Genomic DNA, 57,671 nt, shown 5'->3' on the forward strand with positions numbered 1-57,671 from the left:
CTTCGTCATCAGCTCCGCGGCGCGCACCATCCGCCCTTGCACGACCCGGTCCGACATGTGCAGCACCGCCGCCAACTCCGCTGCAACACTGCGGGCGGCGAGATCCACTGACTCGCCCCGCACCCCGGACGCACCGTCCGCGGCGGCGAAGTCCTCCGCGAGCCGCTGGGCGACCGCGAGGTGTGCTTCCTTCAACGCTTGCAGGCGGGTGATCGTCGCCTCGGTCGTCGCCAACCCGTCCACGAGCGCGGCCAGCACGAGCACCGGATCCACCGGGTCCACCCCGGGATCCAGAACCGTGCCGGTCGAGCTCGTCATACCCCCATTCAACCCGGGGCCACCGACATTCCAGGCTCGGAAAGAGCCAGATCAGATCCCGAAAAGATCACAAACGGGTCACCGAATCCGATGGTCACATCCTGGGGTCCGAGCGCCCTGAGCGTCTCGCGAACGATGCTCACGGCGTGGCCTTCGACGATCGCGACGCGGCTATCGATCCGGCGCCGCCTGTGCTGCAGGGACTCACCCTAGGCTTGGTCCGTGGCGGAACCGATGATCCAGGGCAGCACGGCGCATGAGATCGCCGACTCGATCCGCGCCCAGATCGGATCCGGCGTGCTCGCCGTGGGGGAGGGGCTGCCCACCGTGCGCGCCCTCGCCGACCGCCTCGGAGTGAACCGCAACACGGTCGCCGCCGCCTACCGTGCGCTCGCCCGGGCCGGTGCCGTGGAAAGCCGCGGTCGCGGTGGCACCGTGGTCGCGGGACCCGTGCGCACGGAGGAGGAGGGCTTCGCAGCGGAGACCGTGCTGCGCGACCTCGGCAGCGGCAACCCGGATCCGGATCTGCTGCCCCTTCCGGTGCTCGCCGAGGTCGACCTGCGCACGCCGGCGCTCTACGGCGACGCGCTCATCGACGAGGGGCTGCGCACCTGGGCGACGCGGTGGCTGGCGGAGGCGCAGCCGCGCGGCGCGGAACTGTCCGTGACCTCGGGCGCGGTCGACGCGCTGGAGCGTCTCCTCGTGGCCTCGCTCGCCCATGGCGACGTGGTCGGACTCGAGGACCCGTGCTTCCTCTCCAGCATCAACGTGGTCCGACTCGGCGGGTACCGCCCTGTCGGCATCCCCCTCGACGAGGAAGGCATCACGGTCGCCGGGCTGCAAGCGGCGATCGACGCGGGCGCCCGCACCGTGGTGTGCACGCCTCGGGCGCACAACCCCACCGGCATCAGCCTGAGCGCGGAGAGGGCGGCCGAGCTCCGCGCGGTGTTCGCGGAAGCGCCGCACGTGCTCATCATCGAAGACGACCACTACTCCCTGCTCTCGCGACGGCCGTACCACTCCGTGATCCCCGACGGGCATCCGCGCTGGGCGCTGGTGCGGTCGATGTCGAAGTTCCTCGGTCCGGATCTGCGCCTCGCGCTGCTCGCGTCGGATCCGGACACTGCGGCTCAACTGCGCACTCGGCTCTCGCCCGGCAAGACCTGGGTGAGCCGGATCCTGCAGCGGGTCGCCGTCGGCATGCTCGATCATCCGGACACACCGGCGGCGCTCGAGCGCGCCGGAGCGCACTACGCCGAGCGCGGCGATGCCCTGCGCGCGCTGCTGCGCGAGCGCGGCATCACGGTGCGCGGCGACGACGGTCTGAACGTCTGGGTGGAGTGCGGCGTCGACGGCCGCGCCGTGTCCGAGGCGATGATGCGCCGCGGCTGGCTGGTGCGCACGGGCGGCGGATTCCTGCTCGAGCCGGACGAGGCCTCGCCGCAGATCCGGCTCACCGCGCACACCCTCGGCGACGCCGAGCTGCGCACCCTCGCCGACGACCTGCAGGCCGCGATCGCCGACGCGCGCCGGCGCTGAGGGGATCCGGGCGCCATAACCGCCGCCGCTAGGATTCCTGCGTGGCTAACCGCAAGACCAAGAAGACCGCACCCGCGTCCGCTCGCCCCGTGACGCGCGCCCGCTCCGGCAACCCCGCGAAGCGCCCGGTCGAGCAGCTGCCGCCGGTCACCCTGGGCGACTGGATCGGCGCCGCCCGTCCGCGCACCCTGCCCCTGGCGATCGCTCCGGTGCTGGTCGGCACGGGGGCCGCGCGGCTGGGGGATCCGCAGTTCCACTGGGTGATCGCGCTCGCGTGCCTCGCGGTCGCCGTGTGCCTGCAGATCGGCGTGAACTTCACGAACGACTACAGCGACGGCGTGCGCGGGACCGACGCGCACCGGGTCGGCCCCGCACGCCTCACCGCCTCGGGCCGGGTGAGCGCCAAGAGCGTGCTGTACACCGGGCTCGCGTTCTTCGCGCTCGCGGCGATCGCGGGCCTCGGCATCACGATCCGCACCCAGCAGTGGTGGCTGATCGCGGTCGGCGCGGTGTGCATCGTCGCCGCCTGGTTCTACACCGGCGGCAAGCGCCCCTACGGCTACAACGCGCTCGGCGAGGTCTTCGTCTTCGTGTTCTTCGGGCTGGTGGCGACGCTGGGCACGACCTGGGTGCAGTCGCTGAAGCTGCCGCAGGAGGCCTGGATCGGGGCCGTCGCGGTGGGGCTCTTCGCGTGCGCGGTGCTGCTGGCCAACAACCTGCGCGACATCGACCAGGACCGCGTGGTAGGCAAGCGCACGCTGACCGTCCTGATCGGCAAGCGGGCCACGCAGGTCGTGTACACGCTGTTCGTGATCCTGCCGTTCCTCGCCCTCGTGCTGCTCGCCCTGTTCTACCCGGTCGCCTGGGTCGGGCTGCTGGCGCTGCTGGCGTTCCTGCCGGCGCTCGTGATCGTCTGGGCGTACCGGGAGCCCAGGGAGCTCGTGGTAGCCCTGGCGCTCACCTCGCTCGGCACGCTCGCCTATGCCGGAGCGCTGTTCTGGGCGTTCATCTCGCCCACCGTATGAGCGGATCCGGATCCGCTCGGGTGAGCGCCGTCCCGCGCCCGCCCACCGTGTGCATAGGGTCTTTTCGTAGGATTCGGAGCATGCCTCTGAGTTCGTCGCGCCCGTCCGCGCCCACCGGCTCACTCGGTGATGCCGCTCTCGGAGACCGATCGGTGGCACGCTCATCCCGACGTTCGCGCCTTGTCCGGACCACGGCTGCCGTCCTCGGCGTCGCGCTCGCGGCCGGTCTCGCGGCCTGCTCGAGCGATCCCGTGGCCGATCAGTACCGCAACGGCGACAACAAGGGCTACATCGGCTCCGACGGCATGCGCGTCGAGGAGATCAAGCCGGCCGACCGCAGCAAGCCGGTCGCGTTCGCGGGCACTCTCGAGAGCGGTAAGAAGTTCAGCAGCACCGAGATCGCGGGCGATGTCACGGTCGTGAACTTCTGGTACGCCGCGTGCGGCCCCTGCCGCGTCGAGGCGAACGACCTCCAGTCGGTCTGGCAGAAGTTCGACGGCAAGGGCGTCTCGTTCGTCGGCGTGAACACCTACGACCAGGCCGGCACTGCCACGGCGTTCAACGACAAGTACGGTGTCACCTACCCGAGCATCATCGATGTGAACACGGGCGACGCGAAGCTCGCCTTCGCCGAGGTCACCTCGATCCAGGCGACGCCCACCACGCTCGTGCTCGACAAGCAGGGCCGCGTCGCGGCGCGCGTGATCGGCCCGATCGGATCCGCCTCGATCCTGGAGACGCTCGTCCAGGACGCACTGGACGAGAAGGCATGAGCGTGCGCGCACCTCGCACGTCTGTCGTCCCGGTGAGGCCGATGCCGGCGGCTTCCGTCCCGGCGACTCCCGCCCCGCGGAGGTCGCGGGCGTGAACATCGACGCGATCGTCGGATCCGGCGCCCTCTGGGCGGCCCTTCCGGTCGCCATGCTCGCAGGGCTCCTGTCCTTCCTCTCGCCCTGCGTGCTGCCGCTCGTGCCCGGCTACCTCGGGTTCGTCGGCGGTGCGGTCGGCGGATCCGCGCCCCAGCAGGACGGAACCACGAAGGCGCCCACGCGTCGCCAGATGGTGCTCGGAGTGCTGCTGTTCATCCTCGGCTTCACGGTGGTCTTCATCCTCATGGCGGTCGTCGGCGGCACTGCGGGCGTGTTCCTGCTGCGCTGGGGCGACCTGATCACCCGCATCCTCGGCGCGGTCATCATCGTCATGGGCCTCGTCTTCATCGGCGTGTTCGGCTTCGCCCAGCGCACCGTGCGGATGAACGTATCCGGCCGTGCGGGTCTCATCGGCGCCCCGCTGCTCGGCATCGCGCTGGGCATCGGCTGGAGCCCGTGCCTGAGCCCGACGCTCTCGGCGATCGTCGCGCTGTCGGTCAACGTCGGCGATGTGAGCCGCGCGGTGTGGCTGGGCGTCGCGTACTCGCTGGGCCTCGGGATCCCGTTCCTGCTCGTCGCGCTGGGCTTCGGCTGGGCCACGCGCTCGCTGACGTTCCTGCGCCGCCACGTGCGCGTCGTCAACATCGTCGGAGGCGCACTGCTCATCGTGCTGGGACTGCTGATGGTGACCGGCGTCTGGAAGGCGATCATGTCGAGCATCGGGGCGGTGGTCGGCAGTGTCGAACTCCCGCTCTGACTCCTCGTCGACCGTGCTTCGACAGGCTCAGCAACCGCGCGACCGTGCCGAGGCGTCCGCCACCACGACCGTTCGAGCCCTTCGACAGGCTCAGGAACCAAACCGCAGGGACCGGGAATGAACAAGGACAGCTCGAAGAAGGACGCGGGCGCCGATCGTTCGACCGACCCGCTGCGCCCGAGCGACCACATCGACGGCGACGGCGATTCCCGTGGCGACGGCGTCGACTCCCCGAAGCTGAACGTCGTCGGCTGGCTGCGCTGGGGCTGGCGGCAGCTGACAAGCATGCGCACCGCGCTCGTGCTGCTGCTGATCCTCGCGATCGCCGCGATCCCGGGCTCGATCTTCCCCCAGCGGATGGCGGATCCGAACGGCGTCACGCAGTGGAAGGCCGATCATCCGGATCTGTTCCCGATCCTGGACGGCATGCAGCTGTTCGACGTCTACCTGTCGGCATGGTTCTCGGCCATCTACCTGCTGCTGTTCCTGTCGCTGGTCGGCTGCGTGATCCCGCGCATCAAGCACCACCTCAAGGCGCTGCGCGCGCGCCCGCCGCGAACCCCCGTTCGGCTGGCCCGCCTCGACGATCACCGCGTCCTCGAGCGCGCGGTCGCCGGCGATGCTTCGACAGGCTCAGCACAGGCGCGGGCCGCGGCCGAGCAGAGCATCGCGATCGCGGAGAAGCAGCTGCGCGCCCTGCGCTACCGCGTGGAGCGCTACGACGACAAGCGCGGCTTCTCGGTGTCGGCCGAGCGCGGGTACGCCCGCGAGACCGGCAACCTGCTGTTCCACCTCGCCCTGCTCGGGGTGCTGGTCTCGGTCGGCATCGGCGGCAGCTTCGCCTACACCGGTCAGCGCGTGGTCGTGCAGGGCACGAGCTTCGTGAACACGCTGCTGGACTACTCGTCGATGAACCGCGGCCGCTTCGTCTCCGACGATGCGCTCGCGCCCTACCGGATGACGCTGGACTCCTTCGACGTCACCTACCAGCCCTTCGAACAGGGCAAGTCGTCGTCGGGCCAGGCCGGGAACTTCGCCGCGAACGTCACCGTCTCCGAGCCCGGACAGGATCCGCACAAGGCCGACGTGAAGGTGAACCACCCGCTCGGCATCGCGGGAGACCGGGTCTACCTGCTCGGCAACGGCTACGCCCCGACCATCACGGTGCACAACGCCAAGGGCGACGTCGTCTTCCACGACTCCGTGCCGTTCCTGCCGCAGAACAACAGCACGATGATGTCGATCGGCATCGTCAAGGTCGCCGATGGTCTGCCCCAGCAGCTCGGCCTGCAGGGCTTCTTCTACCCGACCTCGGCGAAGCTGACCTCCGGCGCGCTCACCTCGGTCTACCCGGCCCTGGTGAACCCCACGCTGACGCTGAACGTGTTCGCCGGCGACCTCGGCATCGACGACGGGACTCCGCGCTCGGTATACGTGCTGGACACGGGCTCGATGACGCAGCTCACCGGCGGCAAGACCGGGGTGAAGTCGATCGAGCTCGCCCCGGGCGAGACCACCGCGCTGCCGAACGGTATGGGCACCATCACGTTCGACAACGAGGCCCCCAAGGACGCGAAGGACTACACGCAGTCCGTCAAGCGCTACGTCTCGCTGCAGATCCACCACGACCCCTCCGAGCAGTGGGTGCTGGTGTTCGCCGCGCTCGCACTGATCGGACTCGTGCTGGCGCTGTTCGTGCCGCGCCGCCGCATGTGGGTCAAGGCGACCGTGGTCGACGGCCCGGGCGGAGCGAAGACAGTCCGCCTCGAGTACGCCGGTCTCGCACGCGGTGAGGATCCGACCCTCGCCGCCGCCGTCGAGGACCTGCGCGACGGACATGCCCGCCTTCTCGACGCCGACGGCATGACCGCAGCGGTTCCCGAGGAGGGGCCGATTCCTGATGCGGATCCGGTTCCCGGTACGGATCCGGCTGCAGCGGACGTTCCCGACGCCGCCACCCTCGACGAACCAGAGCCCGATGACAGCGGAAATCCGCGGAAGTAGGCTGACAGCATGAACTTCGACTCCCTGTCGATCCTGACGATCTGGACGGCGGTGGCGATCTACGCCGCCGCGTTCATCGCCTACGCGTTCGACCTCGCCAAGCGCTCGCAGCTCGCCGCCGACGCCAAGGCCGTCGTACCGGAGCGCGAACTGGTCGGGGCGACGGTGGGCGCATCGGCGTCCTCACCGGCGCGCACCGCGGGCTCCGCCGGGGCGGGAGCAGGGCCGACCGCCCCGCAGCGCTTCGTCATGGCGCGGATCGGCACGGCGCTGACCTCGCTCGGATTCCTGTTCCACCTCGCCGGCGTTGTACTGCGCGGCATCGCCGCAGGCCGGGTGCCGTGGTCGAACATGTACGAGTTCTCCATGACGGGGACGCTGCTGATCATCGCGGTGTACGTCGGGGTGAACATCTGGTTCGACCTGAAGTACCTCGGCACCTTCATCGTGGGCCTGGTCGTCGTGCTGCTCGGCGGCGCCGCCACCGGCTTCTACGTCGAGGTCGTACCGCTCGCGGATCCGCTGAAGAGCGTGTGGCTGGTGATCCACGTGTTCGTGGCGTCGCTGGGCACCGCGTTCTTCGCGCTCGCCTTCGCGCTCAGCGTGTTCCAGCTCATGCAGGCGCGCCGCGAAGCGAAGATCCTCGCGGACGCGCCGAAGGCGGGCCCGCGCTTCCTCGCGACCCTGCCCTCCTCGGAACGGCTGGAGGGCCTCGCGTACCGGTTCGCGACCGTGGGCTTCATCTTCTGGACGTTCACCCTCATCGCGGGATCCATCTGGGCCAACGACGCCTGGGGCCGCTACTGGGGCTTCGACACCAAGGAGACCTGGACGTTCATCATCTGGGTGCTCTACGCGGGCTACATCCACGCCCGCGCGACGCGGGGCTGGCGCGGATCCCGTTCGGCGTGGCTGTCGATCGTCGGCTTCGCCGCGGTGCTGTTCAACTTCACCATCGTGAACCTGTTCTTCAAGGGCCTGCACGTCTACTCGGGCCTGAGCTGAGCGCGTTGTCCCAGGGGGCCCGGCGGTGACCGCGCGGCGGGCCAGGCTGCGGCCCGGCGCGCTGGCCGTCATCGCCCTGGCCCTGATCGCCACGGGAGTCGTCGTCAGCGGACTCCTGCCTCTCGCGGACGCGGGCGCGCTGGCCGGGCGCACGGCTCCGGTGCTCGGCTTCGTGATCGCGATCACGATCGTCGCCGAGCTCGCGCGTGATGCCGCCGTGTTCGACGTGATCGCACAGCACCTGGCCCGATGGGGGCGCGGCCGGGTGATCGCGCTCTGGGGTGCTGTGATCCTGCTCGCGGTGATCAGCACCATCTTCCTCTCTCTCGACACGACCGCGGTGATCGTCACACCCGTCGTCGTGCTCCTCGCGCAGGGCGTGGGCGGCTCGCCAATGCCGTTCGCGCTCGCGACGGTCTGGCTCGCCAACACGGCCTCGCTGCTGCTGCCGGTGTCGAACCTGACGAACCTGCTCGCCGCGCCGACCATGGGCTCGGATCCGCTCGCCTTCCTCGCGCTGAGCTGGGCACCCGCGCTCGCCGGCGTGCTCGTGCCGGTCGTGATCCTCACCCTCGCGCACCGGCGCACGCTCTTCGGCCGGTACTCGGCGCCTGTGCGGGCTGAGCCCGCCGACCGGGTGCTGTTCGTCGTCTCAGCCGTGGTGCTCGTCGCCCTGCTGCCGCTGCTCGCGCTCGTGCGGGATGTGTGGATCCCGGCCTCGGCCGCCGCCGTGATCCTGATCGTGCTGTTCGCGGTCCGCCGGCGCCGCGCCCTGCGTCTCTCTCTGGTGCCGTGGCAGGCGCTGGGGCTCGCCGCCGCGCTGTTCGTGATCGTCGAGGCTGCTCACGTGCGCGGGCTCGCGGCGCTGCTCTCACCGCTCGCCGCGAGCGGGCACGGTCTGCTCGAGCTGCTGCGCGTGGCGGGCATCGGCGCACTCGCGGCGAACGGCATCGACAACCTTCCCGCCTACCTCGTGCTCGAGCCGATCGCCGGGCATGACCCGGTCGCGCTGATGGCGCTGCTCATCGGCGTCAACCTCGGCCCTCTGGTGACGCCCTGGGCCTCGCTGGCGATCCTGCTGTGGCACCACCGCGTCTCCGCGCTCGGGGTGTCGATCTCGTGGGGGCGCTTCGCCCTGTGGGGTCTCGTCGCCGCAGTTGCCACGGTGGGCGCGGCCGTGCTCGCGCTCGCCGCCGTTTCCTGAATCGCGAATCAGGGTTATCGTCGCGGCATGTGCCGCAACATTCGATGCCTCCACAACTTCGAGCCGCCGACGAACGATGACGAGGTGCGCGAGGCCGCGCTCCAGTTCGTCCGCAAGGTGAGCGGATCCACTCATCCGTCGCGCGCGAACACCCCTGCCTTCGAGCAGGCGATCGACGAGATCGCGCTCGCGACCCGGCGCATGCTCGACCAGCTCGTCACGAACGCCCCGCCCAAGACACGCGAGGCCGAGGCGATCAAGGGGCGCCAGCGGCACGAGAAGCGGATGGAGCGCGAGGTCAGGATCCGCACCGCGAGCGCTTAAAGGATCGGCGTCGCCACGGGCGGGGCCTTTCGCGGGCGGGCTTCCGGCACCGTACGCTCGACGAGAAGCACGACAGTGCAAAAGGGGGCATCATGCGCAGACGTCAGGTGACGATCATCACGGGGGAGCCCGGCCCGGCGGCCGGCGGAGTGCGGATCGAGCCGTTCACGTTCGGCCTCGTCGGCGCGCTCGGCGTTCTGGTCGCGCTGCTGATCGGCGCGATCGTGGGGCAGCTGTCGACGGTGCTCGTGTACATCGGGATCGCACTGTTCCTCGCCCTGGGGCTCGACCCGATCGTGCGAGTGATCGAACGGAAGCTGCCGCGCGGAGCGGCAGTGGCGATCGTGGTCATCGTCGTGGTGCTGGCCTTCGCCGGCATCCTGCTGGCGATCGTTCCGATCGTGGTGCAGCAGATCGCCCATCTCGTCGAGACCGGACCGAAGATGATCGATGACATGCTGCGCAGCGACTGGTACCGGCAGCTCGCCGCGCAGTACGGCGACTCGTTCAGTCAGGCCGTGGACGGGATCGCGAAGTTCTTCAAGGATCCTGGCAACATCACCAAGATCGGCGGCGGAGTGCTCGCGGTCGGCGCCGGCATCGCGGGCGGCTTCACCGGCTTCACGATCGTGCTGATCCTGACGCTGTACTTCATGGCCTCGCTGCGCACCATGAAGCGCACGGCCGCCCGGTTCGTGCCCGCCTACCGGCGCCCGCGGTTCACGGAGATCGTCGAGGATGTCTCGGGCGCGGTCGGTCGTTACGTGATCGGTCAGGCGAGCCTGGCGCTCATCAACGGCGTGCTGAGCCTGTTCTTCCTCACGATCATCGGGGCGCCGCTGCCGGCTCTGCTCGCCCTGATCGCGTTCATCGGATCGCTGATCCCGCTGGTGGGGACCCTGTCCGGATCCATCATCATCTCGCTCATCTGCCTGTTCGTCTCGCCGGTGACGGCGCTGATCGCGTTCGCGTACTACCTCGTCTACATGCAGATCGAGGCCTACGTCATCAGCCCGCGCATCATGAGTAAGGCGGTGGCCGTTCCCGGTGCGCTCGTCGTGATCGCCGCCGTCGGCGGCGGCGCACTCGGCGGGATCCTCGGTGCGCTGGTCGCGATCCCGGTCGCCGCGAGCGCGATCATCATCATCCAGAAGGTGCTCTTCCCCGCGCAGGATGCCAAGGTCGTCGCTCCGGAGGACGCGCGCACGGCGTGAGCGCCTGACGATGCGAAGACAGGCGCGGCCCCGGGGGAGGTGGGGTCGCGCCTGCCGCTTCCAAGCTCAGATCGCCGGAGCCAGTATCGCGCGGACCGAGGTCGTGCGCCGCGCCGCCACGGCCAACGTCGTCGCGATCAGTGCGAGCGCGGCCCAGACTAGCAGCGCCGCGATCGCGGATCCGATGCCGTCCTCGCCCAGCAGCGCGGTCGCCGCGGACGAGGTGGGCAGGAACCCGGCGATCGTCGCGAGCCACCCGGGCAGCGTCGAGATGATGCCCGCGCCGAGCGCGGCCACGCCCATGACCGCGGAGATCCAGCGGCCGATGCCGCCGAGTACGGCGACCAGCGCCTGGTTCACGGCGGCGAAGGCGATCCCGGCGAGCACGGCGACGCCCGCGAAGCCCCACCACCGCGACGGGTCGTACTTCGCGACGATCTCGACCACGAGGGCGACCAGCAGGCCCTGTCCGGCGCCGATCGCGGCAGCCGGAGCGAACGCGCGCAGCGCGAGCGAGCCCGAGGCGCGGCGGGAGGTGAGGGCTCCCGCGGTGAACGCCCGCATCACGAGGAACGTCACGAGGCCGCCGAACCACAGCACGACCGCCGCGAGCAGCGGGATCGCGGTGGGACCGAACAACCCGCCCGAGGTATCGGCCGTCACCGGGTTCGCCACGACCTCGGCGAGCGACGATGCCTCGGAGTCGGTGCGCTTCGGCAATGAGTCGGCCGCCTGGTGCAGGCCCGACGCGAGGCCGGATGTGCCGGTCGCGAGCGAGCCGATGCCGGTGCTGAGCTGGGATGCGCCGTCGGCGAGCTGCGTCGCCCCGGACTGCAGCCCGGTGGCACCGGTCGCGAGGTTGCCCGCGCCGGTCGCGCTCTGCGACGTGCCGTCGGCGAGCTGGCCGAGACCCGCGGAGAGCTGGTTGACGCCGTCGGCGGCGGCGCGGAACTGGCCGGCGAGAGTGGAGGTGGCCTTCGCATTGAACGCTGTGAGGCCGGAATCGGCGCCGTCCGCGTAGCCGCTCGCCTTGCCCGCTGATGTCGCTGCTGTCTCAGCATCTTGGGCGGCTGCGCCGACATCGAGGCAGAACGCCGATGAGGCGAGAGTCGGATCCTTCGCGCAGTCCTGTGCGAGTTCTCCGAGCTTCTGCGCGAGCGCCGCCGTCTGAGCGGCCGAGGTCTTCGCATTGCTCGCCGCCGTCGCGGCAGCGCCACTGAGTTCCGCCGGCACGAGCCCCTGCGCCTGCAGTGCATCTGCACCCTGCGCGAGCCCTGCCCCCGCCTGGTTCGCTCCGGTCTGCGCCGACGTGATCCCCGAGGCGATCGTGCTGAGGCCGTTCGAGAGCTGCGAGGCGCCGTCGGCGAGCTGGCCCGCACCGTCGGCGAGCTTGGTCGCGCCGTCAGGGAGCGCCGCCGCCCCGGTCGCGGCGGACGAGGCGCCCGCGGCGAGCTTGTCGGCGCCGTCCGCCGCCTCGCCGATCTTGTCTCCGAGCGTGCCGAACCCGACCAGCACGTTCTGCAGCGTGTTCTTGGAGATCTCGGTGCCCATGGTCGACGCGGCGGTCGCGGCGATCTGGTTGGCGATGAGTCCGTCCGCGGCGCGAGCCTGCGGAGCAGTCGTCACCGAGATCGTCGCCTTCTCGGCGGGCTTCGCCGGATCCTGCACGGCGCTGCCACCCGAGACCGCGGCCGCGGAGAAGTCCTTCGGAATACGCACGACGGCCTGGTACGTGCCGTCCTTGAGGCCGGCCGCGGCATCCTTCTCGTTCGAGATGACCCAGGAGAGGTTCTCGTCCTTCTTTCCGGTGCCGTCGACGAGGCCGGCGGAGAGCTGACGGCCGAGCGGAGCGAGCTGGCCGTTCACCGTGACCGGCTTGTCGTCGTTCACGATCGCGGCGGTCATCGTGTCGAGGCGCTGGGTGGGGTCCTGCAGGGCGGCCACGAGCACGCCGCCGAGGACGGCCGGCAGCAGCAGCACGCCGATGAGGGTGAGGGCGGTGATCGGCTTGTGCGAACGGGCGTGTTCGATCAGCGCGGACAGGCGATTGGTCATGCGGTCACCTCGTCGAGGTCAGTGGTGGGCGCGTCGGGGGCGAGGGGTTCTGGTCGGACCTGTGGATGGTCGAGATCATGCCTCTGCGGGTCGGCCCAGCCGGCGTCGGCCAGCAGTCGGACGGCGGCGGAGGCGTCGGCGGCCGTGGTGACCACCGCGAGAGTGCCGCGGCGCGCGGCGTCGCGCAGCATGGCGACGGCCTGCTCGCTCTGCGCGAGCGTGAGGCGGTCGGCGCCGTCGATCACGACGAGCGTGGTGCGCCCGCGCAGGGCGTCGCGCAGCTCCCGCAGCGGATCCGCCCCCGTCCGGCCGTCCACGATCACGCAGCCGACGTGCGCACGCACCCAGGCGGCGCGCCCCGGCAGGAGGTGTCCCGCCACACGCAGGCGTCCCCCGGAGGGTACGCGCGCCGTGAGGGCGAGCGCCACCGCCCGACGCACGGCCTGGTCGGCGCCGGTCAGCACGAGCGCGGATCCGGCCGGCACGCGCAGATCCCGTCCTTCCACGGCGCCCGCCACGGTCAGGCCGTCCGCGGCGATCACCGAGTCGTCGCCCGGCCAGGCCGCCAGGTGCCGCTCGCGCTCCACGGCCTCGCCCTCGATGTCGACGCTCGGCAGGACCTTCTCGAGCCACGCGGGGATCTCCCACGCGCGCTCGCCGAGGATCGCCATGAGCGCGGGGATCAGCGTCATCCGCACCAGGAAGGCGTCGATCGCGATGCCGGCGGCGAGGCCGAGCGCGATGGGCTTGAGCGAGGAGTCGCCCTCGGGCACGAAGGCCACGAACACGGCGAACATGATGAGTCCCGCCGCGGTGACGACCTTCGCGGATCCGGCGAAGCCGCCGCGCACCGCGCGCAGTGCAGCGGCCCGGCGCTCGGCGCGGTCGGCGCTGCGGGAGCCGGCATCGTGCACGTAGTCCTCGCGCATCCGGGAGACGAGGAAGACCTGGTAATCCATGGCCAGGCCGAACAGCACGCCCATCAGGATGATCGGCATGAAGCTGATGATCGGTCCGACCCGGGCGACGTGCAGGGCGTCGGCGAACCAGCCCCATTCGAAGACGGCGGAGACCACGCCGAACGCGGCCACGATCGAGAGCAGATAGCCGAGCGCCGCCGTGACGGGCACCCAGATCGAGCGGAACACGATCGTCAACAGCACCAGTGACAGACCGATCACGAAGATGCCGAACGGCAGCAGCGCGGCGCCGAGCTGGTCGGAGATGTCGATCGCGACGGCGGTGAACCCCGTCACCTTCACGTCGATGCCGAACTTCTTGAGCCACTCGTCATGGTGCGAGCGCAGCTCGCGCACGAGGTCGGCGGTGGCCGGAGCGTCCGGCGCGGTCGTGGGGATGACCTGGACGATGCCGGTGTCGGCGGTCTGGTTCGGGGTCGCCAGGGCGATCTCGGCGACGCCGGGGAGCTTGGCGACCGCATCGCCCAGATCCTTCATGAGGCCGACAGGATCCTTCGACGTCACGATGGTGCCGGTGAGGATGAGCGGTCCGTTGAACCCGGGGCCGAAGTGCTCCGCGGTGAGGTCGTAGTTCTCCCGCGCCTCGGATCCCTTCGGCTGCACGCCCGAGTTCGGCAGGGCGAGTGCGAGGTTCGCGGCGGGCACGGCGACGACGCCCAGTCCCAGGACGATCGCGAGCGCGACCAGCACCGGGTGCCGGGTGACGCCGCCCACCCAGCGCTCGGAGAACCGACGACGGGGCGCCGCCTCGGACGCGCCCTTCTTGGCACGGCGGGGCTTGGCGAGGCGGCCGGCCGCGCGGCCCTTGAGGAAGCCGAGGATGGCCGGCGTCAGGGTGACGGCGATGAGCACGGCGATCATCACGGCGACCGCCGCCGCGATGCCCATCGTGGTGAGGAACGGGATCCCGGCGAAGCCGAGGCCGATGAGAGCGATCAGGACGGTGATGCCGGCGAAGACCACCGCGGATCCGGCCGTGCCGGTCGCGCGAGCCGCCGACTCCTCGGGATCCACTCCCGCGCGTACCTGATCCTGGTGTCTCGCCATGATGAACAGCGCATAGTCGATGCCCACGGCGAGCCCGAGCATGAGCGCGAGCAGCGGGGTGGTCGAGGAGACCGAGGCGAACGCCGTGGCGGCGAAGATCGCGGCCATCGAGACACCCACGCCCAGCACGGCCGTGAGCAGCGGCATGCCGGCCACGACGAACGAGCGGAACGTCACGATCAGCACGAGCAGCGCGATCACCAGGCCGATCCCCTCGGTGATCGAGATCGCGGGGATCGACATCGAGAACAGGTCTCCGCCGATCACGGCGTGCGCGCCCTGCGGCAGATCCTTCTCGAGATCGCTCACCGCGGTGCGCAGCGTGTCCTTCGTCGCGGCGGAGACGTCTGAGGCCTGGCCGTCGAACTGGAGGCGGACGATCGCAGCCGAGCGGTCGTCGGAGACCATGCCCGTCACGTGCTCGTCGTAGGGGCTCGTCGCGGCGAGCACCCCGTCGACCTTCCCGAGGTCGGCCACGGTGCGCTCGATCGGCGTCTTGTAGTCGGCGGCGGTGACGCTGTCGCCGTCGGCCGCCACGACGATGAACTGCGCGCTCGTGCCGCTCACCTGGGGGAACGTGCGCTCGAGCTGCTCCAGACCGGCCTGCGACTCGGTGCCCGGGATCGTGAAGGCGTTGTCCGTGCCCTTGCCGAGGGCGAGCGCCGCGCCGCCGGCGATGCCGAGCACCAGCAGCCAGGCCACGAGCACGCGCCACGGGTGCCGGAAAGACCAGCGGCCGAGCGAGGAGAGCAGTGTGGACACGGGTTCCTCCGAGGGGGTGCACGGGGCGAATTCGATACACTCGTGTATTCGATACGTCAATGTATCGTAGATCGAAGAGTGCGGGATAATCTGTGCGCGGGATGTGAATCGCGCAGTGGCGCGCGACGACGGAGGTGCGGATGACCGGCAATGCGACCAGGAGCCGGGAGAACACGCGGGCACGGTTGCTCGAGGCGGCGGCGCTGGTGTTCGCCGAAGAGGGGCTGGACGGCGCGACCGTCGAGGCGGTGTGCGAGCGCGCGGGCTTCACTCGGGGCGCGTTCTATTCGAACTTCGAGTCGAAGGACGAGCTGTTCCTCGAACTTGCCGGCACCGTGTCGGCCGAGCGCCTGACGGCCGTGCGGGCGCGGGTGACCGAGCTGAACGAGGCCGGGGCGCTCGCCCAGGACTGCGACGCGACGTCGCTTGTGCAGCAGGTGATGGACTCGGGCAAGGACGACCGACTCGGCGTCATGCTGCTCAGCGAGATCCGCCTCCGCGCCCTGCGCGATCACGCCTGGGGTAAGGCCTATCTCAAGCAGGAGCAGGAGATGGTCGCCGGCATCGCCCGGATCATCGACGACATCGCTGCGACCGGCACGATCTCCCTACGGGTCGACTCCGAGGTCGCCGCCCGCATGCTGCTGATCATCTGGGAGGGCACGACCGTGCGCGGCGCGATGGCCGGCAAGGACGACGCCCAGCTCCGCAGCACGGGCAGCGTCGAGCTCGGCCGGATGGTGTCCCTGCTGCTCGGCTGAGTGCTCGTCTTCGGCTCACTGGTCGCATCCTGCGGCCATCCGCCATCGGAAGCCGCATTCTGCGACCAGCGAGCAGATCCGGAATGTGCCTATCGGGCGGTCAGCAGCGCATGGCAGCGGGTCACGCGCTCGAGCCACCACTCCCACCGCTCCGCCGGTGCCTCCAGCCGTGCCAGCGCGCCGGGATCCGGCGTCACTCGGGCTGCGGACACCACCCCGCCGCGCGGGCGGGCATCAGCGACGTCGTCGGCGAACAGCGACGCGGTGCCGAGGCCGCAGTCGTGGTCGAGAACGGGCAGGGCCGCAGCCAGGGCGGCGCCGAGCGACAGGCCGACCGCGGTGTCGAGCGCGCTCGAGACGACCACGGGCAGCCCCGCCTCGGCGACGATCCGCAGCGCGCGCTCGATGCCGCCGAGCGGCTGGGCCTTGATGACGAGCAGATCCGCCGCACCCGCGCGGGCAACGGCCAGCGGGTCCTCCGCCTTGCGCACGCTCTCGTCCGCCGCGATCGGGATGTCGAGGTAGCGGATCCGCTCGCGCAGCTCGGCGAGCTCCTCGACGGTCGCGCAGGGCTGCTCGGCGTACTCCAGGTCGAACGGGGCAAGGGCATGGATCGCACGTTCGGCCTCGTCGACGTTCCAGCCGGCGTTCGCATCGATCCGGATCCTGCCCTCCGGCCCCATCTCCGCCCGCACGGCACGCACGCGGGCGACGTCGTCGGCGAGGCTCTGCCCCGCTTCGGCGACCTTGACCTTCGCCGTGCGGCAGCCGTCGAACAGGGCGAGCACATCGGGCACCCGGTCCGCCGGCACGGCGGGGATCGTCGCGTTCACACGGATCTCGGCGCGCACCGCGGCCGGCCGCGGGTGCCAGGCGTCCGCGATCGCGGCGGCCAGCCAGGTCGACGCCTCGGCGTCGCCGTACTCGGTGAAGGGGGAGAACTCGGCCCAGCCCTCCGGGCCCTCGAACAGCAGCGCCTCGCGGACGTCCACGCCGCGGAACCTGGTGCGCATCGGGAGCGCGACCACCCGCGCGGAATCGAGGATATCGGCGAGCGCGGGGAGGTCGGTCATGCCCCCATCATGCACCCGCGCATGCCGTCAGCCGATCCGCTTCTGCAGCTCCGCGAGTCGCCCTGAAGGGCGGAATCCGAGGGCGACGTTGACGGCCAGCATGTGCTCGTTCGACTCGGCGTTGTAGGTCACGACCCGCGGCGTCCGCGGCAACTCCTGCTGCAGTCTGCGCAGGTTCTCCAGCTTCACCCGCATGCCGAGCCTGTGGCCGCGGTCCTCCCGGCGCACGAGCGTGCCCCACTGGTACGCGGAACTGTCATCCCCGGAGACCACGAGCTGCGAGTAGGCCGCGACCTGACCGTCCGGGCTGAGCGCGACGACGCAGAATGAGGTGCGGCCCTGCGCGGCCACGAGCTCCTCGCTCTCGCCGACCTCCGCCACGCTGGGGGTCCCGGCCTCGATGTCGAGGTCGCCCATGGGCGCTTCGGTGTCGAGTGAGCTGGAGAGCGCGGCCCACCCCGCGACGAGGTCCTCGGGCACGGGGCCGGTCCAGCTGCGCAGCACGTAGCCGTCGTCGGGGGTTCCCGCGCCCAGGCGATCGAGCAGCTCCGGGGCCACGGGCAGATCGAGCACGCTCTCCCGGTCGCCCAGCGCGAGCGCATACCCGTGCCGGCGGCCGAACTCGACGCCCGGATGCCCTGTGCCGTCGGCGGGCGCGGAGGCGGCCCAACTCGTCTCGGCCAGGAAGGTCCGTCGGGAGCGCGCGATCGCGCGTGCCTCGATCTCCTCGAGAAGCGTGGATCCGACACCGGTCCTCCGCGCGTCCGGCACCACGTACACCGCGACATCGGCGAGATGGGTGTTGTCCTTGAGTGGCAACCCGAGTCCGGCTGCGCCGACGGCGCGGTCTTCGAGCCGGGCGAGGAACACCTGCCGTTCGAACACGGCGGAGGCCTGTCGCAGCTCCTGACGGGTCTCCTCGAGCGACCACAGCACGGCGTCGTCACCGCGGTCGGCGCGCAGGGCGGCGGCGTAGACCTCCCACCAGGCGTCCACTGCCGCGACGTCGAAGGGGTCGACGGGCCGGATGTCGATCGTCATGCCTCCACGCTATGGGAGTGCGATAGACGAGAATGTGCGGTTGACAATAGTGTGCGACGCACAATATCGTGATGGGCGTGAGTGAAGACGAGTTCGACGGACACCTGCAGGAGCTGCGGCGCGGCACGGTCGTGCTCGCGAGCCTGCGGCTGCTGCGCGAGCCCGGGTACGGCTACGGCCTGCTCGAGCAGCTGAGCGCCGCGGGCTTCCCCACCGACTCCAACACCCTCTATCCGCTGCTGCGACGGCTCGAGAAGCAGGGCTATCTCGCCAGCGAGTGGAACACCGAGGAAGCGCGACCGCGCAAGTTCTATCGCACCTCCGACGCCGGGCTCCGTCTGGCCGACACCCTCGCCCGCGATGTGCAGGCCATCGCTGCCGCCGCGAAGAATCTTCCCTGACCTCCTGGAGGAGAACATCATGGACACCGATACGACTCTCGCCGAGCGGTATGTGACCGCGGTGGCGCGGTCCGTTCCCGTCGCCGATCGCGCGGAGGTCTCCGCCGAGTTGCGCGCGTCGATCGCGGATGAGCTCGACGGCCGTCTCGCTGCCGGCGAGGAGGCGGGGGCGGCGGAGTACGCCGTGATCGCGGGGCTCGGCGACCCGATCGCCTATGCGGCCTCGCTCTCCGGGAGGCCGCTCGTATTGATCGGTCCCCGGTATTACGCCGCGTGGCTGCGGCTGCTACGGCTGCTGCTGATCATCGTCGTCCCGGCCGCCGCGCTCATCGCGGGCCTGGTCCGAGCGATCGGGGGAGGTGACGTGGGCGCGGTGATCGGTGCCATGATCCCGGCGATCATCACGTCCGGCGTCCACGTCGCGTTCTGGACGACTCTCGTCTTCGCCGCCTTGGAGCGGGTGGGATCAACGGGCGACACCGTGCTGGACTGGAGTCCCGACAAGCTGCCGCGCACCGTGATCCCCTCGGCGCGGCTCTCGGATCTGATCGGCATCGCGGTCATGACCGTGATCCTGATCGGATCCGTCATCTGGGACCGCACCATCGGCTGGGGCGATGAGCACGTGCATGTGCTGTCGCCCGCGCTGTGGCCCTGGGTGATGACCGCATGGTTCGCGCTGCTCGCAGTCGGGCTGATCGTCGAGGCGATCGTCGCCGTGCGAGGACGCTGGAGTGCGCCGCTCGCGGCTGTGAGCATCGCGGCGATCCTGGTCGCGATGATCGGCGCGATCATGCTGATCTGGCAGCGCGCGGTCATCGCCCCCGACCTGATGGCTCGGATGCAGGACGCGAGCACTCCGACCGCGGACGTCGTGCAGATCGTGAACATCTCGCTCACCGCCGTGCTCGGCGGGATCCTGATCGGCCTGCTGTTCGACGCCTATCGCAAGCTGGGTCTCGCCCGCGAGGTCTGAGCGGGTCCGCGGCGGACGGCACCCGGAATAGGCTGGATCCGTGACTGACAAGCTCGTCTCCGACCTGTTCGATCCCGCCGAGTGGACGCTCGCTCCTGGTGCGGGGGAGTACACCGACATCACGGCCCACGTCTCGAACGACGGGCGGATCGCCCGCATCGCCTTCGACAGGCCCGAAGTGCGCAACGCCTTCCGCCCGCACACGGTCGACGAGCTGTATCGCGCGCTCGACGAGGCGCGTCAGGATCCGCGCATCGGCGTCGTGCTGCTCACCGGCAACGGACCGAGCCCGAAGGACGGCGGCTGGGCGTTCTGCTCCGGCGGCGACCAGCGCATCCGCGGTCGCGACGGCTACAAGTACTCCGAGGACGAGGCGGCGGTGCCCGCCGAGGCGCAGGCGCGTGCGGGTCGCCTGCACATCCTCGAGGTGCAGCGGCTGATCCGGTTCATGCCGAAGGTCGTCATCGCGGTCGTGCCCGGCTGGGCGGCCGGCGGTGGGCACTCGCTGCACGTGGTCTGCGACCTCACGATCGCGAGCGCGGAGCACGGCCGGTTCAAGCAGACCGATGCGGATGTGGGATCCTTCGACGCCGGCTACGGATCCGCGTACATGGCACGCCAGACCGGGCAGAAGTTCGCCCGGGAGGTGTTCTTCCTCGCCGAAGAGTACTCCGCCGAGCGCGCGATGCAGGCGGGCGCCGTGAACCGCGTCGTGCCGCACGCCGAGCTCGAGCGCGAGGCGATCGCGATGGCGCGCACGATCCTGACCAAGTCGCCGACCGCGATCCGCATGCTGAAGTTCGCCTTCAACGCCGTCGACGACGGGCTGGTCGGGCAGCAGGTCTTCGCGGGCGAGGCGACCCGCCTTGCGTACGGCACGGACGAGGCGGTCGAGGGCCGCGACTCGTTCCTCCAGAAGCGCGAGCCGGACTGGTCCCCGTACCCCTGGCACTTCTGAACATGGCCTCTTCGGGTTTCGAAGCGCGCAAATGGCTCGATCCGCACCGCGGATGGGGTCATCTGCACGCTTCGAAACCGGGCGGAACGGGCGGCCGGTGGTGAGGCTGCAGGTCGCCGACGGTGCGGATCCGGTTGCGGTCGGGGCTGCGGTGCCCGGGGCGCTCGACGGCACGGCCCCGCTCGCGCTCGGCTTCGTGCCGGGTCCGGATGACGAGGTCGCCGAGGGCATCGGGGTCGTCATCGCGACCTCCGGCTCCACGGGCGTGCCCAAGAAGGTCGTGCTCTCCGCCGCCGCCCTGCGCGCGAGCGCGGAGGCGACAGCGCTCCGTATCGGATCGGGCCGCTGGCTGCTCGCGCTGTCCGCCGGCTACGTGGCGGGGCTCCAGGTGCTCGTGCGGGCGCACCTCGCGCGCACGATGCCCGTACTCCTGGACGGGCGGTTCACGCCGGCCTCGTTCGTCGCGGCGACGCGCGAGTTCGGCGCAGAGCCCCGGTACACGTCGCTCGTGCCGGCGCAGCTGACCACGCTGCTCGATGCCGCCGCTGACCGCGACGTCCAGGCCGCGCTGGCGTCGTACGAGGCCGTGCTCATCGGCGGGCAGGCGCTTCCGCCCACCCAACGGGAACGCGCCCGGGACCTCGGCGCCAGGATCGTGCGCACCTACGGATCCAGCGAGACCGCCGGTGGCTGCGTGTACGACGGCCTCCCGCTGGACGGTGTGCGCGCCGCTGTCGTCGACGGCGAGATCCGTCTCGCCGGGCCGACACTCGCCGACGGCTACCTCGGCGACCCCGACCTGACCGCGCGCACGTTCGTCGCCGACGGGGCCGGCGACCGCTGGTACCGCACGGGCGACGCCGGAACCGTCTCCGACGGCGCGGTCGCCGTGACCGGGCGCATCGACAACGTCATCGTTTCCGGCGGCGTCAACGTATCGCTGGACCGGGTCGAGCGCGCCGTGCGCGCCGTGCCGGGCCTCGAGGGCGCGATCGTCGTGGCGATCGATCACGACCGATGGGGCCAGGCGTCCGCGATCGTCGCCGCCGGCCCGGACGGCGCGGCGGGCGCGCTGCTGTCCGCCGCGCGGGACAGGGTCGCGGCCGAGGTGGGAGCGCCCGCCCGGCCGGACCGGATCCTGCTCGTCGCCGACCTTCCGCTGCTCGCCTCCGGCAAGCCCGACCGCCGCGCGATCGCCGCGCTGGCCGGGGGTCACGCGGCGACGGATACATCTCCCGGCGGATGACCGCATCGGATCCGGTCGCGTACCGTGAGGGGGTGTTCCGCACCATCCCGCGCTTCTGGCTCGTCTTCGACATCGTGGGCAGCGCCATCGGCCTCCTGCTGACGCTGCCGCTCACGTACACGTTCGAGGCCGGCACCATGAGCCGGTGGATCCCCGACGGGCCGGTCTCGGTCGTGCTGGTGCTGCTGGTCGCGGTGATCCTCTGGGGTGCGGCCGCGATCAGCCGGCTCTCTCCGGTGCTCGCCCTGATCGTGGCGTGGATCGGCGCCCTGCTGCAGATGGCGTGCGGATTCTCCCCGGGCGCCTACGACCTCGCGATCCTCGCCGTGGTCTTCGCGACCTCGGCGTGGGGCTCGATGCGCCTGCTCTGGATCGGCGGCGCGTCGGCGCTGGGCGGGGGGATCCTCGCGGGCGGCTACATGTCGCTGATCAACGAGGAGGCGCTTCTCCAGGACACCGAGACGGGCCTGCGCATCGCGCTGGTCGCCGTGCTCCTGGGCACGGTGTCCGTGCTCACCCTGGTGATGGCATGGGGTGCCGGCCTGCTGTGGCGGGTCGTGCTGAACGGTCGTCGCACGCGCGACGCGCAGGTGCGCGCCGAGGCCGTCGCCGTCGCGGAGCAGGAGCGGGTGCGGATCGCCCGCGACATGCACGACGTGGTCGCGCACTCCCTCGCGGTGGTGATCGCCCAGTCGGACGGTGCGCGCTATGCCGCGGCCGCGGATCCGGCGCAGGCGACCGCGGCGCTCACCACGATCGGGCAGACGGCGCGGGCGGCCCTCTCCGATGTGCGGCTGCTGCTCGCGCAGCTGCGGCACAGCGAGGGGCAGGGACCGCAGCCCACACTGGCCGACCTCGAGACGCTGTACACGCAGGTGCGCGCCGCCGGGATCGAACCGCGCGTCACGGTCGACCCGATGCCGCCGGGGGAGCCGCCGGCCGGCATCCAGCTGGCGGTGTACCGCATCCTGCAGGAAGCGCTGACCAACGCGATCCGGCACGGCACCGGCGATGTCGACATCTGGCTCGGCTGGCATCCGGACGGCGTGCAGATCGCCGTCCGCAACGGTGTTCCGCCGGTGCCGCGGCAGGCGCACACCGAGCGCGGACACGGCCTGATCGGCATGCGCGAGCGCGCACAGCTGGTCGGCGGGACGCTCAGCGCCGAGCTCGAGGCGGAGGGCTTCGTCGTGCGTGCCGCGCTCCCGATCGGGCCGACCGCGCCCTGATCTGCGGTCCCGGGCCCGCGCCGGAGGATGACAGACTCTCTGGAGGCGCGGATCCCAACGCGCGGAACGAGGAGGCAGGATGATCCGGGTCGTGCTGGTCGACGATCAGGCGCTGTTCCGTGCCGGAATACGCATGCTCGTCGCGTCCCAGCCCGACCTCGAGGTCGTCGGCGAGGCGGGGAACGGGCAGGAGGCCATCGAGGTCGTGCGGGCGACGCGCCCCGACGTCGTGATGATGGACATCCGGATGCCGGTCATGGACGGGCTGACCGCCACGGCGCGCATCCTGGAGGAGGCGGATCCGCCGCGCATCGTGATGCTCACGACCTTCGACCTCGACGAGGCGGCCGCGCGCGCGATCCGTCAGGGGGCGAGCGGCTTCCTGCTGAAGGACGCGGATCCGGAGTTCCTGCTCGCGGCGATCCGCACGGTGCACTCGGGATCCAGCGTGATCGCGGCTTCCGCCACCCGCGACCTCTTCGCGCACTTCGCAGCGCCCGCGCAGACTCCGGTGCCGGCGAGCTACGGCGATCTCACCGAGCGCGAGAAGGAGATCTTCGCGCTCGCGGCGCGCGGCCTGTCCAACGCCGAGATCGCCGCTCGCGAGTTCCTCTCCGAGGCCACCGTGAAGACGCACATCAGCCGCATCCTCGCCAAGCTCGCCCTGCGCGATCGGGTGCAGCTCGTGGTGTTCGCGTTCGAGCACGGCCTGAACTGACCCGCCCTCAGCCCGCTTCCTGCTGCTGTCCTGCTCGCGCTCAGTCCGCCTCGCGCAGCAGCTCCCACAGCGCGCGTGCGGCGCGGGTCGGCGTCGCCCGCCACACCACGCCGAGGCGCGAGCGCACGTGCGGAGCGTCGATCGGGATCGCTCGGATCCCCTCCCAGCGTCGGCAGGTGGCGGCACTGACGACACCGACGCCGAGGCCGCGCACCGCGAGCTTCTCGACCGCGGAGGGCGTGGACACCTCCCAATGCGGGGTCCCCGCGCCCGGGCGTCCGGCCAGTAGGGCGTCCAGCGCCGCCCGGTCGCCGGTGCCCTCCGGGAGGGCGATGAGGTCCATGCCGATCAGCTCGTCCGGGCGGATACGACGCCGCGCCGCCCAGGGATGGGAGGGCGCCACCGCGGCGACCATCGGATCGTCGAACACGACCTCGGACCCCAGACCCTCCGGCGCCTGCTCAGCCCAGGCGACGAGCGCGATGTCGATCTCGCCGCGGCGGACCGCGCCGGTGAGCTGGGCGGACGTGTCCTCGCGCAGCCTCAGCTCGAGCCCCGGATGCGCAGCGCTGATCTCGGCGAGCGCGTCGTAGAACCGCGGCCAGGTGAGGCCGAACACGGTGCCGACGCGGAGCGTCCCGAGCAGCAGTCCGCGCAGGTCGGCGGCGGTGGCGCCGATCTCGCCGATCGCCTCGAGCGCCGCCCGGATCGCGGGCATGAGCCGCTCGCCCTCCTGGGTGAGAGCCACTCGGCGCGAAGTGCGGTCGAATAGGGCGATGCCGAGCTCGCGCTCGAGCTTCTGCACCTGCGTGCTCACGCCGGACTGACTCACACGCACACGTGCGGCGGCCGCGGTGAAGGAGCCGGTCTCGACGACGGCGAGGACGTAGCGCAACTGGTGGAGTTCCATCTCTCAGACAGATGATAGCGATAGGGATCAGCTGTTGGACGGATGGATCCGCATCGTCGATTCTGAAGAGGACGAAAGGAAACACCATGACCATCACCGAGACCTCGACCCAGACCGAGTCGACCGTCCCGATCCCCGTCCGTCTCGACATCGACACGGTCGCCCCGCGCTTCTCCCGGGCGCTCGCCGGGCTCGACGCGGCGATGGTCCGCGAGCTCGACGCCGCGGGCATCGACGCACGGCTGCGCGAGCTGGTGCGGCTGCGGGCGTCGCAGATCAACGGCTGCAGCTACTGCGTCGACCTGCACGCGGGCGACGCCGCCAAGGCCGGCGACACCGCCGCCCGGATCGCCGCGGTCGCGGTGTGGCAGGAGTCGCCGTTCTTCACCGCGCGGGAGCGTGCCGCGTTCGCGCTCACCGAGAGCATCACCCGCCTCTCCGAGACGCATGTGCCGGACGCGGACTGGGCGGCCGCCGCCACGCGCTTCTCGCCGGAAGAGCTCGGTGCGCTCGTCTCGCTCATCGTGGTGATCAACGCCTGGAACGCGGTCGGCGTCTCCACGCACGCCTGGACCGGATCGATGTGAGCCGCGAGCCCGATCGCGCCGGGCGGGTCGCCCTGGCCGTCAACCGGCCGGGGTGACCTCGGATCGATCTCGAGCCCTCGGCGAACTCACAGCGACCTAGACTGTCTATGCATCGACTGTCTAGGTAAAGTTGGCTCATGGCAGACGAACGACTCCGCGGCAATCTCGAGATGCTGATCCTGGCCACGCTCGCGCGCGGATCCGCCCACGGCTACGCGCTCGCCGAGGCGCTGCGCACGGCGAGCGACGGCGAGTTCGACGTGCCGGAGGGCTCGCTGTACCCGGCGCTGCACCGGCTGGAGCGAACCGGTTCGATCGCGAGCGAATGGGAGCACGACGGTCGGCGGCGCCGGGTCTACGCGATCACGCCCGTCGGTGCGGCGCAGCTGACCCGGGAGGCCGGCGCGTGGCAGCGTTTCGCCGACGGGGTGGCCTCGACGCTGGCGGCTCCCGCGATCCGGCCGGCCGTGCAGGGGGAGTGAGATGACCGACGCGATCGATCGCTACGTGGCGCAGCTCGCCGACCGCCTGGGCGCGGGCGAGGACACCTGGCGCCTGCTCGCCGAGACGGACGGGCACCTGCGCGATGCGCAGGCGGCCCTTCAGGCGCAGGGCGTGGAATCCGCCGAGGCTGCGGAGGTCGCCGTGCGACGATTCGGAGACCAGGCCGCCGTGGCCAGGACGCGTTCTCCGCGGCGCCGGGTCCTGGGACTTCTCAGCGGAGGATGGCTCGTCGTCGCCCTCGGGTTCATCGTGATCGGGCTCAGCGGGCTGGTGTCCTGGGCGCTCGAGGTGATCTGGGGACCCGCATTCCTCGCCGGCGACGCGTACGGCGTGACGTACACGGCTGCGCGATGCGGCGACTTCCTGGGGTTCTTCCCGCAGGCGGGCAGCTGTGCGGCCGCTGCGGCGATGCACCACTCCGACGAGATCGTCTCCGAGCGGCTCGCGGCCGGAGTCCTCGGCATCATCCTGCTCGCGGTCTGGTTGTTGGCCCGGCGTCTGCGCGGGGCCGTGCCGATCGCGCGGGAGGACCGGCGCATGCTGCTCATCGCGAGCGCTGTGGCCTTCCTCGGCGTGGGCCTGGTCGGGTTCGGCTCGGGTGTGCTCTCGGTCGCCCTCGACCTCGTGCGGGGGCTCGCCGTGGCCGGGGTCGGCGTGCGCCTCAGTGATGGCGCGATCGCCCTGGTCGCGGGCGTCGTCGTCCTCGTGGTCCTGGCGCGGTTCGCCCGGCGCGGGGTCTCCGCACCCATCGCGCCGGCCTCCGCCTGAGCTCGCCCACTCCGAGTCGTCTCCCTCAGCACGACCCATGGCTCGTGCTGAGAGAGACGACTCGGTATGGAGCTGGGGCGGGATCATCCTTGCGATGTACGGGGATGGATCCGCAGGCCGACGCGGAGGGCCGATGCGGATCCTTAGCGTCGAAGGCATGGAGATCACGACGACCGACCTGGGTCTTGCGGCCCGCGTCCAGCACCTCACCAAGACCTACGGATCCGGCGAGGGCGCGGTGCGCGCCCTCGACGATGTCAGCGTCGGCATCCGCCGTGGCCAGTTCACGGCGATCATGGGCGCCTCAGGGTCCGGCAAGTCCACGCTCATGCACATCATGGCGGGGCTCGACACCCCCACCCAGGGTCGCGCCTGGATCGGCGACACCGAGATCACGGGGCTCGGCGACCTCGACCTCACGATCCTGCGCCGTCGCCGCGTGGGCTTCGTCTTCCAGGCCTTCAACCTGATTCCCACCCTCGACGCGCTCGGCAACATCCTGCTGCCGTTCGAACTGGACGGGCGCCGTCCCTCCGCGATCGAGCGGGCGCGGATCGACTCGCTGGTCGACATCCTCGGGATCGGGCCGCGCCTGCGGCACCGCCCGCACCAGCTCTCCGGCGGTCAGCAGCAGCGGGTGGCGATCGCCCGGGCGCTGGCCACCGCACCGGATCTGGTCTTCGCCGACGAGCCCACCGGAAACCTCGACTCCGCCTCCGGTCGCGAGGTGCTGCAGCTGCTCTCCACCGCGAGCCGCGAGCAGGGCCAGTCCATCGCGATGGTCACGCACGACGCGGTCGCCGCCAGTTACGCCGACCGTGTGCTGTTCCTCGGCGACGGCAGGATCGTCGCCGACCACCCGCGCCGCACCGCGGACGAGATCGCCGCGCTCATGCTCTCCGGCGGCGCGCCGGCCCCGACGGACGCACCCGCGATGAGCGCCGTGCCCGCCACGGCCGCCGTCCCCGCGCCCGCAGCTCAGCGGAGCGGAGCGCTCGCATGACCGCCCTCGCCCCGACGCTGCTCGAGACGCCGCTCACCCCGTCGCGTCTCGCGTTCCTGCGGGAGCGCGGCATGGGCTCGAGCGTGTTCGTCGCCGCGCTCACGGCCGCGTTCGGCGTGATCCTCGTCGACACCACCTTCTACCTGGGCGCCCTGCTGCAGAACGATCCGTTCCTCGGGGACAGCGAGACCCTCGCCTACGTGGTGCGGATCCTCTCGGTGCTGCTCACCGCCGTGGCGATGTACGTCGCCGCCATCGTGACCGCCAACACGTTCGCGACCATCGTCGCCGGCCGCACCCGGCGCATCGCGCTGATGCGGCTGATCGGCGCTTCGGCGCAGTCGCAGCGGTCGGAGGTCGCGGGGCAGGGCCTCGCGGTCGGTGTCATCGGCGCCGTGCTCGGACTCGCCGCCGGGGTTCTGCTGAGCTGGGGCGGCGCGGCGATCGGATCCCTCGCCTTCGACCATCCGCCGCAGGGCTTCTCGCCGCTGCAGCCGGGGGCGCTGATCCCCGCCGTCGGCGTGGCACTGACCACGTGGCTCGCCGCCTGGGCCGGATCACGACGCGTGCTGACCGTCACCCCGCTGCAGGCGCTCGCGGGCTCCGCGGAGCGCACGGTCGCCGAGACCGGCGCCGGCGGGACCAGGCATCTCGGGGCGATCACGATGTTCGTGCTCGGCGGCCTGCTGCTGGCCGGCGGTGTCGTGGTGGGGCTGTCCTCGCCGCTCGGCGTCGTGGTCGCGTTCTTCGGCGGGGTGTTCTCGTTCAGCGGGCTCGCGATCGGGTCGGTGCTCGTGATGCCGCCCGTGCTCCGGCTCGTGGGGCGCCTCTTCGGTCGCGGCGCGACGGCCCGGCTCGCGGCCGAGAACGCGCTGCGCCACCCCGAGCGGTCGAGCCGGATGGCGATCGGCGTCGTGATGGGTGTCACGCTCGTGACGATGTTCGCGGTCGCGCTGGAGTCGGCCAAGGCGCTCATGGTGCGCACGAGCGCCGAGGACCTGCCGCCCGGGTTCTTCGCCCCGTTCGATGCGTTCGGCACCGTGATGATGGTGCTGGTCGCGGTGTCGGCAGTGATCGCCGCGGTCGGGCTGGTCAACCTGCTCACGATCGGCGTCGTGCAGCGCCGACGCGAACTGGGCCTGCTGCGCGCGATCGGGCTGAGCAGCCGCCAGGTGCGCCGCATGGTGCTGCTGGAGGCGGCGCATGTGACGATCGCCGCCACCGCGACCGGCCTCGTGCTGGGTGTCGCCTACGGCTGGATCGCCGCGCAGTCGCTGCTCGGTTCGGTCCCGTCGATGCCCGACTTCCAGCCGGCGGGGCTCATCCCGCCGGTCGTGCCGTGGGTGCCGGTGGTCGCGATCGTGGCCTGCACGGCCCTGCTCACGCTCGTGGCGTCCGCTGCCCCGACCCGCCTCGCCACCCGCGTCGCCCCGGTCGAGGCGCTCGCCGCGGACTGAGGATCGGCTCGCCGCGGACGGAGTCAGGCAGGGCCGCGCGACTGCTCCGCGGCCCTGTCCCAGCCGCGCGCGAGACGGCGGATCCGCCACCCGCGCCATTGCCATGCCGCCCACAGCACGGGCAGGAGCAGAGCGGATCCGGGCCCCGCGAACACGAGCCGGTCGCGCCAGAGCGCCCGACCGTCCGGCAGGGCGGAGACGGCCATCCGGTGGTCCCAGACGTCGAGGGAGGCGAGCGGACCAGTGAGCGGGATGCCGCTGTCGCGCAGGATCCGCACGGTCTCGCCCTTGTGCTCACGGGACTCGTCGTACGCCCCGATCAGCTGGGTGCCCACGGTGATCAGACCGAACAGGCGCAGCCGCACCGCGCTGTGCAGCAGGGAGCCCTCGTCGGCGTGCGTGAGGGGTTCGACGACGAGCACGGGTGCATACAGTGCGGTGAGCACGGCAGGGGAGTGAAGAGCCGCCCACGCGGCGTCCGCGCTCGCGGAGATCCGGAATTTCAGCTGCACGTGCCGCAGCTTCAGATTCGTGGTCGTCATCGCGGCAGCACCGCCGCCCGGCGGTCCGCGGCTGTGATCTCGCGGCGGGTCCAGACCAGCAGGAAGCGGTCGTCGTAGCGACGCGAGCAGCGCGCGCACGAGGACGCCCGAGTGGGGCGCCGGTGCCGGTACGTCACATGGCCGGTCGGACAGCGGCCCACCCACGGCGCCAGCTCGGTCGCCGTCTCGCCGTGGTGCGTGGTGCCGCCCACGTATCCCAGCATGCGGGCGACTCGCTTCCAGGCGGCTCCATGCGCGGCGTCGTGGCCGGCCACGGCGTGGGCCACCTCGTGCAGGAGCACCTGGTGGATCTCGTCGTCCTCGAACCGCGCCGCGAGATAGCGGGAGACGGTGATCCGCTTGTCGCGGTAGTTGCAGGCGCCGGCGCGGCGCTTGGCGTTGTCGAAGCCGAACGTCCAGGTCGGATCCAGATGCAGGCGGATCAGGGCCTCGCCCCAGATCCGCACTCGCTCCAACTCGGCCATGCACTCACGTTAGGCGATGCCGGCGACACTCCGGCGCGCAGCACGCGCAGCACGCGGATCCATGCCCGGGTCCGCGTCGGCCGCGCTCGGTCCCGGGTCAGCCGTTGACGGCCACCGGGTCGCGCCGGCGCTCGACCGTGTCGACCGCGAGCAGCGCGGCCTCGAGTGTCGCATCGTCGGCACCGGCCTCGCGACGCAGGAACACGGTGCGCTTGAAGCTCTCCCTGGCCTGGTCGAAGTCGCCGGCCTCGAACGCGTTGCGGCCGCGGTGCTGGTGCGCGAACGCGGCGATCGGCACCCAGCCCTGGCCCTCGGCCTCGGCCACGCAGGCCGCCAGCTCGTGGTCGGCGGCGGCGTGCGCCCCGCGGTACTGCTGCACCGTGGCGCGCAGCACGCGAGCGCGCAGCAAGTCCTTGCGGGTGCCCGCCATACGCGCCTGCCGCACGGCCTCGTCGGCCAGCACGAGTGCGTCGTCCAGGCGGTCGAGCACCTTCAGCAGCCACACCCGCTCGAGCATCGACGGGAGGCTCCGCAGGTCGGAGATCTCGACCAGTCGCGCCTCGCACTCGGCCGGATCCACCAGCTCGCGCAGAGAGTCCGGGTCGTATCCCTTGATGTAGCCCACGCGCCCGTCCTCCTGCACTGCCTCGCCGTGTCCTCCAGTCTGCCTGCGTCTGCGGCGCATCCGCGAAGGCCCCAGGGCGTGCCGTGAGAAACCGGTGCTTCGGGCTGAGCGACGCGACCGGATCCTGAGAGCATCCGGTGTCCGAGGGCCGTGCGATCAGACGCTCAGCGCAGGAAGAGGCCGGCATCCGGCCGGGGCGAGGCCACCGCGGTGGCGTCGGTGACGATCGCCGCATCCTTGGCGAACGCGGTCACCTCGGCGCCGTGGGCCAGCTTCGCCGGATGTGGACCCGCGGCGAGGATGCGTGGCAGCGCGTCGGCCGGGAGCGGCCCGTTCGACGCCGCGAGCACGAGGTTGCCGAACCGGCGGCCCTTCAGGATCTGGGCGTCGGCGAGGATCGCGACCTCCGGCAGCACCGCGCGGATGGTCGCCACCTGGCGTCGGGCGAACGCGAGGCCGGGGCCGTCGGCGACGTTCACGAGCAGCACGCCGGCCGGCGCCAGCAGCTGGGCGAGCTCGGCGTAGAACTCGACGCTGGTCAGGTGCGCGGGAGTCTGCGCGCCCGAGTAGACGTCGGCGACCACCAGGTCGACCGACCCGCGCAGCGCCGGCGGAAGGCGGCGCACGCCTTCGCGGGCGTCGCCGATGCGTATGCGGATCGCGGCCCCCCGCGGCAGCGGAAGATGTTCGCGCACCAGCTCGACCAGTGGGGCCTCCAGCTCGATCACCTGCTGCCGGGATCCGGGGCGAGTGGCCGCGATGTAGCGCGGGATGGTCAGCGCGCCGGCTCCGAGGTGCACGGCGGTGATCGCCGCGCCGGGGGAGGTGAGCTGGTCGATCAGGGCGCCCATCCGCACGATGTACTCGAAGTGCAGATGGGTGGGATCGGCGAGGTCCACGTGCGACTGCGGGGTCTCGTCGATGAGCAGTTCGAACCCGCCGCCGAACTCCGCGGGGATCACCCGCGCGATCCCGCCGGATCGCAGACGTGCCGCCGGATGGTCGGTGTCCTTCGCCCGCGCTCTGCCCATGACACGAGCGTAGGGCGATCCGCGGCGACCTGCGCGCCGGCGCCGATCGTCGCCGCGGAGCAGGAGCACGGCGGCCGTCGCATGCTTGCACCAGTTTTGTTAGTAGTGGATGCTTAATGCGGCGCGACGACGCCGACGGATCGACGAGGAGACCCCATGACGCCCGACCGCAGCGCCGCCCATGCCGACGATCTCTCCCGCCTCGCCAACGGCGTGCTGTGGCCCGGCTTCTTCGGCGCCGAACTGCCGGACTGGCTCGCCGCGGAGCTGCGGGGCGGCCTCGCCGGCGTCGTCTACTTCGCGCAGAACCTCTCGCCGCACCTGGACCGCCTGAGCGCGGCGATCCACGACGCCAACCCTCGTGCGCTCATCGGCATCGACGAGGAGGGCGGCAGCGTCACCCGCCTCGAGGGCCTCACCGGGTCGACCGTCCCGGGCGCTGCGCAGCTCGGCGCCCTCGACGACCTCGCCGCCACGCGCGCGACCGGAGTGGAACTCGCCCGCCGCGTCCGCGAGGCGGGCGGCGACGTGCTCATCGGCCCCGTCGCCGACGTCAACACCGATCCCCGCAACCCCGTCATCGGGGTGCGGGCGTTCGGAGCGCAGACCGGGCTGGTGTCCCGGCACGCCGCGGCGGAGATCGAGGGCATCCAGGGATCCGGCGTCGCGGCATGCGCCAAGCACTTCCCCGGCCACGGCGACACCGCGGTCGACTCGCACCACGGTCTGCCGCGGATCGCGGGGGATCCGGCTGAATTCGATCGGGTGCACGTCGAGCCGTTCCGCGCCGCGATCGCGGCGGGGGCGCTGTCCGTGATGACGGCGCACATCGTCGTCCCTGCATGGGGGGAAGCGCCCGCCACGCTCAACCCCCGCGTGCTCGGGATGCTCCGCGCCGAGGGGTTCGACGGCGTGATCGTGACCGACGCCCTCGACATGGCGGCGATCCGGGAGTCGGTCGGCATCGGCGGGGGAGCGGTCGGCGCGCTTGCCGCGGGGGCCGACCTGCTCTGCATCGGCAACCCGACCAACCCGGGGGACGCCGCGGCGGTCGATCAGGATCAGCGCGACTTCCATGCCGCGAAGGACGCGATCGTCGAGGCGCTCGCCGATGGAACGCTGAGCGTTCAGCGCGTCGCCGAGGCGGGAGCGCGGGTCGCGCGTCTGGCCGACCTGCTCGCCGCGGAGCGTGCCGGCGCGGAAGCGGTCCCGCCGGCCGACATGCGCGACATCGTGCGCCGTTCGCTCACCGTGCGCGGCGACCTCGGCGCCCCGACGGGCGGACTCGCGGTGCTGGATGCGCGTCGCCGCGCGACCCTCGCCGTCGACAGCGCCGCGCCGTACGTCGTCGACGCGCTGGCGGCCGGCGGCTGGTCACGTCGGGTCGATGTCGAGCGCGCCGGTGCCGCGGAGATCGCGGGAGCCGTCGACGAGGCCCGCTCCGCGGCCTCCGCGAGCGGATCCCGGATCGCGGTGCTGGTCGACCGGATCGATACCGACGAGGCGCAGCGCAGGTTCGTCGCGGCGGTCGCGGACGCTGCTCCCGGTGCGGTCGTCGTGAACGTCGGCCTGCCCGGCGCCGACGTCGCACTGCCCGTCGTGGACGTGCGCGCCAGCAGCAGGATCGCTGCCGAGCTCGCTCGAGAGATGCTCGTCCGCGCCTGACGCCCGTGGTTATACCCCCCTCGGGGCAGAAGGTCAAGAATCGCGCTTGCCATGTCGCGATTTCGGAACTATAGTTGATCTTTGCGCCTCGCTCCTCCCTGCCCTCATATGGTGGTCGGCAGAACTCCGTACGTCCTCGCTCCTCGACAGAGCGCCTTCGGCGTGCGGCCGTGTGACGCGGCGCACTCCACCTGACGACGAGGAATCGAGACGCCCTTCGGGGCTCACGGAGGTTATTCCCTTGGCTGCTGCTCGCAACGCATCCACCCCCACCACCAACAAGAACGGACGCGGCCACTCCCGCCTCTCGTTCGCCAAGATCTCCGACACGCTGACGGTCCCCGACCTGCTCGCCCTGCAGACCGAGTCCTTCGACTGGCTCGTGGGCAACGAGGCCTGGAAGAAGCGCGTCGCCGACGGCAAGAAGTCCGGCCGCAAGGATCTGGCCGAGGCCAGCGGCCTCGAGGAGATCTTCGAGGAGATCTCCCCGATCGAGGACCTGAGCGAGACCATGCAGCTCTCGTTCACGAACCCGTACCTCGAGCCCGAGAAGTACTCCATCGAGGAGTGCAAGGAGCGCGGCAAGACCTACGCGGCCCCGCTCTACGTCGAGGCCGAGTTCATGAACCACCAGACCGGTGAGATCAAGACCCAGACGGTCTTCATGGGCGACTTCCCGCTGCAGACCGCCAAGGGCACGTTCATCATCAACGGCACCGAGCGCGTCGTCGTCTCGCAGCTGGTCCGCTCCCCGGGCGTCTACTTCGACAAGACCGCCGACAAGACCTCGGACAAGGACATCGTGTCCGCGCGCGTCATCCCGTCCCGCGGCGCCTGGCTCGAGTTCGAGATCGACAAGCGCGACCAGGTCGGCGTGCGCATCGACCGCAAGCGCAAGCAGTCCGTCACCGTCTTCCTCAAGGCGCTGGGCCTGACCAGCGAGGAGATCCTCGCCGAGTTCGCCGGCTTCGCCTCGATCGAGGAGACCCTCGCGAAGGACACGATCCTCACCAAGGAGGACGCGCTCCGCGACATCTACCGCAAGCTCCGTCCAGGCGAGCAGGTCGCCGCCGAGGCCGCCCGCGCGCTGCTGGACAACTTCTACTTCAACGCGAAGCGCTACGACCTCGCCAAGGTCGGCCGTTACAAGATCAACCAGAAGCTGGGTCTCGACCTGCCGCTGGACGAGTCGGTGCTCACGGTCAAGGACATCGTCGAGACCATCAAGTACCTGGTGCGCATTCACGCCGGCGTCGAGACCTTCGAGGGCATCCGCGGTGGCAAGAAGGCGGAGATCCGTCTCGCGACCGACGACATCGACAACTTCGGCAACCGTCGCATCCGCGCGGTCGGCGAGCTCATCCAGAACCAGGTCCGCACCGGTCTGTCCCGCATGGAGCGCGTCGTCCGCGAGCGCATGACTACGCAGGACATCGAGGCGATCACCCCGCAGACCCTGATCAACGTGCGCCCCGTCGTCGCCGCGATCAAGGAGTTCTTCGGCACCTCGCAGCTGTCGCAGTTCATGGACCAGAACAACCCGCTCGCGGGTCTGACCCACAAGCGCCGCCTCTCGGCCCTCGGCCCCGGTGGCCTCAGCCGCGACCGCGCCGGCGTCGAGGTGCGCGACGTGCACCCCTCGCACTACGGCCGCATGTGCCCGATCGAGACCCCGGAAGGCCCGAACATCGGCCTGATCGGCTCGCTCGCCACGTTCGCGCGGATCAACTCGTTCGGTTTCATCGAGACCCCGTACCGCAAGGTCGAGGACGGCAAGGTCACCGAGCACATCGACTACCTGACCGCCGCCGAGGAGGTCGACTTCAACATCGCGCAGGCGAACGCCCCGCTCGATGCCGAGGGTCGCTTCACCGAGGCGCACGTGCTGGCGCGCCCGAAGGGCGGATCCGGCGAGGTCGACATGTTCCTCCCCGCCGAGATCGGCTACATCGACGTCTCGCCGCGCCAGATGGTGTCGGTCGCGACCTCGCTCGTGCCCTTCCTCGAGCACGACGACGCGCAGCGCGCGCTCATGGGCGCCAACATGCAGCGCCAGGCCGTGCCGCTGCTCCGTTCCGAGTCGCCGTTCGTCGGCACCGGTATGGAGGGCTACGCCGCCATCGACGCGGGTGACGTGATCACCGCCGACAAGGCCGGTGTGGTCTCCGAGGTCTCCGCCGACCGCGTCGTGGTCATGCTCGACGAGGGCGGCACGCAGGAGTACTACCTGCGCAAGTTCGACCGCTCGAACCACGGCACCTCCTACAACCAGAAGGTCGTCGTCTCCGCCGGTGAGCGGGTCGAGGTCGGCGAGGTCATCGCCGACGGCCCCGCCACGGAGAACGGCGAGCTCGCGCTCGGCAAGAACCTCCTCGTCGCGTTCATGACGTGGGAGGGTCACAACTTCGAGGACGCGATCATCCTCAGCCAGGACCTGGTGAAGGACGACACCCTCTCCTCGATCCACATCGAGGAGTACGAGGTCGACTCGCGCGACACGAAGCTGGGCAAGGAGGAGATCACCCGTGACCTCCCCAACGTCAGCCCTGAGCTGCTGAAGGACCTGGACGAGCGCGGCATCATCCGCATCGGCGCCGAGGTCCGCCCCGGCGACATCCTCGTCGGCAAGGTCACGCCGAAGGGCGAGACCGAGCTGAGCGCCGAGGAGCGCCTGCTCCGCGCGATCTTCAACGAGAAGAGCCGCGAGGTCCGCGACACCTCCCTGAAGGTGCCGCACGGCGAGCAGGGCACCGTCATCGCGGTCAAGGAGTTCAACGCCGAGGACGGCGACGACGAGCTCGGCTCCGGCGTCAACCGCCGCGTCGTGGTCTTCATCGCCCAGAAGCGCAAGATCACCGAGGGCGACAAGCTCGCCGGCCGCCACGGCAACAAGGGTGTCATCGCGAAGATCCTGCCCGTCGAGGACATGCCTTTCCTCTCCGACGGCACCCCGGTCGACGTCATCCTGAACCCGCTCGGCATCCCGGGCCGCATGAACTTCGGCCAGGTGCTGGAGACCCACCTCGGGTGGATCGCCAAGCAGGGCTGGAAGATCGAGGGCAACCCGGAGTGGGCCGCGCAGCTGCCCGAGGAGGCGTTCGACGTCGCCCCCGGCACCAAGGTCGCGACCCCGGTGTTCGACGGCGCTCACCAGGAGGAGATCGAAGGTCTCCTCGACTCGACGCTGCCGACCCGTGACGGCGTGCGCCTGATCGACTCGTCCGGCAAGACCACCCTGTTCGACGGCCGCTCCGGCGAGCCGTTCCCGGGGCAGATCTCCGTGGGCTACATGTACATCCTGAAGCTCCACCACCTCGTCGACGACAAGATCCACGCGCGCTCGACGGGCCCCTACTCGATGATCACCCAGCAGCCGCTCGGCGGTAAGGCCCAGTTCGGTGGCCAGCGCTTCGGTGAGATGGAGGTGTGGGCGCTCGAGGCCTACGGCGCCGCGTACGCGCTGCAGGAGCTCCTCACGATCAAGTCCGACGACATCCTCGGCCGCGTCAAGGTGTACGAGGCGATCGTCAAGGGCGAGAACATCCAGGAGCCGGGTATCCCGGAGTCGTTCAAGGTGCTCATGAAGGAGATGCAGTCGCTCTGCCTGAACGTCGAGGTCCTCTCGGCAGACGGCACGGCGGTCAACCTCCGCGACACCGATGACGAGGCCTTCCGCGCCGCCGAGGAGCTGGGGATCAACATCTCCAGCCGCTTCGAGTCCGCATCCATCGACGAGATCTGAGCATTCGGGGGATCCGGATCCGTTCCTGATCCCCCGAGGCCCTGACTTTTTCTTAAGAGAATTTCGACACAGGAGAACTAGTGCTCGACGCAACAACCTTCGATGAGCTTCGCATCGGCCTCGCCACCGCAGACGACATCCGCAAGTGGTCGTACGGTGAGGTCAAGAAGCCCGAGACCATCAACTACCGCACGCTGAAGCCGGAAAAGGACGGCCTCTTCGGCGAGCAGATCTTCGGCCCTTCCCGCGACTGGGAGTGCGCCTGTGGCAAGTACAAGCGTGTCCGCTTCAAGGGCATCGTCTGCGAGCGCTGCGGCGTGGAGGTCACCAAGAGCTCCGTCCGTCGTGAGCGCATGGGCCACATCGAGCTCGCCGCACCCGTCACCCACATCTGGTACTTCAAGGGCGTGCCCTCGCGCCTCGGCTACCTGCTGGACATGGCGCCGAAGGACCTCGAGAAGGTCATCTACTTCGCCGCTTACATGGTCATCTCGGTCGACGAGGACGCGCGTCACCGCGACCTGGCGACCCAGGAGAACAACATCCGCCTCGAGCTGAAGACGCTCGGCGACCGCCGCGACGCCAAGATCGCGGAGCGCCTGGCCAAGCTGGAGGAGGAGCTCGCGGCCCTCGAGGCCGAGGGCGCCAAGGCCGACGCCAAGAAGAAGGTCAAGGACGCCGCCGAGAAGGAGATGTCCCTGATCCGCAAGGGCGCTGACGAGGCGATCGTCAAGCTCGAGCGCGTGTGGGAGGACTTCCGCACCCTCGAGGTCGGAGCCCTGCGTCCTGAGGACGACGTGTTCCACGAACTGCAGGACCGGTTCGGCCAGTACTTCGAGGCGCACATGGGCGCCGAGGCGATCCAGCGTCGCCTCGCGGCCTTCGACCTCGCCGCCGAGTCGGAGAAGCTGCACCTGCAGATCTCCGAGGGCAAGGGCCAGCGCAAGATCCGCGCGATCAAGCGCCTCAAGGTCGTGAACTCGTTCCTGGAGACCGGCATGAGCCCGGCCGCCATGGTGCTCGACGTCGTGCCGGTGATCCCGCCGGAGCTGCGCCCGATGGTGCAGCTGGACGGTGGCCGCTTCGCGACCAGCGACCTGAACGACCTGTACCGCCGCGTGATCAACCGCAACAACCGTCTTCGTCGTCTGATCGACCTCGGCGCCCCCGAGATCATCGTCAACAACGAGAAGCGGATGCTGCAGGAGGCCGTCGACGCGCTGTTCGACAACGGCCGCCGCGGTCGTCCCGTCACCGGTACCGGCAACCGCGCCCTGAAGTCCCTCAGCGACATGCTGAAGGGCAAGCAGGGTCGCTTCCGCCAGAACCTGCTCGGTAAGCGCGTGGACTACTCGGGCCGTTCGGTCATCATCGTCGGCCCGCAGCTCAAGCTGCACCAGTGCGGTCTGCCGAAGACGATGGCGATCGAGCTGTTCAAGCCGTTCGTGATCAAGCGCCTGATCGACCTGGGTCACTCCCAGAACATCAAGGCGGCCAAGCGCGCCGTCGAGCGCATGCGCCCCGAGGTCTGGGACGTGCTCGAGGAGATCATCCGCGAGCGCCCCGTGCTGCTGAACCGCGCCCCCACGCTGCACCGCCTGGGCATCCAGGCCTTCGAGCCGCAGCTCGTCGAGGGCAAGGCCATCCAGCTGCACCCGCTCGTCTGCGCGGCGTTCAACGCCGACTTCGACGGTGACCAGATGGCGGTGCACCTGCCGCTGTCGGTCGAGGCCCAGGCCGAGGCCCGCGTGCTGATGCTCGCCTCGAACAACATCCTCAAGCCGTCCGACGGTCGCCCGGTCACCCTGCCCTCGCAGGACATGATCATCGGCCTGCACCACCTGACCACGGTCAAGAGCGGTGCGCTCGGCGAGGGTCGTGCGTTCGGCTCCGTGGGCGAGGCGATCCTGGCCAAGGACGAGGGCACCCTCGACCTGCAGGCCAAGGTCCGCATCCGCATCCCGGGTCTGACCTTCCTCGAGGGCGAGGCCCCCGAGGGCTATGCGAGCCACGGCCTCGTGGACGCATCGCTCGGCCAGGCGATCTTCAACGACACCCTGCCCAAGGGCTACCCGTTCGTGCGCGAGGTCGCCGACAAGGGCAAGCTCTCGCAGATCGTCAACAAGCTCGCCGAGGAGTACCCGAAGGTCGAGACCGCCGCGTCCCTGGACCGCATCAAGGACGCCGGCTTCTACTGGGCCACGCGTTCGGGTGTGACCGTCGCGCTCAGTGACGTCATCACCCCGCCGAACAAGGCGGAGATCGTCGCGGGCTACGAGAAGCAGGCCGAGAAGATCCAGGCGCAGTACGACAAGGGTCTGACCACCGACGCCGAGCGTCGTCAGGAGCTCGTCGAGCTCTGGACGAAGGCGACCAACGAGGTCCAGGCCGAGATGCAGGCGAACTTCCCTGAGGACAACACCATCAACCGCATGGTGTCGTCGGGAGCGCGTGGTAACTGGCTGCAGATCCGTAACATCGCCGGTATGCGTGGTCTGGTGAACAACACCAAGGGTGAGTTCATCCCGCGTCCGATCATCTCCTCGTACCGCGAGGGCCTGTCGGTGGCGGAGTACTTCATCGCCACGCACGGTACCCGTAAGGGTCTCGCCGACACCGCTCTGCGTACGGCCGACTCGGGCTACCTGACCCGTCGTCTGGTCGACGTCTCGCAGGACGTCATCATCCGTGAGGACGACTGCGGCACGTCGAAGGGCCTGGAGCTGCCGATCGCCGCGCCGAACAGCGCCGGCGAGCTGGTGCGCGACGCGAACGTGGAGAACTCCGTGTTCGCCCGTACGCTCGCCTCCGACGTCGTGAACGCGGCCGGAGAGGTCGTCGCGACGGCCGGTGAGGACGTCGGCGACGTGCTCATCGACAAGCTCGTCGCGGCGGGCGTGGAGTCGATCAAGGTCCGCTCCGTGCTGACCTGCGACTCGGCTGTCGGCGTCTGCGCGCAGTGCTACGGCCGCTCGCTCGCCACCGGCAAGACGGTGGACATCGGCGAGGCCGTCGGCATCATCGCGGCCCAGTCGATCGGTGAGCCCGGTACTCAGCTGACGATGCGTACCTTCCACCTCGCTTCGGCCGGTGACATCACCCAGGGTCTGCCCCGTGTGCAGGAGCTCTTCGAGGCCCGTACCCCGAAGGGCGCCACCCCGATCGCCGAGGCCGACGGCCGCATCACGATCGAGGAGACCGACAAGTCGAAGAAGGTCATCCTCACGCCCGACAACGGCGACGAGGAAGTGGTCTACCCGGTGCTGAAGCGTGCGACGCTTCTCGTCGAGGACGGCCAGCACGTCTCGGTCGGCGACCCGCTGCAGGTCGGCACGCTCGACCCCAAGGAGGTCATGCGCGTCATGGGCGCCCGTGAGGTGCAGCGCTACCTCGTCAGCGGCGTGCAGGACGTGTACCGCTCCCAGGGTGTGCCGATCCACGACAAGCACATCGAGGTCATCGTGCGCCAGATGCTCCGGAAGGTCACCGTGGTCGACCACGGCGACACCGGTCTGCTGCCCGGTGAGATGCTCGACGCGCGTCGGTACCAGGACGTCAACCGTGCGACCGTGGCCGCGGGCAAGCGCCCCGCGTCCGGCCGTCCGGAGCTGATGGGTATCACGAAGGCGTCGCTCGCGACCGAGTCGTGGCTGTCGGCCGCGTCCTTCCAGGAGACGACCCGCGTGCTCACGCAGGCCGCCATGGAGGGCAAGAGCGACCCGCTGGTCGGCCTCAAGGAGAACGTCATCATCGGAAAGCTGATCCCCGCGGGGACCGGTCTGCGCCGCTACCGCGACATCACGGTGGAGGCGACCGAGGAGGCCAAGAGCGAGCGCTACCCGAACCGGATCTTCGCATCCGACGGCGCGTACGCCGAGGGCGACTTCGGCTACGTCGACTTCGACGCGTTCTCGACCGACGACATCACGCCCGGCACTTACAACTGAGTTGCGTCGGCTGGGCTCAATGCTGCGGAGCAGCGTTGAGCCCAGATCGACGCAAGGTTGAGCGAGGACGCGCGCAGCGCGACCGAGTCGAAACCTGGACTGATCGTCTGACGAAGACCCCCGGATCCACACGGATCCGGGGGTCTTCGCGTATCCGGATCCGCGAACCCGCACCTTCCAAGGAGGAGAACTCGCGTTCGGGAGGAGGATACGCGTGCGTTCCTCCGCCGATCCGCGAGTTCTCCTCCCGAACGCGAGATGCGTCGGAGGTCAGGATCCGAAGATGCTCGCCACGATGCTCGACGTGTAGCCGTTCGGGGAGAGGTTGGAGTACCGCGTGTCGATGAGCACGTCATCGCGCCAGAACAGGGTGCGCCCGTCGGTGACGGGGTACTTGGGATCCGCCCATTCCTTCTCACAGCGCGTGCCCTTGTCCGGTGTGTAGCAACTGAAGCCGTCGGTCTTGACGAGGCCGTTCAGCATGTCCAGAGCCTCACCGCGGTACTTGCGCGAGATCGTGGTGGTGATGTTCGTGGTGTCGGCCTTCGGATCCGCCCAGATGCAGATCAGGCTGCCGTCGGACTGCACGCCGCTCGGCCCGTACACGGGGGAGTTCAACGGGGTGTCGCCGAGCTGCGAGAGCACATCGGCGGACAGGATCGCCCTGCAGTCGGTCGGCAGGGCGACCGGCGTCGACGTCGGACTGGGCGTGGGTGAGCTGCTGGTGCCGGGGGAGGGGCTCTTCGTCGGGTGCGCCGGATCCGATCCGGCCGCGGTGCCGCCTGCGGAGGCGGACGGGCTCGAGGCGGTACCGGGCATCGTCGGGGTGCACGCGGCCAGCGCGGCGACGAGGGTGAGGGCGGCGAGGGCGACCGCGGCGCTGCGTGTCTTCATGGCGTCAGGATAGGGCCAGGGCTTCGCCGGTCCGGGCGGCGCTCCGGAGTAGCCTGGGGAGACCTGCGGAGCGACTCCGCAGGGAAGGGGGGGGCGGCATGGCCGAACAGCGGGTGGTGATCCTGGGAGAGGCGTGGGTCGACGAGATCCGTGACCCGGGCGGGATGCGTGAGCGCGTGACCGGCGACGCCGTGGAGCTCGCGACGGCCCTGCGCGGCGACGGCCTCGTCGTGACCGTCGTGACGCCGCTCGGAGACGACGCCGACGGAGAACGGGTACGCACCGCCCTGCATGATCGCGGGATCCGCCTCGTCCCCGTTCCCGCGCCCGAGGGCACCCTGCGCCGTTCGATCGTGCGGGACCGCGCAGGCGCCGAGATCGAGCTGCGCCGGGGCAACGGTGCGTTCCCCGACACGCGCCGGTCGCTGGCCGCGCAGACCGAGGCCGACGTGATCGTGGATCTCCGCGATCGTGCGATCACCACGGTCGCCGAAGCTCGCGACGAGGTGCTGGCAGCTCTCGGGCTTGCCGTCGTCGCGCCGGCGTCGCTCCCGCAGGAGTCGGTGCTGCGGGAAGGGGATGCGGTCGAAGAAGCGGCCAGCGACGGGGCACTCGCCGATGCGCCTGCCGACGGTGCACTCGCCGACGCCTCGGCAGAGAACCCGATGGTCGTCGAGGCGCCAGGGCGTCCGCTGCTCCTGCCCGCCCCGATCGTCGCGGGGACGTACCGCCACTCCCCGGTGCAGCTCCTGCCCGCGCCGCCCGCGGCACACGCACCGGCACCCGACTGGTACGGCCTCGAAGCCCGGATCGCGCGCGTCGCGACCTGACCTCGCGGGCGCTGCCTGACCCCGTACATGCTCGTGTTGCGCGACCATTGACCGCAGGAGCGCGCCGACGAGACGTGTACGGGGCGCAGAGTCCGATCCGGTCAGCCGCAGGGCACCCAGCGCGTCGGCGGGTGCGTGCGGCGCACGAGTCCCCGCAGCTCTTCGAGGGGGGCATCGGCGCCGAACGCCCCGACTGCCCGCGCCTGCACGAGCACGTTCCCGAGTGCGGTGGCCTCAACGGGGCCGGCCAGCACCGGCAGTCCCGTGCGGTCGGCCGTCGCCTGGCAGAGCAGCCGATTGAGGGATCCGCCCCCGATGAGGTCGATCGCCTCGATCGCCGTGCCAGTGAGTGCGGATGCCGTCGATACGGCGTCCGCGAACGCCTGCGCGATCGATTCGACGATCATGCGCACGAACGCCGCCCGTTCGGATGGCGGCTCGGCTCCCGTCGCACGCACGACTGCCGCGATGCGCGCGGGCATGTCGCCCGGACTGACCACTGACGGGTCGTTCGCGTCGAACAGCGGCACCTCCGGACTCGCGGCGGCGTCGTCGAGCAGCGCGGGCAGGTCGATCGGCGCGCCATCCTCGCCCTCCCAGGCGCGCACGGTCTCGCTGAGCAGCCACAGCCCTGTGACGTTGTGCAGGAAACGGATCCGCCCGTCCACGCCGAGCTCGTGCGTGAAGCCGGCATCGCGCGCGGCGTCGGTGAGCACTGCCTCGGTGGTTTCGAGTCCGACCAGCCCCCAGGTGCCGCAGGAGATGTACGCCGTGGACGGGGAGGCGAGGGGCGCGGCAGCGACCGCCGAGGCGGTGTCGTGCGAGCCGACCGCGACGACGGGCAGATCCGCGCCGATCCGCGCGGCGATGGCGGGGAGCAACCGTCCGATCCGCGCGCCAGGATCGACCAGCGGCGGCAGCAGCGCCGGACGGATGCCGATCCGTTCCGCGAGCGCGAGATCCCACTCCCGGTCGTACACGCCGAGCAGCCCCGTCGTGGAGGCGTTCGTCCGTTCGGCGACCCTGGCGCCCGTCAGACGATGCGCGAGGAGGTCGGGGATGAGCAGCAGGGTCTCCGCCTCGGCGGCGCGCTCGTCGGCGGCGAGCTGGTACAGGGAGGTGAAGGGGAGGAACTGCAAGCCGTTGCGGGGGTACAGCTCGGCGAACGGCACGCGCGCGTGCACGAGGTCGGCCCCGCGCGCGCCGCGCTCGTCGCGATAGTGGAACGGCTCGGCCAGCAGCGCGTCGCCGCGCAGCAGGCCATAATCGACCGCCCAGGTGTCGATGCCGATGCTCTCGATCGCGGGCTCGCGACGTACCGCTTCGGCGAGACCCGCGATGACATGATCCACGAGCACCTCGAAGTCCCAGTGCAGACCGTCCGCGCGCCGCACGGGCCCGTTCGGGAAGCGCGCGACCTGCTCGAGTTCGAGCACGTCCGTCCCGACGCGGCCGATCATGACGCGTCCGCTGGTCGCGCCGAGGTCGACCGCGGCGAAGGCGCGGGGGCGGCGCGCGGCGTTCACAGGGCCGGCTCCTGCACTCGACGAGCCGTGCGCGTCCGCAGGCCGCGGACGAGGCGACGCGGTCATCGCAGGAACGCGGCCGCGACGCCGGAGTCGACCGGGATGTGCAGGCCCGTGGTGCGGCTGAGCTCGGGGCCGGTGAGCACGTAGACGGCGTCCGCGACGTTCTCCGGCACGACCTCGCGCTTGAGGATCGTGCGGTTGGCGTAGAACTGGCCGAGGTCCTCCTCGGCGACGCCGTAGGTGGCGGCCCGGTTCGCGCCCCACCCGGAGGCGAAGATGCCGGATCCGCGCACCACGCCGTCGGGGTTGATGCCGTTCACCCGCACGCCGTGCTCGCCGAGCTCGACCGCCAGCAGTCGCACCTGGTGGGCCTGGTCGGCCTTCGTTGCGGAGTAGGCGATGTTGTTGGGGCCGGCGAAGACGCTGTTCTTGGAGGAGATGTAGACGATGTCTCCACCGAGCTTCTGATCGATGAGGATCTTCGCGGCGGCCTGCGAGACGAGGAAGGAGCCCTTGGCCATCACGCCGTGCTGCAGATCCCAGTCCTTCTCCGTGGTCTCCAGCAGCGGCTTGGAGAGCGAGAGCCCCGCATTGTTGACGACGAGGTCGACGCCGCCGAACGCGAGCACGGCCTCGTCGAGAGCGGCCCGCACGGCGTCGGCGTCGGCGACGTTCGCCGCGACGCCGATCGCGACGTCGGTGCCGCCGAGCTCGGCGGCCGCGGCCCGGGCCTTCTCCAGGTCGAGGTCGGCGACGACCACGCAGGCGCCCTCCGCCGCGAGACGGGTGGCGATGGCCTTGCCGATGCCGGACGCGGCTCCCGTCACGAACGCGATCCGGCCCTGGTGGGACTTCGGCTTCGGCATCCGCTGCAGCTTGGCCTCCTCGAGTGCCCAGTACTCGATGCGGAACTTCTCCGCGTCGGAGATGGGGGAGTACGTCGACAGCGCCTCGGCGCCGCGCATCACGTTGATCGCGTTGACGTAGAATTCGCCGGCCACGCGTGCGGTCTGCTTGTTCGCGCCGTAGGAGAACATGCCCACTCCGGGGACGAGCACGATGAGCGGGTCCGCGCCCCGGATCGCGGGCGAGGAGGCGGTCGCGTGCGCGTCGTAGTAGGCCTGGTAGTCCGCGCGGTACGCCACGTGCAGTTCGTGCAGGCGTGCGATCTGCTCCTCGGCCGTGGCGGTCGCGGGAAGGTCGAGGATGAGCGGCTTCACCTTGGTGCGCAGGAAGTGGTCGGGGCAGCTCGTGCCGAGCGCGGCGAGTGCCGGGGCCTTCTCGGAGGCGAGGAAGTCGAGCACCGCCTCGGCGTCGGTGAAGTGGCCGACCATGGGCCTGTCGGTCGAGGCGATGCCGCGGATCGTGCCGGCGAGGGCGGCGGCGCGCTCGCGGCGCTCGTGTTCGGGAAGCGCCTCGAACCCGGCCCGGACGCCGCCGAACGGCTCCGCCCTGCCGTGCTCGGCGATGTGGGCGGCGGCGGTCTCGATGATCCAGAGCGAGTTCGCCTCGGCCTCCTCGGACGTGTCGCCCCACGCGGTGATGCCGTGCCCACCCAGGATGCAGCCGATCGCGTCGGGGTTCTCGGCCTTGATCCGTGCGATGTCCAGGCCGAGCTGGAATCCGGGGCGCCGCCACGGCACCCACGCGACACGCTGTCGCCCTGCAACATCGCCGAAGATCTCCGCGGTCAGCGCCTCCCCATCGGCCGCGGTCGCGATCGCGATGCCGCTGTCGGGGTGCAGATGGTCCACGTGCGCCGCGTCGACGAGCCCGTGCATCGCCGTATCGATCGACGGCGCCGCCCCGCCCTTGCCATGCAGGCAGTAGTCGAACGCGGCGACCATCTCGTCCTCACGCTCCACCCCCGGATACACGTCGCAGAGCGCCCGCAGACGGTCCAGGCGCAGCACCGCCAGGCCCTGCGCGGTGAGCGTGCCCAGGTCGCCGCCCGAACCCTTCACCCACAACAGCTCGACGGGCAGCCCCGTGACGGGATCCGTGTCGGTGCCCTTCGCGGAGGTGTTCCCGCCCGCGTAGTTCGTGTTCTTCGGGTCGGCGCCCAGGCGGTTGCTGCGCTCGATGAGTGCGGCGGCGGTGGGGGTGGTCATGTCGGTTCCTTGGATGCGGTGATGGTGCGGGGGTTCGGGATGCAGCGGGGGAGGGTGCGCTCAGGCGCCCCAGCCGGCCTGGGCGCCGCCGACGCGCTCGGCGGCGATCTTCTCGAGATAGCCCGAGGCTCCGAAGGCCGCCATCGGGTCTGCGGGCAGGCCGCGGTCTTCGCGCCAGGCGGCGAGGGCAGGACGGACGTCGGTGTAGAACGCGTCCATGAGCACGGCGTTCGCGGCCAGCACGTCGTTCGCGCGCTGGGCTGCGGCCAGCGCCTCGCGGTCGATCAGCAGGGCGCGTGCCGTCATCTCCTGCACGTTCAGCACCGAGCGGATCTGTCCGGGGATCTTCGCCTCGATGTTGTGGCACTGGTCGAGCATGAACGCGACGTCGGGGTTGTTCAGGCCACCGCCGCGGATCACCTCGGCGAGGATGCGGAACAGCTGGAACGGATCCGCCGCCCCCACGATGAGGTCGTCGTCGGCGTAGAAGCGCGAGTTGAAATCGAACGAGCCGAGCTTGCCGAGGCGCAGCAGCTGCATCACGATGAACTCGATGTTCGTGCCGGGGGCGTGGTGCCCGGTGTCCAGGCACACCATCGCCCGCTCGCCAAGGGCGGACACCTGCGCGTAGCTGGTCCCCCAGTCCGGGACGTCGGTGTGATAGAACGACGGCTCGAAGAACTTGTACTCCAGGACCAGACGCTGCTCGGCGCCGAGCCGCGCGTAGATCTGCTGCAGCGAATCCTGCAGGCGGTCCTGCCGGGAGCGCATGTCGTTCTGGCCGGGGTAGTTGGATCCCTCGGCGAGCCAGATCTTCAGATCCCGGGATCCGGTCGCGTGCATCACGTCGATGCAGGCGAGGTGGTGGTCGATCGCCTTCTGCCGGATCCGGTCGTCCTCGTGCGCGAGGGCGCCGAACTTGTAGTCCTCGTCCTGGAACGTGTTGGAGTTGACCGTGCCCAGGGCGACGCCATGATCCTCCGCATGCCGGCGCAGGTCCTCGAAGGAGTCCACCAGGTCCCAGGGGATGTGCAGCGCCACGGTCGGCGCGAGGGCCGTGTGCGCGTGCACCTGGGCGGCGTCGGCGATCTTCTCGAACGGGTCGCGTGGGGTTCCCGGCGTGCCGAACACGCGGAAGCGGGTGCCGGAGTTGCCGAACGCCCAGCTGGGCAGTTCGATCGCCTGCTTCTCGAGTTCGGCGAGGATCTCTGGGGAGAGCGTGGTCATGATGCGGTGCTTTCTTCGATGCGGGTGGCGCGGAGAGTGTGCTTTCCGGGGGTGAGCTCGGTGGGGCCTTCCAGGACCCAGCCCGGGGCCAGCGCGACTTCGGCCGTGACTCCGAACGGGACCTCGACTGTGAGATCCGCGCCGGCGGCGTCGCGCCGCCAGTCCACCGCGATCCGTCCGGCCGGGGCGTCCACGTGCGCCTGGCAGTGATCGAGCACGCCGTCGAGGTCGGGGGCGATGCGTGTACGGCGATACCCGGGCTCGATGAGCTCGATCCCCGCGACGCGGCGCATCATCCAGTCGACGACGCAGCCGAAGGCGTAGTGGTTCATCGACATCCGCTCGACCGTGCCGTCCTCATGCACGGCTTCCCACGCCTCCCAGATGGTGGTGGCGCCATGGTCGACCTCGTACAGCCAGGAGGGCGCCGTGTCCTGCACGAGCAGCGTCCGTGCGAGGTCGGCGTGCCCCTCGTCCCACAGCACGTCGAGCAGGAACGGCACGGAGACGAAGCCGGTGTCCAGATGCACCCCCGCCTCGTGCACGAGCTCGACGAGCCGGGCGACGACGCGCGGGCGGAGATCATCGGGCACGGCGTCGAACGCGAGGGCGAGCACGGCGATGCCCTGCATGTCGGGGCCGATCCGCCCGTCGTCGCCCACGTACTCCGCGGCGAAGGCGGCGCGCACCGCCGCCGCGTGCTCACGCGCCTGCGCAGCGGTCGCGGCATCTCCGAGCGCCTCGGCCGAGGCGGCGTACAGATCCAGGGAGCGGATCTGGAACAGGGGTCCGGTGAGCTCTGCGGTCAGGTGAGGCGCGAGCATGATCGCCGAGAACTCGTCGAGCCCTGCGGCCTCGGGCCGGGATCCGTCGAGCGTGGACGGCGCCAGCCAGTCGCCGAAGTTCATCCGGCCGTTCCAGAGCAGGCGCTGCCGGGCGAGCCGCTCGGGGGAGAGCGAAGCAGGATCGAGCCCTGCCGGAAGCGCGGCAGCGGCGTCGGCCGTCTGGTGCTCGACCCAGGCGCGCATCGCGTCGATGTTGTCGCGCAGGAAGCGGGGATCGCCGTAGTGGCGGTACAGCTCCCATGGGGCGATCGTGATCGCGTCGCTCCATCCGGCCGCGTCGGTGATGTCGCCGAGGCCGGCGTTCGGAAGCTCCGGATCGTCCATGGCCGGCGGCATCGGCACGATGATGGGCACGATGCCGTCGTGCGCGGCCTGGTCGACGCGCACGTTGCGCAGCCAGCGGTCGAGGAACGCGGCGACGCCCATGAGAGTCGCCGCGGTCGGTGCGAAGATCTGCAGGTCGCCGGTCCAGCCGGCCCGTTCGCGCTGCGGGCAGTCGGTCGGCACCGCGAGGAAGTTGGAGCGCTGCGACCAGATCGTGTTCTCCACCAGGCGGTCCAGCCGCGCGTGGGACGAGGAGAAGGAGGCGGTCTGCGCGAGGTCGTTGGCGATGACGACCGCGGTGAAGTCCTCGGGCGCGGGCGTGCCGGGGTAACCGATCAGCTTGACGTAGCGGAACCCGTGGAAGGTGAACAGCGGCTCCCACTCCTCGCCCTCGGGACGGCCGGCGAGTACGTACTCGTCGGCCTGGTCCTTGTTCACGCCGAGGATGTTGTCGAGGAAGTTGCCCTCCGCATCGATGACCTCCGCGTGCTCCAGCCGCACGACCGTGCCGCGCTCGCCACGGACGCGCATCCGCACGCGCCCCGCCATGACCTGGCCGAAGTCGATCACGGTCTCGCCGGCCGGCGTCGTCAGGATGCGCTGCGCCGGCATTTCGCGGACGCGCCGGATCGGCTCTCCGACGAACGGCACGAGGGGCACGGAGACGGGGACGAGCGCGCACGGCGTCCACCCCTCGGACGCCTCGGCGTCGGCTGACGGCTCATCCCAGCCCGGCGTCTCCGCACGCGCATCATGGCGCTCCCCGATGAAGATGTCCGACCAGTCGATGGGCCCGCGGGAGCTGCGCACGGAGGCATCCGGGCGGATCACGCGACGGCTGCCGTCCGGGAGATCCACCTCCAGGCGCCACGTGGCGCGGAGGACGTCGCCGTATTGGGCGCTGCGCCCGAGGATCGAGATCCGGCCGGCGTACCAGCCGTCGCCGAGGATCACGCCGAGCACATTGGCGCCTTCGCGCAGCAGCGAGGTGACGTCGTGCGTCATGACCGAGATCTCGTGCTGGTAGCTCTCGTAGCCGGGGGCGAGCAGCCCGTCCCCGACCGGGCGTCCGTTCAGCGACGGCTGATGTACGCCCTGGCTGCTGATGCGCAGTCGCGCCGACACCGGCGCGGCGGGCAGATCGAACTTCTGACGCAGATGGCGTGGCGGGTGCAGGCGCTCGCCGGGCGGGGCCGCATTCTCGGCAGGGGCGAACGTCTCCGGACCGATCGCGAGCGGCCCCTCGGCGAGCACGCGCTCCTGCTCGGGCTCGGCCCACGGCGCGTCCCACTCCGCGAGGCCGAGGCCGAAGCCGGCGGACGCTTCGACCACACCGCCGTCCGCATCGCGCACGGCGAGCCGCCAGCGGTAGTCCGCGCCCGGGGTGCCCGCGAAGTCGACGGGTTCGAGCGCGGTCGCGTCCGAGTCGATCCATCCGGAGTCGTGCGCGAGCGCGCCGTCCGCGGACGTGATGCGGATCCGGTGCGCGCGGGGCGCGGATACCGCATCCTCCGCTCGCACCCGCCAGGTGAGCCGCGGCGTGGCGCGGCGCAGTGCGAGCGGGTTCTCGAGGTGATCTGCGCGGAGGTCGGACAGGACGAGAGGCATCGACGGGCTCCTTTGCTCTGAATCGATTCAAAAGTATGAGACCGACGATACGACCTTGCCACCGAGTCGTCAAGTTACGCATATCTACGCGGTGAACTTCCCGCGAATCGGATCCGGCGTCGGGATTGTGAATCGATTCAAAGCTTGCTAGCGTGCAAGCATCCCGGATCCGCAGCGCCCGTCCGGCCGCCGCACTCCGCATCGCTCACGTTCAAAGGAGAACCATGACCGTCGCAGCCCCCGCCGTCCGCCGCCCGAACCCCTGGTGGGTCGGCATCGTGTGCGGTATGGCGTCATACATCGATGCCGCCACGATCGTCTCGACGGGCATCGCCCTCGTGATCTATCAGCACACGATCGGCATCACCCCGGATCAGATCGGCATCCTGTCCGGAATGCTCACGCTCTCCATCGCGATCGGCGCGATCTTCGGCGGCCGGCTCGGTGACGCGCTCGGCCGGCGCACCGTCTTCCTCGTCACGATGCTGATCGTGATCGTCGGCATCGCCCTGCTGGTGTTCGGGGCGTCGTTCCCCGCGCTGCTCGCCGGCGTCGTCCTCGCAGGCCTCGGAACCGGCGCCGATCTGCCCGTGTCGCTCTCAACCATCTCGGAGGCCGCCACGGAGAAGAACCGCGGTGCGATCATCGGGTTCTCCAACATCCTCTGGGTCGTCGGGATCCTCGGGACGATCGTGATCGCGACGTTCGCCGGCGGTCTCGGGCGTCTCGGCGGTCAGCTGTTGTTCGGCCAGGTCGGGATCGTCGCGGCACTCGTCTTCCTCGCGCGGCTCACGATCCCGGAGTCGCCGTTCTGGCTGGCGGCGCGCGATGAGCGTCGTCGCGGTGCCGTGACCGTGCGGGCCGACCGCGCCTCGGTGCGCGACCTGCTGCGCAAGCCCTATGCCGGCCCGTTCGTCGCACTGCTGATCTTCTACGCCCTCACCAACGTCGGCGCCAACACCGGTGGCCAGTTCGGCACCTACCTCGCGGTCAACGTCGCGGGCATCCCCGTCCAGCTGAACTCCGCGATCGGCCTGGCGTCGTTCCCGATCGGTCTGCTCGCGGGCCTCTGGTTCATGCGCATCGTCGACGGCAAGCGCCGGATGACCTACTTCGTCTTCGGGGCGGTCGTGCTCCTCCTCGGGTATCTGACCCCTGCGGTCCTCGGCTTCAGCCTGCCCACGATCATCGCCATGAACCTGTTCATGGGCGTCGGCGGCGCCTTCGCGTTCGAGGGCATCATGAAGGTGTGGACGCAGGAGTCGTTCCCGACGCTGCTGCGCACGACGGCGCAGGGCGCCGTCATCGCCATCGCCCGAGTCGTTGCCGCGCTGCTCGCTTTCGTCACCCCCGCCCTCATCGCCGTCAGCCCGCAGGGACTGTACGCCGTGCTCAGCGCGGTCGTGGCCATCGGCCTCGTCGTGGCCTGGTTCGTCTTCCGTCACGCGGGCGAGAGCCAGTTCGTCACGGAGTCGCTGCCCACCGTCGTCGTCGAGGCGGAGGCCGAGGCCGCTGCGCCGATCGAATCCTGACCGCTCGACCACACCGACCCCGATCCGGAAGGACCGAGATGCACACCCCTCTCCACCAGGCCGACTTCCTCACCGCGGTGGCTCCGCGCGAGGCCGCGATCCGCTTCCGGCGGGCCGTTGCGACTGCCCAGCCACGCGACGCCGTCGCCTCGGCACGGCTCAGCGCCACGGCGCTGGGCGTGTACGAAGCGCGACTCGACGGTGCACCGGTCTCGGACTCGGTGCTCGACCCGGGCTGGAACGCGTACGAGTGGCGTCTCCCGTTCCAGAGCTGGGATGTGACGGAGGCGGTGCGCGGCGGATCCGGGGATCTCTCCCTCGAGGTTCTGCTGGGCAACGGCTGGTATCGCGGCGATCTCGGGTTCGAGGGCGCGAATGCGAACTACGGGGAGGAGATCGCCGTCGCGCTCGCTCTGGAGCTCGTCTTCGACGACGGCACCGTTCAGACCGTCGTGACCGATCCGGAATGGACGGCCGAGACCTCCGAGGTGCTGCGCAACTCGCTCTACAACGGCGAGACCATCGATGCGCGCCGTCGTGGCGTGCCGGGGGAGGCGCTGGCCGTTCAGACGGTCGAGGCGGACCGATCCCGGCTCGTCGCGCAGGCGGGTCCGCCCGTGAAGAGACAGGAGACGCTGCACCCGGAGCGCATCTGGGCCTCGCCGTCGGGCCGCACGCTCGCCGACTTCGGCCAGAACCTGGTGGGGTGGGTGCGGGTGACGGTGCAGGGGCCGAGGGGCGCCGAGGTCGTGCTGCGGCATGCCGAGGTGCTCGAGGACGGCGAGCTCGGCACGCGTCCGCTGCGCGCCGCGCAGGCCACCGACGTGTTCGTGCTGTCGGGTGGGCAGGACGTGTTCGAGCCCACGCTGACCTTCCACGGCTTCCGCTACGTCGAGGTCACCGGCTGGCCCGGGGAGCTGCGCGCCGAGGATCTGGAGGCCGTGGTCGTTCACTCCGAGATGCGCCGAACCGGATCCTTCGAGTGCTCGGAGCCGCTCGTGAATCAGCTCGTGCATAACTCGGTGTGGGGGCAGAAGGGCAACTTCCTCAGCGTTCCGACCGACTGCCCGCAGCGCGACGAGCGCCTGGGCTGGACGGGTGACATCGCCGCCTACGCGGCGTCGGCGTCGTTCCAGTTCGACACCGCCGACTTCCTGCACGACTGGCTCGAGGATCTGCACGCCGAGACGCGCAACTCCCCGGCCGGGATCGTCCCGATCGTCGTGCCCGACGTGCTGAAGTACGCGCAGTTCGGCGAGGACTTCGCGTTCCCGGAGCTGGGGGCGACAGCGATCTGGGGGGACGCGGCGGTGTGGGTGCCGGAGGCGCTGTGGCGCGCTTACGGCGACCGCGAGCGGCTGGCGGCGCACTATCCGGCGATGGTGCTGCACCTCGAGTCCGTCGAGCAGGTGCTCTCGCCGACCGGTCTGTGGGATCAGGGCTTCCAGTTCGGCGACTGGCTGGACCCGGACGCCCCGCCGGAGAACCCGGCCGCGGCGAAGGCGGATCCGCATGTCGTCGCGACCGCGTGCCTCTACCGTTCTGCTGCGTTCGCCGCGGAGGCGGCGGGAATCCTGGGGCGCACCGAAGAAGCCCGACGCTGGCAGGTGCTGGCGGATCGGGTGCGCACGGCGTTCCAGGAGCACTACGTCGAGGACGGCCGGGTGCGCTCCGACTGCGTCACGGTCTACGCACTGGCGATCTGCTTCGGGCTGCTGGAGGACGCGGACAGGGAGAAGGCCGCTGACCGTCTGGCCGAGCTCGTGCGGGCCGGCGGCTATCGCGTCACCACCGGGTTCGCCGGCACTCCGTTCGTCACCTGGGCGCTGTCCGAGACCGGGCACGTGGAGGACGCCTATCGATTGCTGCTCGAGAAGGAGAACCCCTCCTGGCTCTACCCCGTGACGATGGGCGCGACCACGGTGTGGGAGCGGTGGGACTCGATGCTGCCGGACGGATCCATCAATCCGGGCGAGATGACGAGCTTCAACCATTACGCGCTCGGCGCCGTCGTCGACTGGATCCATCAGGTGGTGGGCGGCATCCGCCCGGCCGAGCCCGGCTACGCGAAGCTGCGCATCGAGCCGGTTCCGGGGCCCGGCATCACCTGGGCGCGCACGAACTACGACGCCGCCGCGGGCGAGGTCGCCGTGCACTGGCGCACCGACGAGGACGGTTTCGTGCTCGAGGCCCGGATCCCCGATGGCGTGCCCGCGGAGATCGTCCTGCCCGACGGATCGACGCATGAGGTCGTCGGAGGCGAGCACCGCTTCGTCGCATGAGGCGGCCGCGCCCGGAGGTCCCGGGCGCGGCTGCGCCCATGCCCTAGGCTCGCTGTGCGGGAGAGGGGACGGCGATGGTCGTGAGCGTCCGGGAAGTGGCCGAGGACGCCGGCGTGTCCGTCGGCACGGTGTCGAACGTCCTGAACCGTCCCGATCGCGTCGCCGCTGAGACCGTGACCCGCGTCCAGGCCTCGATCGCGCGCCTCGGATACGTACGCAACGACGCGGCCCGGCAGTTGCGCGCCGGACGCAGCCGCACCATCGGGCTCGTCGTGCTGGACATCCGCAACCCCTTCTTCGCCGAAGTCGTCCGCGGTGCCGAGCAGCGCGCCGACGAGCACGGCATGTCGGTGCTCGTCGCCAACAGCGACGAGAGCGCACGCCGCGAGGGCATGCTCCTGGACCTGTTCGAGGAGCAGCGAGTGGCGGGAGTGCTCATCACGCCGGTCGCCGAGGCGCTGCCGCGGCTGCAGCAGATGCGCGATCGCGGCACCCTCAGCGTCCTCGTCGACCGCGAATCGCGCGATCCCGGGTTCTCCTCCGTCGCTGTGGACGACGTCGAGGGCGGGCGGATCGCCGCCGCGCATCTGCTGGAGAGCGGACGCCGCCGGCTCGCGTTCGTCGGCGGACCGGTCTCCCTGCGACAGGTCTCGGACCGCCTGAGCGGAGCGCAGGCCGTGGCCGCCGCGGCCGGGGTGGGCCTGGAGTTCATGGCGACGGGAGCGCTCAGCGTGGAGGAGGGGCGTCGTGCGGGGAGGCTCCTCATGGATCGTCCCGCGGCGGAGCGCCCGGACTCGGTGTTCGCGGCGAACGACCTGGTCGCGCTGGGCATGCTGCAGAGCCTGGTGATGGCCGGGGACGCGCGCGTCCCGCAGGACATCGCACTCATCGGATACGACGACATCGACTTCGCCGAAGCCGCGGTGATCCCGCTGAGCTCGATCCGCCAGCCTGCCGAACTCATCGGATCAACCGCGGTCGACCTTCTGCTGGGCGCGTCCGACGGCGGCGCAGCGACAGCCGAACGGGTGCTGTACCGGCCGGAACTCGTCGCCCGCGCCTCGACGCTGGGCACCTGAACGCGGGCCTCGGGGCGGCTCCGGCCGCTCGATTTCTCGTGGCCGGATCCGCCGGGTATGCTTGATCTTCGCGCCCCCGGTCGGCTGGAAAAGCGGGACGGGCGTGCATTGGCAAGTTGCCCGAGCGGCCAAAGGGAGCTGACTGTAAATCAGCCGCGTTATGCTTCGGGGGTTCGAATCCCTCACTTGCCACATCGATCGAAGGCCTCCGCAGCGCGGAGGCCTTCGTCGTTCGCGGATCCCTCAGCGATGGGCGGTCTTCGGCGTGCGGTTCTCCGCACTGACCATCCAGGAGAGCTGCTCGATCCGCTCCAGGATCGTGTGCAGGATGTCGGCCGTGGTGGGATCCTCCTCGTCCACCTGGTCGTGCACCTCGCGGCAGGTCGCCGCGACGCCGTCGAGGCGTTCCGTCATCAGGTCGATCGCGTCACTGGTCGCGATCTCGCCCTGGGGGCATTCGGGCAGTGATGTCGTCTCGGCGACCACGTCGCTGCGGCCGTCGGGCAAGGCATGGAGCGCACGCATGCGCTCGGCGACCGTGTCGGCGAACACGCGGCTCGCCTCGATGATCTCGTCGAGCTGCAGGTGGGTGTCCCGGAAGTTGGTGCCGACGACGTTCCAGTGCACCTGCTTGCCCTGCAGGGAAAGCTCGATGAGATCGACGAGCACGCGCTGCATGTCGTCGCTCAGCGTCTGGGATGCGGCGAATCCCTTCTCGGCGTTCTCCTCAGCGGTGCGCTGCGCGCCGCGCGCGGGCTTGCGACGGTTCTTCGTGGTGGTCGATGCCTGGGGGCTCATGGGACTCCTCGCTGTCACGGCGGCGCGGCATCCCGCGCGCCCGTCTGCTCATACGCCCCGCACGTTAGGCGCAGGCGTGCGGGAACGGTACGGGCTTGCGCCGGTCCGTCGTGAGCGTTAGGGGCAACAGAGGGCCGTTCCCGGAACTGCCGCATCCGGACGAGGGCTTCCTAGACTGGTCCTCATGCGTGCGCTCACCGAAGACCAGATCCGGGCGTCGTTCCGCAACGCCGAGCCCGACGAGGCCGCCGAGATCGCGATGCCGCACGACCTCCTGCTCGCGGAGTGGGATTACCTCGACTTCTTCGCGTGGCGGGATCCGATCGCGTCCCGCAGCGGGTACATCGTCATCGAACGGGCCGGTGAGCCCGTCGGCATCGTGCTGCGGGCGGCGGATCCGTCCCGGGTGCGCTCCGGCATGTGCAACCTCTGCCACACGATGCAGCCCGGAAACCAGGTCGCCCTGTTCGCCGCTCGCCGCGCGGGGGAGGAGGGGCGCAAGGGATCCGTCGTGGGCACCTACATCTGCGCTGATCTCTCCTGCCATGAGAGCGTGCGGATCGTGCCTCCGTTGGCGCCCAATGAGATCCGCGCGGACCAGCACGTCGACCGGCGACTGGACGGCACGCATCGGCGCGTGTACGCCTTCGTCGCGTCCGTGCTCGGCGACGCTTGACGCTCGCCCCGGCCTGAGGCGCAACTCTGAGCCTCAGGTTCACATTGCCTGAGACTCGGTGCCACGGAGAGCGCTGCCGCGGGTAGGCTGGACGGGCGGCTCACGGCCGCACGATCGCCGTCGATCCCGAAGGAGCACCATGTCCGAGCCCCTGCTCTACCGCGTCGAGGACGGCCTGGCCCGCATCACCTTGAACCGGCCGCAGCGACTGAACGCCTTCAACGCCGAGCTCGCGCACGCGTGGGCCGACGCGACGGCGGCCGCCGTCGGCGACAGCGCGGTGGGCGCGATCCTGATCGAGGGCGAGGGGCGTGCGTTCTGCGCGGGCGGCGACGTCATCGACATGGCCACGGGCATGGGTGGGAATGAGGAGATCGAGCGGCTCGCGCAGGTCATCCACTCCGGCATCGCATCCCTGACGACGTCCTCGGTGCCCGTCGTCGCTGCTGCGCACGGCACGACCGCCGGCGGAGGGCTGGGGATCCTGCTCGCGAGCGACTATGCCGTCGTCGGATCCGATTCGCGCTTCGGCAGCCTGTACGCGAATGTCGGACTCACCCCTGACCTCTCCGTCAGCGCCCAGCTGGCCGCCGCGGTCGGTCAGCGCCGCGCATTGCAGCTCCTGCTCACCGATCGCATGCTCTCGGCCGCGGAGGCGATCGAATGGGGCATCGCCGCAGAGGCCGTCGGCGAGGGCGACGCGGAGACAGTCGCGACCGCGGTGCGCACCCGGGCCGAGGAGGTCGCGCGGTTCTGGCTCGCGGGCGCTTTCGGCGCGTACGGGCAGGCGAAGCGGCTGATCCGCTCCCGCCCGGAGCGCACCTTCCCGGAGCAGCTGGACGAGGAGGCTCGCACGATCGCCGCCGCCTTCGGCGGATCCGAGGCGCAGGGCCTGATCGCGGCATTCGCGAAGCGGTCCTCCGGACGCTGACGGACGTGCCGGCCCGGCGCGAGGCGGTCGGCCCGCGGTCGTATCCGCCTGCACAGGGCCCCGCGTCGATGAGTTCTCCCCCGATCACGCAGTGCCCCCAGAAGGCGCCGCATCGCGTGCGAGGATGAGAGCACGACAGACGGGGGATCCCATGGCGAACACGACGACGGCCAAGTCCGGACCGAACACCTCACTGCTCATCCGAGGAGCGATCTGGATCGCGATCGGAGCTC

General features: G+C 70.6%; 47 protein-coding genes and 1 tRNA gene (1 of these 48 running past the window's edge). 32 read left to right on the forward strand and 16 right to left on the reverse strand.

Going from position 1 to position 57,671, the window contains the following annotated elements; genetic code table 11:
• Positions 1–318: hypothetical protein (locus AB4078_RS10440; RefSeq protein WP_441977084.1), on the reverse strand; the 318-nt coding region annotated here is incomplete at its 3' end.
• Positions 319–552: 234 nt separating this feature from the next.
• Between AB4078_RS10440 and AB4078_RS10445 the strand changes: the two genes are divergently transcribed.
• The 9 genes from AB4078_RS10445 to AB4078_RS10485 all read left to right on the forward strand — a co-directional run bounded on the left by AB4078_RS10445 (position 553) and on the right by AB4078_RS10485 (position 10,259).
• Entirely contained in the window at positions 553–1,857 is a 1,305-nt protein-coding gene (locus AB4078_RS10445; RefSeq protein ID WP_441977200.1) for an aminotransferase class I/II-fold pyridoxal phosphate-dependent enzyme, read from the forward strand.
• A 41-nt stretch (positions 1,858–1,898) separates the two neighbouring features.
• Positions 1,899–2,882, forward strand: coding sequence for a 1,4-dihydroxy-2-naphthoate polyprenyltransferase (locus AB4078_RS10450; protein ID WP_440735084.1), 984 nt, complete (start codon positions 1,899–1,901; stop codon positions 2,880–2,882).
• Positions 2,883–3,034: 152 nt separating this feature from the next.
• Positions 3,035–3,655: a TlpA family protein disulfide reductase gene (locus tag AB4078_RS10455; RefSeq protein WP_440735085.1), complete on the forward strand. Its 621-nt coding sequence runs from the start codon at positions 3,035–3,037 to the stop codon at positions 3,653–3,655.
• A 91-nt stretch (positions 3,656–3,746) separates the two neighbouring features.
• Positions 3,747–4,508, forward strand: coding sequence for a cytochrome c biogenesis CcdA family protein (locus AB4078_RS10460; protein WP_441977085.1), 762 nt, complete (start codon positions 3,747–3,749; stop codon positions 4,506–4,508).
• Positions 4,509–4,625: 117 nt separating this feature from the next.
• On the forward strand, positions 4,626–6,512 hold the full coding sequence (resB, locus tag AB4078_RS10465) for a cytochrome c biogenesis protein ResB (RefSeq protein WP_441977086.1): 1,887 nt from the start codon (positions 4,626–4,628) through the stop codon (positions 6,510–6,512).
• Between the two features lie 9 nt (positions 6,513–6,521).
• Entirely contained in the window at positions 6,522–7,517 is a 996-nt protein-coding gene (gene ccsB / locus AB4078_RS10470) for a c-type cytochrome biogenesis protein CcsB (protein WP_441977087.1), read from the forward strand.
• A 25-nt stretch (positions 7,518–7,542) separates the two neighbouring features.
• Positions 7,543–8,721 (forward strand): SLC13 family permease, encoded by a 1,179-nt coding sequence (locus AB4078_RS10475; RefSeq protein ID WP_441977088.1) that lies wholly within the window; start codon positions 7,543–7,545, stop codon positions 8,719–8,721.
• A 27-nt stretch (positions 8,722–8,748) separates the two neighbouring features.
• On the forward strand, positions 8,749–9,045 hold the full coding sequence (locus AB4078_RS10480; protein WP_233310275.1) for a DUF2277 domain-containing protein: 297 nt from the start codon (positions 8,749–8,751) through the stop codon (positions 9,043–9,045).
• A 92-nt stretch (positions 9,046–9,137) separates the two neighbouring features.
• Positions 9,138–10,259 (forward strand): AI-2E family transporter, encoded by a 1,122-nt coding sequence (locus AB4078_RS10485; RefSeq protein ID WP_441977089.1) that lies wholly within the window; start codon positions 9,138–9,140, stop codon positions 10,257–10,259.
• A gap of 66 nt (positions 10,260–10,325) precedes the next feature.
• Here AB4078_RS10485 and AB4078_RS10490 read toward each other — a convergent pair whose 3' ends face one another.
• Together AB4078_RS10490 and AB4078_RS10495 are read right to left on the reverse strand one after the other, a co-directional pair.
• On the reverse strand, positions 10,326–12,314 hold the full coding sequence (locus AB4078_RS10490; RefSeq protein WP_441977090.1) for a YhgE/Pip domain-containing protein: 1,989 nt from the start codon (positions 12,312–12,314) through the stop codon (positions 10,326–10,328).
• Positions 12,311–15,103, reverse strand: coding sequence for an MMPL family transporter (locus tag AB4078_RS10495; RefSeq protein WP_441977091.1), 2,793 nt, complete (start codon positions 15,101–15,103; stop codon positions 12,311–12,313). The genes AB4078_RS10490 and AB4078_RS10495 overlap by 4 nt, the downstream gene beginning before the upstream one ends.
• 140 nt (positions 15,104–15,243) lie before the next feature.
• On the opposite strand from AB4078_RS10495, the gene AB4078_RS10500 reads away from it, so the two are divergent.
• A complete protein-coding gene (locus AB4078_RS10500; RefSeq protein WP_441977092.1) occupies positions 15,244–15,864 on the forward strand; it encodes a TetR/AcrR family transcriptional regulator in 621 nt (206 codons plus the stop codon).
• Between the two features lie 89 nt (positions 15,865–15,953).
• Here the strand turns inward: AB4078_RS10500 and AB4078_RS10505 are convergent, their stop codons facing one another.
• Both AB4078_RS10505 and AB4078_RS10510 read right to left on the reverse strand, forming a co-directional pair.
• Positions 15,954–16,937 carry an o-succinylbenzoate synthase gene (locus AB4078_RS10505; protein ID WP_441977093.1) on the reverse strand — a complete coding sequence of 328 codons (984 nt, stop codon included), beginning with the start codon at positions 16,935–16,937 and terminating at the stop codon, positions 15,954–15,956.
• Between the two features lie 27 nt (positions 16,938–16,964).
• Entirely contained in the window at positions 16,965–17,978 is a 1,014-nt protein-coding gene (locus tag AB4078_RS10510) for a GNAT family N-acetyltransferase (protein ID WP_441977094.1), read from the reverse strand.
• Between the two features lie 71 nt (positions 17,979–18,049).
• Here AB4078_RS10510 and AB4078_RS10515 point away from each other — a divergent pair, with 71 nt between their 5' ends.
• The 6 genes from AB4078_RS10515 (at position 18,050) to AB4078_RS10540 (ending at position 23,506) form a co-directional block, all read left to right on the forward strand.
• Complete coding sequence (locus AB4078_RS10515; protein ID WP_441977095.1) at positions 18,050–18,379, forward strand: PadR family transcriptional regulator; 330 nt, start codon at positions 18,050–18,052, stop codon at positions 18,377–18,379.
• A 19-nt stretch (positions 18,380–18,398) separates the two neighbouring features.
• On the forward strand, positions 18,399–19,355 hold the full coding sequence (locus tag AB4078_RS10520; protein ID WP_441977096.1) for a hypothetical protein: 957 nt from the start codon (positions 18,399–18,401) through the stop codon (positions 19,353–19,355).
• Between the two features lie 40 nt (positions 19,356–19,395).
• Positions 19,396–20,313 (forward strand): 1,4-dihydroxy-2-naphthoyl-CoA synthase, encoded by a 918-nt coding sequence (locus AB4078_RS10525; protein ID WP_440735096.1) that lies wholly within the window; start codon positions 19,396–19,398, stop codon positions 20,311–20,313.
• 100 nt (positions 20,314–20,413) lie between these two features.
• Complete coding sequence (locus AB4078_RS10530) at positions 20,414–21,559, forward strand: AMP-binding protein (protein ID WP_441977201.1); 1,146 nt, start codon at positions 20,414–20,416, stop codon at positions 21,557–21,559.
• On the forward strand, positions 21,556–22,788 hold the full coding sequence (locus AB4078_RS10535; RefSeq protein ID WP_441977097.1) for a sensor histidine kinase: 1,233 nt from the start codon (positions 21,556–21,558) through the stop codon (positions 22,786–22,788). The genes AB4078_RS10530 and AB4078_RS10535 overlap by 4 nt, the downstream gene beginning before the upstream one ends.
• 79 nt (positions 22,789–22,867) lie before the next feature.
• Positions 22,868–23,506, forward strand: coding sequence for a response regulator (locus AB4078_RS10540; RefSeq protein WP_441977098.1), 639 nt, complete (start codon positions 22,868–22,870; stop codon positions 23,504–23,506).
• A gap of 40 nt (positions 23,507–23,546) precedes the next feature.
• Here the strand turns inward: AB4078_RS10540 and AB4078_RS10545 are convergent, their stop codons facing one another.
• Complete coding sequence (locus tag AB4078_RS10545; RefSeq protein ID WP_441977099.1) at positions 23,547–24,416, reverse strand: LysR family transcriptional regulator; 870 nt, start codon at positions 24,414–24,416, stop codon at positions 23,547–23,549.
• A gap of 86 nt (positions 24,417–24,502) precedes the next feature.
• On the opposite strand from AB4078_RS10545, the gene AB4078_RS10550 reads away from it, so the two are divergent.
• From AB4078_RS10550 to AB4078_RS10570, 5 genes are all read left to right on the forward strand, one after another.
• Entirely contained in the window at positions 24,503–25,003 is a 501-nt protein-coding gene (locus tag AB4078_RS10550) for a carboxymuconolactone decarboxylase family protein (RefSeq protein WP_440735100.1), read from the forward strand.
• 137 nt (positions 25,004–25,140) lie between these two features.
• Entirely contained in the window at positions 25,141–25,485 is a 345-nt protein-coding gene (locus AB4078_RS10555; RefSeq protein ID WP_441977100.1) for a helix-turn-helix transcriptional regulator, read from the forward strand.
• Position 25,486: 1 nt separating this feature from the next.
• The gene (locus AB4078_RS10560; RefSeq protein ID WP_441977101.1) at positions 25,487–26,275 is read left to right on the forward strand and encodes a hypothetical protein; all 789 of its coding nucleotides are present in this window, start codon (positions 25,487–25,489) and stop codon (positions 26,273–26,275) included.
• A 157-nt stretch (positions 26,276–26,432) separates the two neighbouring features.
• Complete coding sequence (locus AB4078_RS10565; protein ID WP_441977102.1) at positions 26,433–27,278, forward strand: ABC transporter ATP-binding protein; 846 nt, start codon at positions 26,433–26,435, stop codon at positions 27,276–27,278.
• Positions 27,275–28,735: an FtsX-like permease family protein gene (locus AB4078_RS10570; protein WP_441977103.1), complete on the forward strand. Its 1,461-nt coding sequence runs from the start codon at positions 27,275–27,277 to the stop codon at positions 28,733–28,735. Before AB4078_RS10565 ends, AB4078_RS10570 begins: the two co-directional genes overlap by 4 nt.
• Positions 28,736–28,758: 23 nt before the next feature.
• Here the strand turns inward: AB4078_RS10570 and AB4078_RS10575 are convergent, their stop codons facing one another.
• The 4 genes from AB4078_RS10575 to AB4078_RS10590 all read right to left on the reverse strand — a co-directional run bounded on the left by AB4078_RS10575 (position 28,759) and on the right by AB4078_RS10590 (position 31,418).
• Positions 28,759–29,277, reverse strand: coding sequence for a hypothetical protein (locus AB4078_RS10575; protein WP_440735107.1), 519 nt, complete (start codon positions 29,275–29,277; stop codon positions 28,759–28,761).
• On the reverse strand, positions 29,274–29,762 hold the full coding sequence (locus tag AB4078_RS10580) for a SprT-like domain-containing protein (protein ID WP_441977104.1): 489 nt from the start codon (positions 29,760–29,762) through the stop codon (positions 29,274–29,276). Before AB4078_RS10580 ends, AB4078_RS10575 begins: the two co-directional genes overlap by 4 nt.
• A 97-nt stretch (positions 29,763–29,859) precedes the next feature.
• A complete protein-coding gene (locus AB4078_RS10585) occupies positions 29,860–30,387 on the reverse strand; it encodes a hypothetical protein (protein WP_441977105.1) in 528 nt (175 codons plus the stop codon).
• Between the two features lie 164 nt (positions 30,388–30,551).
• Positions 30,552–31,418, reverse strand: a complete 867-nt coding sequence (locus AB4078_RS10590) for a spermidine synthase (RefSeq protein WP_441977106.1) — start codon at positions 31,416–31,418, stop codon at positions 30,552–30,554.
• A gap of 156 nt (positions 31,419–31,574) precedes the next feature.
• Between AB4078_RS10590 and AB4078_RS10595 the strand changes: the two genes are divergently transcribed.
• From AB4078_RS10595 to rpoC, 3 genes are all read left to right on the forward strand, one after another.
• Positions 31,575–33,083, forward strand: coding sequence for a glycoside hydrolase family 3 N-terminal domain-containing protein (locus AB4078_RS10595; RefSeq protein ID WP_441977107.1), 1,509 nt, complete (start codon positions 31,575–31,577; stop codon positions 33,081–33,083).
• Between the two features lie 241 nt (positions 33,084–33,324).
• The gene (gene rpoB, locus AB4078_RS10600) at positions 33,325–36,825 is read left to right on the forward strand and encodes a DNA-directed RNA polymerase subunit beta (protein WP_440735112.1); all 3,501 of its coding nucleotides are present in this window, start codon (positions 33,325–33,327) and stop codon (positions 36,823–36,825) included.
• An 80-nt stretch (positions 36,826–36,905) separates the two neighbouring features.
• A complete protein-coding gene (rpoC, locus tag AB4078_RS10605; protein WP_440735113.1) occupies positions 36,906–40,772 on the forward strand; it encodes a DNA-directed RNA polymerase subunit beta' in 3,867 nt (1,288 codons plus the stop codon).
• A 270-nt stretch (positions 40,773–41,042) separates the two neighbouring features.
• Here rpoC and AB4078_RS10610 read toward each other — a convergent pair whose 3' ends face one another.
• Positions 41,043–41,666, reverse strand: a complete 624-nt coding sequence (locus AB4078_RS10610; protein ID WP_441977108.1) for a hypothetical protein — start codon at positions 41,664–41,666, stop codon at positions 41,043–41,045.
• A 98-nt stretch (positions 41,667–41,764) separates the two neighbouring features.
• On the opposite strand from AB4078_RS10610, the gene AB4078_RS10615 reads away from it, so the two are divergent.
• Positions 41,765–42,496, forward strand: a complete 732-nt coding sequence (locus AB4078_RS10615) for a hypothetical protein (RefSeq protein ID WP_441977109.1) — start codon at positions 41,765–41,767, stop codon at positions 42,494–42,496.
• Positions 42,497–42,597: 101 nt separating this feature from the next.
• Here the strand turns inward: AB4078_RS10615 and AB4078_RS10620 are convergent, their stop codons facing one another.
• From AB4078_RS10620 to AB4078_RS10635, 4 genes are read right to left on the reverse strand one after another with little or no spacing between them, the layout of a single operon-like run.
• On the reverse strand, positions 42,598–44,088 hold the full coding sequence (locus AB4078_RS10620) for a rhamnulokinase (RefSeq protein ID WP_441977110.1): 1,491 nt from the start codon (positions 44,086–44,088) through the stop codon (positions 42,598–42,600).
• Positions 44,085–46,136: a bifunctional aldolase/short-chain dehydrogenase gene (locus AB4078_RS10625; RefSeq protein ID WP_441977111.1), complete on the reverse strand. Its 2,052-nt coding sequence runs from the start codon at positions 46,134–46,136 to the stop codon at positions 44,085–44,087. Before AB4078_RS10625 ends, AB4078_RS10620 begins: the two co-directional genes overlap by 4 nt.
• Positions 46,137–46,196: 60 nt before the next feature.
• Entirely contained in the window at positions 46,197–47,363 is a 1,167-nt protein-coding gene (gene rhaI, locus AB4078_RS10630; protein ID WP_441977112.1) for an L-rhamnose isomerase, read from the reverse strand.
• A complete protein-coding gene (locus AB4078_RS10635; protein ID WP_441977113.1) occupies positions 47,360–50,140 on the reverse strand; it encodes a family 78 glycoside hydrolase catalytic domain in 2,781 nt (926 codons plus the stop codon). The genes rhaI and AB4078_RS10635 overlap by 4 nt, the downstream gene beginning before the upstream one ends.
• Before the next feature lie 224 nt (positions 50,141–50,364).
• Between AB4078_RS10635 and AB4078_RS10640 the strand changes: the two genes are divergently transcribed.
• The 4 genes from AB4078_RS10640 (at position 50,365) to AB4078_RS10655 (ending at position 55,225) form a co-directional block, all read left to right on the forward strand.
• Entirely contained in the window at positions 50,365–51,672 is a 1,308-nt protein-coding gene (locus tag AB4078_RS10640) for an MFS transporter (protein ID WP_441977114.1), read from the forward strand.
• A gap of 38 nt (positions 51,673–51,710) precedes the next feature.
• Positions 51,711–53,954, forward strand: a complete 2,244-nt coding sequence (locus AB4078_RS10645) for a family 78 glycoside hydrolase catalytic domain (RefSeq protein WP_441977115.1) — start codon at positions 51,711–51,713, stop codon at positions 53,952–53,954.
• Between the two features lie 74 nt (positions 53,955–54,028).
• Complete coding sequence (locus AB4078_RS10650) at positions 54,029–55,033, forward strand: LacI family DNA-binding transcriptional regulator (protein WP_441977116.1); 1,005 nt, start codon at positions 54,029–54,031, stop codon at positions 55,031–55,033.
• A gap of 110 nt (positions 55,034–55,143) precedes the next feature.
• Positions 55,144–55,225 (forward strand) — tRNA-Tyr (locus AB4078_RS10655).
• A 51-nt stretch (positions 55,226–55,276) separates the two neighbouring features.
• Here the strand turns inward: AB4078_RS10655 and AB4078_RS10660 are convergent.
• Positions 55,277–55,831, reverse strand: a complete 555-nt coding sequence (locus AB4078_RS10660; RefSeq protein WP_441977117.1) for a Dps family protein — start codon at positions 55,829–55,831, stop codon at positions 55,277–55,279.
• 184 nt (positions 55,832–56,015) lie between these two features.
• Here AB4078_RS10660 and AB4078_RS10665 point away from each other — a divergent pair, with 184 nt between their 5' ends.
• From AB4078_RS10665 to AB4078_RS10675, 3 genes are all read left to right on the forward strand, one after another.
• A complete protein-coding gene (locus AB4078_RS10665; RefSeq protein ID WP_441977118.1) occupies positions 56,016–56,507 on the forward strand; it encodes an FBP domain-containing protein in 492 nt (163 codons plus the stop codon).
• Positions 56,508–56,646: 139 nt separating this feature from the next.
• Entirely contained in the window at positions 56,647–57,438 is a 792-nt protein-coding gene (locus tag AB4078_RS10670; RefSeq protein ID WP_441977119.1) for an enoyl-CoA hydratase/isomerase family protein, read from the forward strand.
• A 151-nt stretch (positions 57,439–57,589) separates the two neighbouring features.
• Positions 57,590–57,671: the start of a hypothetical protein gene (locus AB4078_RS10675; protein ID WP_441977120.1), read on the forward strand. Its footprint extends 1,022 nt past the window's final position; 82 of the gene's 1,104 nt are visible here — the first part of the coding sequence; its start codon is at positions 57,590–57,592; its stop codon lies beyond the right edge, outside the window.

Source organism: Microbacterium sp. 2MCAF23, assembly GCF_052115565.1.
Taxonomy (GTDB): Bacteria; Actinomycetota; Actinomycetes; order Actinomycetales; family Microbacteriaceae; genus Microbacterium.

What these genes read in the sequence shown, in the direction of transcription:
- AB4078_RS10650 (WP_441977116.1), top strand. Translation starts at nt 54,029, where the DNA reads ATGGTCGTGAGCGTCCGGGAAGTGGCCGAGGACGCCGGCGTGTCCGTC.
- AB4078_RS10670 (WP_441977119.1), top strand. Translation starts at nt 56,647, where the DNA reads ATGTCCGAGCCCCTGCTCTACCGCGTCGAGGACGGCCTGGCCCGCATC.
- AB4078_RS10610 (WP_441977108.1), bottom strand. Translation starts at nt 41,666, where the DNA reads ATGAAGACACGCAGCGCCGCGGTCGCCCTCGCCGCCCTCACCCTCGTC.
- AB4078_RS10615 (WP_441977109.1), top strand. Translation starts at nt 41,765, where the DNA reads ATGGCCGAACAGCGGGTGGTGATCCTGGGAGAGGCGTGGGTCGACGAG.
- AB4078_RS10540 (WP_441977098.1), top strand. Translation starts at nt 22,868, where the DNA reads ATGATCCGGGTCGTGCTGGTCGACGATCAGGCGCTGTTCCGTGCCGGA.
- AB4078_RS10645 (WP_441977115.1), top strand. Translation starts at nt 51,711, where the DNA reads ATGCACACCCCTCTCCACCAGGCCGACTTCCTCACCGCGGTGGCTCCG.
- AB4078_RS10505 (WP_441977093.1), bottom strand. Translation starts at nt 16,937, where the DNA reads ATGACCGACCTCCCCGCGCTCGCCGATATCCTCGATTCCGCGCGGGTG.
- AB4078_RS10555 (WP_441977100.1), top strand. Translation starts at nt 25,141, where the DNA reads ATGGCAGACGAACGACTCCGCGGCAATCTCGAGATGCTGATCCTGGCC.
- AB4078_RS10445 (WP_441977200.1), top strand. Translation starts at nt 553, where the DNA reads ATGATCCAGGGCAGCACGGCGCATGAGATCGCCGACTCGATCCGCGCC.
- AB4078_RS10500 (WP_441977092.1), top strand. Translation starts at nt 15,244, where the DNA reads ATGACCGGCAATGCGACCAGGAGCCGGGAGAACACGCGGGCACGGTTG.
- rhaI (WP_441977112.1), bottom strand. Translation starts at nt 47,363, where the DNA reads ATGACCACGCTCTCCCCAGAGATCCTCGCCGAACTCGAGAAGCAGGCG.
- AB4078_RS10635 (WP_441977113.1), bottom strand. Translation starts at nt 50,140, where the DNA reads ATGCCTCTCGTCCTGTCCGACCTCCGCGCAGATCACCTCGAGAACCCG.
- ccsB (WP_441977087.1), top strand. Translation starts at nt 6,522, where the DNA reads ATGAACTTCGACTCCCTGTCGATCCTGACGATCTGGACGGCGGTGGCG.
- AB4078_RS10565 (WP_441977102.1), top strand. Translation starts at nt 26,433, where the DNA reads ATGGAGATCACGACGACCGACCTGGGTCTTGCGGCCCGCGTCCAGCAC.
- AB4078_RS10625 (WP_441977111.1), bottom strand. Translation starts at nt 46,136, where the DNA reads ATGACCACCCCCACCGCCGCCGCACTCATCGAGCGCAGCAACCGCCTG.
- AB4078_RS10545 (WP_441977099.1), bottom strand. Translation starts at nt 24,416, where the DNA reads ATGGAACTCCACCAGTTGCGCTACGTCCTCGCCGTCGTCGAGACCGGC.
- AB4078_RS10515 (WP_441977095.1), top strand. Translation starts at nt 18,050, where the DNA reads ATGGGCGTGAGTGAAGACGAGTTCGACGGACACCTGCAGGAGCTGCGG.
- resB (WP_441977086.1), top strand. Translation starts at nt 4,626, where the DNA reads ATGAACAAGGACAGCTCGAAGAAGGACGCGGGCGCCGATCGTTCGACC.
- AB4078_RS10480 (WP_233310275.1), top strand. Translation starts at nt 8,749, where the DNA reads ATGTGCCGCAACATTCGATGCCTCCACAACTTCGAGCCGCCGACGAAC.
- AB4078_RS10520 (WP_441977096.1), top strand. Translation starts at nt 18,399, where the DNA reads ATGGACACCGATACGACTCTCGCCGAGCGGTATGTGACCGCGGTGGCG.
- AB4078_RS10665 (WP_441977118.1), top strand. Translation starts at nt 56,016, where the DNA reads ATGCGTGCGCTCACCGAAGACCAGATCCGGGCGTCGTTCCGCAACGCC.
- AB4078_RS10575 (WP_440735107.1), bottom strand. Translation starts at nt 29,277, where the DNA reads ATGACGACCACGAATCTGAAGCTGCGGCACGTGCAGCTGAAATTCCGG.
- AB4078_RS10535 (WP_441977097.1), top strand. Translation starts at nt 21,556, where the DNA reads ATGACCGCATCGGATCCGGTCGCGTACCGTGAGGGGGTGTTCCGCACC.
- AB4078_RS10510 (WP_441977094.1), bottom strand. Translation starts at nt 17,978, where the DNA reads ATGACGATCGACATCCGGCCCGTCGACCCCTTCGACGTCGCGGCAGTG.
- AB4078_RS10620 (WP_441977110.1), bottom strand. Translation starts at nt 44,088, where the DNA reads ATGACCGCGTCGCCTCGTCCGCGGCCTGCGGACGCGCACGGCTCGTCG.
- AB4078_RS10595 (WP_441977107.1), top strand. Translation starts at nt 31,575, where the DNA reads ATGACGCCCGACCGCAGCGCCGCCCATGCCGACGATCTCTCCCGCCTC.
- AB4078_RS10580 (WP_441977104.1), bottom strand. Translation starts at nt 29,762, where the DNA reads ATGGCCGAGTTGGAGCGAGTGCGGATCTGGGGCGAGGCCCTGATCCGC.
- AB4078_RS10485 (WP_441977089.1), top strand. Translation starts at nt 9,138, where the DNA reads ATGCGCAGACGTCAGGTGACGATCATCACGGGGGAGCCCGGCCCGGCG.
- AB4078_RS10660 (WP_441977117.1), bottom strand. Translation starts at nt 55,831, where the DNA reads ATGAGCCCCCAGGCATCGACCACCACGAAGAACCGTCGCAAGCCCGCG.
- AB4078_RS10570 (WP_441977103.1), top strand. Translation starts at nt 27,275, where the DNA reads ATGACCGCCCTCGCCCCGACGCTGCTCGAGACGCCGCTCACCCCGTCG.
- AB4078_RS10640 (WP_441977114.1), top strand. Translation starts at nt 50,365, where the DNA reads ATGACCGTCGCAGCCCCCGCCGTCCGCCGCCCGAACCCCTGGTGGGTC.
- AB4078_RS10560 (WP_441977101.1), top strand. Translation starts at nt 25,487, where the DNA reads ATGACCGACGCGATCGATCGCTACGTGGCGCAGCTCGCCGACCGCCTG.
- AB4078_RS10490 (WP_441977090.1), bottom strand. Translation starts at nt 12,314, where the DNA reads ATGACCAATCGCCTGTCCGCGCTGATCGAACACGCCCGTTCGCACAAG.
- AB4078_RS10550 (WP_440735100.1), top strand. Translation starts at nt 24,503, where the DNA reads ATGACCATCACCGAGACCTCGACCCAGACCGAGTCGACCGTCCCGATC.
- AB4078_RS10590 (WP_441977106.1), bottom strand. Translation starts at nt 31,418, where the DNA reads ATGGGCAGAGCGCGGGCGAAGGACACCGACCATCCGGCGGCACGTCTG.